Annotated in this window: 54 protein-coding genes (2 of these 54 running past the window's edge); 27 read left to right on the top strand and 27 right to left on the bottom strand. The window is 45.4% G+C overall.

What is annotated here, in order from left to right; translation table 11 throughout:
* The 7 genes from NWE73_RS14315 to mazG form a co-directional block, all read right to left on the bottom strand.
* Window positions 1-2,597: the 5' portion of a tetratricopeptide repeat protein gene (locus tag NWE73_RS14315; RefSeq protein WP_277579025.1), read on the bottom strand. Its footprint begins 1,123 nt before the window's first position; only the first 2,597 of its 3,720 coding nucleotides appear in the window; the start codon lies at window positions 2,595-2,597; its stop codon lies off the left edge, out of view.
* Between the two features lie 4 nt (window positions 2,598-2,601).
* On the bottom strand, window positions 2,602-3,099 hold the full coding sequence (locus NWE73_RS14310; RefSeq protein ID WP_277579024.1) for an ExbD/TolR family protein: 498 nt from the start codon (window positions 3,097-3,099) through the stop codon (window positions 2,602-2,604).
* Between the two features lie 3 nt (window positions 3,100-3,102).
* Entirely contained in the window at window positions 3,103-3,648 is a 546-nt protein-coding gene (locus NWE73_RS14305; protein WP_277579023.1) for an ExbD/TolR family protein, read from the bottom strand.
* A 104-nt stretch (window positions 3,649-3,752) separates the two neighbouring features.
* Window positions 3,753-4,457 carry a MotA/TolQ/ExbB proton channel family protein gene (locus tag NWE73_RS14300; RefSeq protein ID WP_277579022.1) on the bottom strand — a complete coding sequence of 235 codons (705 nt, stop codon included), beginning with the start codon at window positions 4,455-4,457 and terminating at the stop codon, window positions 3,753-3,755.
* Window positions 4,444-5,055, bottom strand: a complete 612-nt coding sequence (locus NWE73_RS14295) for a PilZ domain-containing protein (RefSeq protein WP_277579021.1) — start codon at window positions 5,053-5,055, stop codon at window positions 4,444-4,446. The genes NWE73_RS14300 and NWE73_RS14295 overlap by 14 nt, the downstream gene beginning before the upstream one ends.
* A gap of 11 nt (window positions 5,056-5,066) precedes the next feature.
* On the bottom strand, window positions 5,067-6,119 hold the full coding sequence (locus tag NWE73_RS14290) for a vWA domain-containing protein (RefSeq protein WP_277579020.1): 1,053 nt from the start codon (window positions 6,117-6,119) through the stop codon (window positions 5,067-5,069).
* Window positions 6,120-6,580: 461 nt separating this feature from the next.
* Entirely contained in the window at window positions 6,581-7,408 is an 828-nt protein-coding gene (gene mazG / locus NWE73_RS14285; protein ID WP_277579019.1) for a nucleoside triphosphate pyrophosphohydrolase, read from the bottom strand.
* A gap of 109 nt (window positions 7,409-7,517) precedes the next feature.
* Between mazG and NWE73_RS14280 the strand changes: the two genes are divergently transcribed.
* The 14 genes from NWE73_RS14280 to NWE73_RS14215 all read left to right on the top strand — a co-directional run bounded on the left by NWE73_RS14280 (window position 7,518) and on the right by NWE73_RS14215 (window position 23,460).
* Window positions 7,518-9,920, top strand: coding sequence for an HD family phosphohydrolase (locus NWE73_RS14280; RefSeq protein WP_277579018.1), 2,403 nt, complete (start codon window positions 7,518-7,520; stop codon window positions 9,918-9,920).
* Between the two features lie 5 nt (window positions 9,921-9,925).
* Complete coding sequence (gene ybeY / locus NWE73_RS14275; RefSeq protein WP_277579017.1) at window positions 9,926-10,372, top strand: rRNA maturation RNase YbeY; 447 nt, start codon at window positions 9,926-9,928, stop codon at window positions 10,370-10,372.
* A gap of 31 nt (window positions 10,373-10,403) precedes the next feature.
* A protein-coding gene (prfB, locus tag NWE73_RS14270; RefSeq protein ID WP_277579016.1) for a peptide chain release factor 2 occupies window positions 10,404-11,535 on the top strand; the annotation gives its coding sequence in 2 pieces (ribosomal slippage) (window positions 10,404-10,484 and window positions 10,486-11,535; 1,131 coding nt in all).
* Between the two features lie 23 nt (window positions 11,536-11,558).
* The gene (locus tag NWE73_RS14265; RefSeq protein ID WP_277579015.1) at window positions 11,559-12,818 is read left to right on the top strand and encodes an FtsX-like permease family protein; all 1,260 of its coding nucleotides are present in this window, start codon (window positions 11,559-11,561) and stop codon (window positions 12,816-12,818) included.
* A 13-nt stretch (window positions 12,819-12,831) separates the two neighbouring features.
* On the top strand, window positions 12,832-13,491 hold the full coding sequence (locus NWE73_RS14260) for an ABC transporter ATP-binding protein (RefSeq protein ID WP_407652963.1): 660 nt from the start codon (window positions 12,832-12,834) through the stop codon (window positions 13,489-13,491).
* 280 nt (window positions 13,492-13,771) lie between these two features.
* Complete coding sequence (bamA, locus tag NWE73_RS14255) at window positions 13,772-16,174, top strand: outer membrane protein assembly factor BamA (protein WP_277579013.1); 2,403 nt, start codon at window positions 13,772-13,774, stop codon at window positions 16,172-16,174.
* Window positions 16,175-16,365: 191 nt separating this feature from the next.
* The gene (locus NWE73_RS14250) at window positions 16,366-16,866 is read left to right on the top strand and encodes an OmpH family outer membrane protein (protein ID WP_277579012.1); all 501 of its coding nucleotides are present in this window, start codon (window positions 16,366-16,368) and stop codon (window positions 16,864-16,866) included.
* A gap of 125 nt (window positions 16,867-16,991) precedes the next feature.
* Window positions 16,992-17,492: an OmpH family outer membrane protein gene (locus NWE73_RS14245; RefSeq protein WP_277579011.1), complete on the top strand. Its 501-nt coding sequence runs from the start codon at window positions 16,992-16,994 to the stop codon at window positions 17,490-17,492.
* Between the two features lie 62 nt (window positions 17,493-17,554).
* Window positions 17,555-18,379, top strand: a complete 825-nt coding sequence (lpxA, locus tag NWE73_RS14240) for an acyl-ACP--UDP-N-acetylglucosamine O-acyltransferase (RefSeq protein WP_277579010.1) — start codon at window positions 17,555-17,557, stop codon at window positions 18,377-18,379.
* On the top strand, window positions 18,330-19,316 hold the full coding sequence (locus tag NWE73_RS14235; RefSeq protein WP_277579009.1) for a Gfo/Idh/MocA family protein: 987 nt from the start codon (window positions 18,330-18,332) through the stop codon (window positions 19,314-19,316). Before lpxA ends, NWE73_RS14235 begins: the two co-directional genes overlap by 50 nt.
* Window positions 19,317-19,329: 13 nt before the next feature.
* On the top strand, window positions 19,330-20,481 hold the full coding sequence (lpxB, locus tag NWE73_RS14230; protein ID WP_277579008.1) for a lipid-A-disaccharide synthase: 1,152 nt from the start codon (window positions 19,330-19,332) through the stop codon (window positions 20,479-20,481).
* Window positions 20,478-21,509 carry a tetraacyldisaccharide 4'-kinase gene (gene lpxK, locus NWE73_RS14225; protein WP_277579007.1) on the top strand — a complete coding sequence of 344 codons (1,032 nt, stop codon included), beginning with the start codon at window positions 20,478-20,480 and terminating at the stop codon, window positions 21,507-21,509. The genes lpxB and lpxK overlap by 4 nt, the downstream gene beginning before the upstream one ends.
* On the top strand, window positions 21,481-22,362 hold the full coding sequence (locus NWE73_RS14220; protein ID WP_277579006.1) for a lysophospholipid acyltransferase family protein: 882 nt from the start codon (window positions 21,481-21,483) through the stop codon (window positions 22,360-22,362). Before lpxK ends, NWE73_RS14220 begins: the two co-directional genes overlap by 29 nt.
* Window positions 22,363-23,460, top strand: a complete 1,098-nt coding sequence (locus NWE73_RS14215) for a DUF3108 domain-containing protein (protein ID WP_277579005.1) — start codon at window positions 22,363-22,365, stop codon at window positions 23,458-23,460. It abuts the gene before it with no gap.
* Between the two features lie 58 nt (window positions 23,461-23,518).
* Here the strand turns inward: NWE73_RS14215 and NWE73_RS14210 are convergent, their stop codons facing one another.
* The gene (locus NWE73_RS14210; protein WP_277579004.1) at window positions 23,519-24,652 is read right to left on the bottom strand and encodes a cyclic nucleotide-binding domain-containing protein; all 1,134 of its coding nucleotides are present in this window, start codon (window positions 24,650-24,652) and stop codon (window positions 23,519-23,521) included.
* 136 nt (window positions 24,653-24,788) lie between these two features.
* Here NWE73_RS14210 and NWE73_RS14205 point away from each other — a divergent pair, with 136 nt between their 5' ends.
* Entirely contained in the window at window positions 24,789-25,943 is a 1,155-nt protein-coding gene (locus NWE73_RS14205; protein WP_277579003.1) for a glycosyltransferase family 9 protein, read from the top strand.
* Window positions 25,867-26,967 carry a glycosyltransferase family 9 protein gene (locus NWE73_RS14200; protein ID WP_277579002.1) on the top strand — a complete coding sequence of 367 codons (1,101 nt, stop codon included), beginning with the start codon at window positions 25,867-25,869 and terminating at the stop codon, window positions 26,965-26,967. The genes NWE73_RS14205 and NWE73_RS14200 overlap by 77 nt, the downstream gene beginning before the upstream one ends.
* Here NWE73_RS14200 and NWE73_RS14195 read toward each other — a convergent pair.
* Together NWE73_RS14195 and NWE73_RS14190 are read right to left on the bottom strand one after the other, a co-directional pair.
* Entirely contained in the window at window positions 26,942-28,351 is a 1,410-nt protein-coding gene (locus NWE73_RS14195; protein ID WP_277579001.1) for a sigma-54-dependent transcriptional regulator, read from the bottom strand. The genes NWE73_RS14200 and NWE73_RS14195 overlap by 26 nt on opposite strands.
* Before the next feature lie 14 nt (window positions 28,352-28,365).
* Window positions 28,366-30,240: a CHASE2 and HATPase_c domain-containing protein gene (locus NWE73_RS14190; RefSeq protein ID WP_277579000.1), complete on the bottom strand. Its 1,875-nt coding sequence runs from the start codon at window positions 30,238-30,240 to the stop codon at window positions 28,366-28,368.
* Window positions 30,241-30,313: 73 nt separating this feature from the next.
* Between NWE73_RS14190 and NWE73_RS14185 the strand changes: the two genes are divergently transcribed.
* The 8 genes from NWE73_RS14185 to NWE73_RS14150 all read left to right on the top strand — a co-directional run bounded on the left by NWE73_RS14185 (window position 30,314) and on the right by NWE73_RS14150 (window position 39,694).
* Window positions 30,314-31,261 carry a bifunctional riboflavin kinase/FAD synthetase gene (locus NWE73_RS14185; protein ID WP_277578999.1) on the top strand — a complete coding sequence of 316 codons (948 nt, stop codon included), beginning with the start codon at window positions 30,314-30,316 and terminating at the stop codon, window positions 31,259-31,261.
* Entirely contained in the window at window positions 31,239-32,069 is an 831-nt protein-coding gene (locus tag NWE73_RS14180; RefSeq protein WP_277578998.1) for a Rossmann-fold NAD(P)-binding domain-containing protein, read from the top strand. The genes NWE73_RS14185 and NWE73_RS14180 overlap by 23 nt, the downstream gene beginning before the upstream one ends.
* Before the next feature lie 64 nt (window positions 32,070-32,133).
* A complete protein-coding gene (gene pilB, locus NWE73_RS14175; protein WP_277578997.1) occupies window positions 32,134-33,837 on the top strand; it encodes a type IV-A pilus assembly ATPase PilB in 1,704 nt (567 codons plus the stop codon).
* On the top strand, window positions 33,837-34,880 hold the full coding sequence (locus tag NWE73_RS14170) for a P-loop NTPase family protein (protein ID WP_277578996.1): 1,044 nt from the start codon (window positions 33,837-33,839) through the stop codon (window positions 34,878-34,880). The genes pilB and NWE73_RS14170 overlap by 1 nt, the downstream gene beginning before the upstream one ends.
* A 1-nt stretch (window position 34,881) precedes the next feature.
* Window positions 34,882-36,093, top strand: coding sequence for a type II secretion system F family protein (locus tag NWE73_RS14165; protein ID WP_277578995.1), 1,212 nt, complete (start codon window positions 34,882-34,884; stop codon window positions 36,091-36,093).
* Window position 36,094: 1 nt separating this feature from the next.
* Window positions 36,095-37,675 (top strand): two-component system sensor histidine kinase NtrB, encoded by a 1,581-nt coding sequence (locus tag NWE73_RS14160; protein ID WP_277578994.1) that lies wholly within the window; start codon window positions 36,095-36,097, stop codon window positions 37,673-37,675.
* 38 nt (window positions 37,676-37,713) lie between these two features.
* The gene (locus NWE73_RS14155; protein ID WP_277578993.1) at window positions 37,714-39,120 is read left to right on the top strand and encodes a sigma-54-dependent transcriptional regulator; all 1,407 of its coding nucleotides are present in this window, start codon (window positions 37,714-37,716) and stop codon (window positions 39,118-39,120) included.
* A 145-nt stretch (window positions 39,121-39,265) separates the two neighbouring features.
* The gene (locus NWE73_RS14150) at window positions 39,266-39,694 is read left to right on the top strand and encodes a ferritin-like domain-containing protein (RefSeq protein WP_277578992.1); all 429 of its coding nucleotides are present in this window, start codon (window positions 39,266-39,268) and stop codon (window positions 39,692-39,694) included.
* A gap of 70 nt (window positions 39,695-39,764) precedes the next feature.
* Here the strand turns inward: NWE73_RS14150 and NWE73_RS14145 are convergent, their stop codons facing one another.
* Window positions 39,765-40,208, bottom strand: coding sequence for a hypothetical protein (locus tag NWE73_RS14145; RefSeq protein ID WP_277578991.1), 444 nt, complete (start codon window positions 40,206-40,208; stop codon window positions 39,765-39,767).
* Window positions 40,209-40,457: 249 nt separating this feature from the next.
* On the opposite strand from NWE73_RS14145, the gene NWE73_RS14140 reads away from it, so the two are divergent.
* The gene (locus NWE73_RS14140) at window positions 40,458-41,090 is read left to right on the top strand and encodes a YkvA family protein (RefSeq protein ID WP_277578990.1); all 633 of its coding nucleotides are present in this window, start codon (window positions 40,458-40,460) and stop codon (window positions 41,088-41,090) included.
* Window positions 41,091-41,150: 60 nt separating this feature from the next.
* Here NWE73_RS14140 and NWE73_RS14135 read toward each other — a convergent pair whose 3' ends face one another.
* The 12 genes from NWE73_RS14135 to NWE73_RS14080 all read right to left on the bottom strand — a co-directional run bounded on the left by NWE73_RS14135 (window position 41,151) and on the right by NWE73_RS14080 (window position 53,647).
* Entirely contained in the window at window positions 41,151-41,957 is an 807-nt protein-coding gene (locus NWE73_RS14135; protein ID WP_277578989.1) for a M48 family metallopeptidase, read from the bottom strand.
* A 122-nt stretch (window positions 41,958-42,079) separates the two neighbouring features.
* On the bottom strand, window positions 42,080-43,357 hold the full coding sequence (locus tag NWE73_RS14130) for a vWA domain-containing protein (protein ID WP_277578988.1): 1,278 nt from the start codon (window positions 43,355-43,357) through the stop codon (window positions 42,080-42,082).
* Entirely contained in the window at window positions 43,354-44,427 is a 1,074-nt protein-coding gene (locus NWE73_RS14125; RefSeq protein WP_277578987.1) for a hypothetical protein, read from the bottom strand. The genes NWE73_RS14130 and NWE73_RS14125 overlap by 4 nt, the downstream gene beginning before the upstream one ends.
* Entirely contained in the window at window positions 44,424-45,176 is a 753-nt protein-coding gene (locus NWE73_RS14120; RefSeq protein WP_277578986.1) for an outer membrane beta-barrel domain-containing protein, read from the bottom strand. Before NWE73_RS14120 ends, NWE73_RS14125 begins: the two co-directional genes overlap by 4 nt.
* Window positions 45,176-46,243, bottom strand: a complete 1,068-nt coding sequence (locus NWE73_RS14115; RefSeq protein ID WP_277578985.1) for a hypothetical protein — start codon at window positions 46,241-46,243, stop codon at window positions 45,176-45,178. The genes NWE73_RS14120 and NWE73_RS14115 overlap by 1 nt, the downstream gene beginning before the upstream one ends.
* 13 nt (window positions 46,244-46,256) lie before the next feature.
* Window positions 46,257-47,495 carry an AgmX/PglI C-terminal domain-containing protein gene (locus tag NWE73_RS14110; protein WP_277578984.1) on the bottom strand — a complete coding sequence of 413 codons (1,239 nt, stop codon included), beginning with the start codon at window positions 47,493-47,495 and terminating at the stop codon, window positions 46,257-46,259.
* Between the two features lie 3 nt (window positions 47,496-47,498).
* Complete coding sequence (locus NWE73_RS14105; protein WP_277578983.1) at window positions 47,499-47,780, bottom strand: hypothetical protein; 282 nt, start codon at window positions 47,778-47,780, stop codon at window positions 47,499-47,501.
* Window positions 47,777-50,740, bottom strand: a complete 2,964-nt coding sequence (locus NWE73_RS14100; RefSeq protein ID WP_277578982.1) for a tetratricopeptide repeat protein — start codon at window positions 50,738-50,740, stop codon at window positions 47,777-47,779. Before NWE73_RS14100 ends, NWE73_RS14105 begins: the two co-directional genes overlap by 4 nt.
* Complete coding sequence (locus tag NWE73_RS14095; protein WP_277578981.1) at window positions 50,737-51,234, bottom strand: ExbD/TolR family protein; 498 nt, start codon at window positions 51,232-51,234, stop codon at window positions 50,737-50,739. The genes NWE73_RS14100 and NWE73_RS14095 overlap by 4 nt, the downstream gene beginning before the upstream one ends.
* Before the next feature lie 3 nt (window positions 51,235-51,237).
* Window positions 51,238-51,690 carry an ExbD/TolR family protein gene (locus NWE73_RS14090; RefSeq protein WP_277578980.1) on the bottom strand — a complete coding sequence of 151 codons (453 nt, stop codon included), beginning with the start codon at window positions 51,688-51,690 and terminating at the stop codon, window positions 51,238-51,240.
* An 11-nt stretch (window positions 51,691-51,701) separates the two neighbouring features.
* Window positions 51,702-52,367, bottom strand: a complete 666-nt coding sequence (locus NWE73_RS14085) for a MotA/TolQ/ExbB proton channel family protein (protein ID WP_277578979.1) — start codon at window positions 52,365-52,367, stop codon at window positions 51,702-51,704.
* A gap of 290 nt (window positions 52,368-52,657) precedes the next feature.
* Complete coding sequence (locus NWE73_RS14080) at window positions 52,658-53,647, bottom strand: transporter family protein (protein ID WP_277578978.1); 990 nt, start codon at window positions 53,645-53,647, stop codon at window positions 52,658-52,660.
* Window positions 53,648-53,903: 256 nt separating this feature from the next.
* Here NWE73_RS14080 and dtd point away from each other — a divergent pair, with 256 nt between their 5' ends.
* Window positions 53,904-54,341, top strand: coding sequence for a D-aminoacyl-tRNA deacylase (gene dtd / locus NWE73_RS14075; protein WP_277579302.1), 438 nt, complete (start codon window positions 53,904-53,906; stop codon window positions 54,339-54,341).
* Window positions 54,342-54,344: 3 nt separating this feature from the next.
* Here dtd and NWE73_RS14070 read toward each other — a convergent pair whose 3' ends face one another.
* From NWE73_RS14070 to NWE73_RS14060, 3 genes are all read right to left on the bottom strand, one after another.
* The gene (locus tag NWE73_RS14070; RefSeq protein WP_277578977.1) at window positions 54,345-55,124 is read right to left on the bottom strand and encodes a bestrophin-like domain; all 780 of its coding nucleotides are present in this window, start codon (window positions 55,122-55,124) and stop codon (window positions 54,345-54,347) included.
* A gap of 96 nt (window positions 55,125-55,220) precedes the next feature.
* Window positions 55,221-56,048: a hypothetical protein gene (locus NWE73_RS14065; protein WP_277578976.1), complete on the bottom strand. Its 828-nt coding sequence runs from the start codon at window positions 56,046-56,048 to the stop codon at window positions 55,221-55,223.
* Complete coding sequence (locus NWE73_RS14060; RefSeq protein WP_277578975.1) at window positions 56,048-56,884, bottom strand: hypothetical protein; 837 nt, start codon at window positions 56,882-56,884, stop codon at window positions 56,048-56,050. The genes NWE73_RS14065 and NWE73_RS14060 overlap by 1 nt, the downstream gene beginning before the upstream one ends.
* Before the next feature lie 203 nt (window positions 56,885-57,087).
* Here NWE73_RS14060 and NWE73_RS14055 point away from each other — a divergent pair, with 203 nt between their 5' ends.
* Window positions 57,088-57,573 (top strand): hypothetical protein, encoded by a 486-nt coding sequence (locus tag NWE73_RS14055; RefSeq protein ID WP_277578974.1) that lies wholly within the window; start codon window positions 57,088-57,090, stop codon window positions 57,571-57,573.
* Between the two features lie 11 nt (window positions 57,574-57,584).
* On the opposite strand, the gene NWE73_RS14050 is transcribed toward NWE73_RS14055, so the two are convergent.
* Window positions 57,585-57,671 carry the final stretch of an LVIVD repeat-containing protein gene (locus tag NWE73_RS14050; RefSeq protein WP_277578973.1) on the bottom strand. 4,044 nt of this gene lie beyond the right edge of the window, so 87 of the gene's 4,131 nt are visible here — the last part of the coding sequence; its start codon lies beyond the right edge, outside the window; it ends in the stop codon at window positions 57,585-57,587.

The following is a 57,671-nucleotide window of genomic DNA, read 5'->3' as shown; positions in this document are numbered from 1 at the left end:
TCTTTACTCATTTTCAAAGCTGTCACATAAGCAGTTTGGGCTTTGTCGAGTTTTTCGGTTTTAATTCCCAGGACTGTCGCAAATTTCTCTTCGCGAGCTTTAACACTTTGTTGAGTCAATTCTTTTTCCAGGACACGGGCTTGTATCAAGCGGGCTTCCGCACGAACCTCTGCCGGTACGTTGCGACCGTTGGCTTTCATAGAAAGATCAAAAGCCGCAGTCATTTTTCCGGCTGCCAGCAATGCCTTCGCCTTATCAATCATGATTTGAGTTGTATAAGGCTCCAAACCCTTCGCTTGAACCTGGTTTTGCAGTTTCGCGAACTCAGGGGAATTCTGTTCGTCTTTATAGGAATCCATCAATTTTGCGTAAATGCGCTCCTGCGTTTTATTGTCAGCCGCAGAGAGGATGTTCATATAAGCAGAACGAGCATCTTTGATTTTCTTTTCCAACAAATAGATGTCAGCAGCGGTTTCAAGGTGTGAATTGCGGTTTTTCTTGTCGAGATCCGCAATTTTAACCAAGGTTTCCGCTGATTTTGAAACTTGGCCGATTTCAGCATAAGCTTTGGCAGCGTCCTTCAAAGCATCCAGATTTTTTTTGTCATCAGGATATTTGCCGGCATATTTCAAGCAGAGTTCCGCGCCTTCGAAGACTTTGCCTTCAGTGTAGTAAAGACCGATGGCCTGCCAAGTAGCGTCCTGGGCAAGTTTAGATCCATCATGCTCTTTCGCGTAGGCAATAAGTTTTTGCGCTGCTTCGTCTTTGTCGCCAGCTTTGGCAAACTCTTGAACTTCCGTGAAATGAGCCTCTTCGAAGATTTTATTCATGTTCTTCTTGCGATTTTCGTCGGTTGAAGAAGTCATGACTTGTTTAGAGAAGGCTTTGATTCCCGCGTAGTCTTTCTTGATATTGAGCATATCCAAAACCAAGTCCTCGGACTTCTTTTTGATATCTGCGTTCTCAGTGCCTTTAACCAAAGTCAAAGGCTTCAACCATTTTTCTGCTTCAGGATAGTTGTTTTCTTCGTAAGCGATGTGACCGATTTTGAATTTGACGGCTGTCGCAAATTTGCCAGTCGGGTGTTTCGCCAGGTAGTTCAACGCCAATTCTTTACGTTCCGCTTCTTTCAAAGCGTCTTTTTTCTTGTCGATGCTTTTCTCTTTAGAGAAAAGAGCGGCATAGTTTGCGTCATGGCGCATTGGATCTTCTGAAGCTTTTTCGCCAACCATCTTGTATTGAACGCTAGCGTCATCATAGTTTTCCAATTGGAAAAGAAGCTCGGCATACGCAAAGCGTGTTTTCAAATCAGGTTTTGCTGGGTCTTCGTTGTCCAACATCAATTTGAACAATTTTTGAGTCAGGTCAGAGAAAGCCACGTTTTGTTTGTTCTTCGTCCAGATGTCCCACCATTTTTTAGCCATATCCAGGCTGGTGTGGCGGAAGCCTTCTGTACATGAGGATTGAACAACATCAGGCTTTTGCAAGGTTCTCCAGGTAGAGTCCTTGCGGCAAAGATCGCTGGCTGTTTGCAAGTGATCAAGAACTTTATCGCGCTTTTTCAAGACCTCATTAGCTTCCACCAAGGCTAAATGGGATTTAACCACGTCAGGACCGGAAGAGCGTTTTTCGATATACTCTTCGAGGAAGATGTTCATTTCCTTTTGACGGCTGTGGGAATCATAAAGTTTCGCAAGGTCCGTCATAGACTGGCCGAGCTCCTCTTCCGTCGTGATATCCTCAAAGAAAGAATAGAGTTTATTTGCAGGGTAGGTGTCACCAATGAAAACCGTCAAATCACGCATTGCTTCGCGACGGAGATTATGGCGGTTTGTTGGCACTTCACCTTCTTGAAGAGGAGGATTGTTTTTTACGACCTCAACCAATTTTTTGATGCCGTTTTCACTGTCATGAAGATTGTAGTAAGCCCAGGCCGCCTTGTACATTCCGTAAGAGTACACGCGACTTTGCGGGAACTTTTCCAGGCGTTGGAATTGTTCCAAAGCCTGGGTGAATTTGCCTTGATCATAAAGGAGTTCGCCCAAGGCCAGAGTTCCGTCAGGAACCAGTGGGGACTTTGGAAAGTTTTGAAGGAGTTTGCCGTAAAGAAGATCTGATTCTTTAAATTTGCCAATTTGCTGATGTGCAAAAGCATTGTTAAACAGAACCGAGTCCATCTGTTTGAATTGGGGAAACTCAGTTTCAATTTTGGAGTAAATTTTAATTGCGCGCTTCATCGCCTCAGAACCTTTTTCGTTAGGTACTGGGAACGAGGAAAGTTTCATCATCGGCGTGTCTTTGTGCAGGTCAAAGAAACGACCTGATTTCGATCTTCTCATATAGAGTTCAGCCAAACGATACCAAAGATCCGCTTCGTTTTTAGAACCTTTTTGTTTTTTAAGAATGGCTTGCAGGGACTCGATGGCCTTGTTTTCAGAGCGAGTGATCAGGATTTCGCTGCTGAAAGCCTTTTTCTCATTGTCATCTTCGTTGTTATTCAAACGAACTTCGGGCAATAGACCTTTTTCTGTCTCTGCAAAACAGTAAATCGAAAAAAGATGTATCGCCATAAGAAGAACTACTGTACGCAGTGCCATAAAACTACTCTCCAACTAATGTAACCAGTTTCAACTGAGGAAAACCTGCCATAGATGCTGTGTACATCACCTTGCGCAAAGTTGCATAAGGGAGTTCTTTGTCAGCTTGGAGGAGAATACGGCCTTCTTTCACATGAGCTTTGTCAGAAGAATTTTTTGCAAGCTTATCAAGCTCTTCGAAAAGAGGCTTAATGAAGTTTGAATCTTTTTCTTCCAAATCCTGTGGGAGGAAATCTTCATTCTTCACATCAGCGATTTTTGTCTGGTCAATTTTAAGTGCTTCGCCTGAAAGTGAAATCTTGATTGCCTCCACCGGATTCGACTGTGAAGCCGAGCTTGGAAGACGCAGACCTGTTTCAGGTATGATTTGAACATCTGACGTCGAATAAGTTTGGAGCAGGAACACCAGGAGGATGGTGAACATGTCCGTCATCGAAGTGATATTCAAAGCAAAGGTGGAATTCTTTTTAATATTCGGGTCATAACGACGTCGGCGTGACATGGTTTAGCCCTCCATCATGTTAGAGAATACGATCTCTGGAAACATATACGGTGTGTCCACGTTCTTTCCTTGTTTTGTGTCGAAAACAGGGAATTTTACGGAAGGGTCGTGAGCTTGACGGACTTCATCCATGATTTTCACGATCTCTTTGTAAGGAACTTTGGAGTCGGGATTGAGCTCAAGTTTAAAGATTTCAGGATGTGCTTTTTTGACGGCAACCAGTTTTTGATGCAAAGCTGGCAGATCATAAGCGCCATCTTTCATCGGAACATTTTCAACTTTGTCCTGACCTTTTTCAGTCACTACAATGTTAAAGCCGTCTTTGCCATCCACTTCGAGAGCGATAATGGTAGGTGTTTTATCTTGGTCCTGCTTTTGAATCGCTTCACTGACAACTTGTGGCAATTCAGTTTCGATAACCATCATTTGCACGAAGGCTGATGAAACCAGAAGAACCGGTACAAGTTTTACCATCACGGCAAGCAGGGGAGCCAAATCCAGGTCGAATTCACTGTGATGATTGATTTTAATTTTTTTAGCGCGTCTCATACCTCACAATTTTACTCCGTCCTTCGTCCGGAATTTTTGTCTACACTCCGGCTTCGCCGGAGTACTGAGTCTACCCACATCTCTCAGTTAGTGCTTCGTCTCGGTTAAGAGACTTTCGCGCCGGGAGCTGGAGGTGTCATAGTTGCAGTCACATGGTCAGGGAAAACATTCTGACGAGTAAGGTTCGGGATATGAGCGCTTGTGAGAAGTTCCGCAAGCTTGCTGCATTTTTCCTGCATCTCTTCCATCAATTCATTTTGACGTGAAGTCAGGAATGAGAAGAACACCATCGCCGGAATCGCAACCGCCAAGCCCAAAGCTGTCGTATACATTGAAACCGAGATACCTTGCGCCAGCAAAGCTTGTTTCTGCGCAGGATCGGCTTGTGCAACCGCTTGGAACGACAGGATCAAACCGTGGATCGTACCCAAAAGACCCAGCAATGTTGCAACGTTGGCAAGCATTGAAAGATAGTGCAGGCGTTTTGTGTACAAAGGAATATTCTCTGACAAAGCGATATCATGAGCCTGGAAGATTGAATCGTCATCACGATCGGCTTTTTCCAAGATCGTTTTGAAAGCCGCCGCCAGAGGTTTTTTCTCAAGCTGTGCGCACATCAAAAGAGCTTCATCAAGTTTTTTTGCAAGCACCAGAGTTTGGACTTTGCCCATGAATTCTTCGGAATTCATCCCATACTCTTTGTAGAGCATTTTTGCTCGTTCTGCGACAAGGATCAAAGATCCGATACCAGTCAAAAGAATTGTCCAGCCTACGACACCGGATTCATTCATGAATTTAAGAAATGCCATTTGTTTCCTCCTTGGCAACGCCACCGCGCGACCATTTTGTAAGTTGCTCAGAACCAGTCCCTTGCACTTCGAGGAAACGAACAGCATAATGCAGGCCGGATTTTACATTCAGTCTTTGCTTTGAATAGTTCTTGCGAACGATCTCACAAAGAACATTAAAAGATTGGGAATTCACTTCAGACACTCTGAAATGAAGCATGATTTTTTGACCAGGCAGAAGAAGGGGATCGTTCAAAAGAACGAGAGCTCCATTTTCGCTGACGCTGACGGTCTGACCATCAAAGAATGAATGATCGTTGTGAGCGTATACCGGTGTCGTTAAATCAACACGTGGTACTTTTCGGTCTTTGAAAGATCCCGCGAGATGATCTTTGCTTTCGATGAGACGGCAAAGACGATCTTTGGAGAAATCCTGAAGATCACCTACGAGAGTCCAATTCTCGAGGTGCGGCGCCCATACGAAGTTATAATCATAGAGCTCGCCATTTTGGATCATTGTGATCAAGGATCTGTACTCGTAAGGACCGTATTTCATGTCCCCACGAAGAATAAACCACTCTTGACCTTTTGTAACTGTTGCTTGTGCCCCACCGCTCATACAACACCTTCTTACAATTGGATCGATTTTGGATCGAAGTTAATCTTCACGCTTGTGTTCGCGCCAGGAACTGCGCTGCCATGGAAAGTCAGAATCATAGTTGCTACATCATATGTCCAGCCGTTCGTTGCATCTTGCGGAACGACGACTCCATCAACACTTACCACGATAGTTTCTGGGATTGGTTCGCGAGTCAGCTTGAAAGCGCTGGAAAGCTGGATGATTGAGTCAGAGATGAGTGACAATGAAGTTCCGAAGTTAGAGCAGATCGAAGCTTTCACGCCGCCTGTTGCATCCGAAATCGCAGCATAGCGCTGAGCAACCTTTTGCGCCCCGGTATTCAACTGATTCAAACAAGCTGTATCTTGGATGGAAATTGTATTTACGGAGTAGTTTCTTCCAGCCGCCAAGCCACCAGTGTAAGAGTCCAGGAAGTTAGTATATTTTGAAACAGGATAAACACTGGCGCTGTTGTAGTCTTCTATCAAACCAGTTGTTGAATTTGAAAAGTCGTCTTCGTCACTCACGATAATAACCGCCAGGAATGCGTCAGAACGACGGAAACCAAGGGCATCATTCGTTGGTTCATTGCTTAAAGACTGATAAAGACTTTCAAAGGCACGTTCGTCACCATTCCCATTTACGCCAACCTTGGCGTTGATATCAAAGACACTGCTGAGGTTTGGAGTGTTCTTATCCATAACAAACACACCAGAATGAGTTGTATTTCCATCTCTGATTTTTGCTTTTACACTGTTCGCGTTGAATTGCTTTTCCCAGCCGTCTGTTGTGACCACTGCCATGTGGAAGTCATAGTTGAATTGGTTGAAGCGTGAAATGAATGATTGAAAGTTACTTGCCAAGTTAGCTTGTGATGATGCCATAGAGCCCGAGTTGTCGATCACCCAAAGGATATCGATCTTCTTAGGGACGTACACAGCTTCCTGCTTGAAGTCTGCAGAGTCTGCGAGAGTAGAGAAAGATCCTCCACCTTTAGCGCAACCTGCAAGCATTGCTACCGCTGAGGCGAATGTCATTGCTTTGCGTGCGACTTTGTTAACCATACTCTTGCCCTCCTAGGCATCCCCACCACGTTTGCGTTTCGTGATGAAGTTAGTTTCGTTGAAGAAGGTCGAAAACTGAAATGCCCCCTAAGTGCGTGAATTCGTTTTTTAATTTGTTAAGAGTCTCTTTTTGACACGTGCTAAATGATTGAAATCATGCGTGTTTGGCTAAAAGACCAGCCTCAAAATAATTTTCCACTGTTAAACCTTTGCGCACTTTACTTGAAAATTCAGCTTGGTGAGGTGGCTAAGTGCGCGTTTATTTGGGAAGTCTGAAAAGAGTGATGAACTTTTCGTCGCCTTAAAATTGAAATTTTAAACCGTGTTTCGTAACACTGGCTAGGGATCAAGGTCTCGCGAAAACTCTTCTTTAGATCAGTCTGGTTGGCGACTTGAGATGGGGTTCGATGTTCAAGCATAGAGGAGCGTCGTCAAAATTGCGACGCTCCCAGAGAGCGGAACTATGCTTTTTCGGTATTTTTTAAAGCTGCTTTGGCCTTCAGCCAGTAAGCTTCTTTGTCATCAAGACTCAACGTGCCCCAATCTTTGGAGTCGGCTTCGCTGAATTCAATCATTTTATTGAAGCGAGCTTCGAAGCGGGAGTTGGCTTTGCGCAGAACTTGTTCCGGATCCATGCCCAGGTGACGACCGAGTTGGGCCAGAGAGAACAGGACATCACCCAGTTCGTGTTCGATTTCCGCGGCAGAGACTAAATCCAGCGCTTCGCGCAATTCATCCAATTCCTCTTCAACTTTGACCATAACACCCTCGGCATTCGCCCAATCAAATTGCAACTTCTCGGTGCGTTTGCCTATTTTGAAAGCGCGTTGCAGAGCTGGCAGGGGAGGAACATTCAAGGCATAAGCAGATTTAGCCTCTTCGCCTTTCAGGGCTTTTTCCTTTTTCTTAATTTCTTCCCAGTTGCGAATCACTTCAGCAGAATCTGCGACGCTGACATCAGCAAAAACATGGGGGTGACGACGAATGAGTTTCTCGGAAATGCTCTCAATCACATCAGCAAGGGTGAATGCGCCACGCTCGCCGGCCATCTCTGAGTGCAACAGCACTTGGAAAAGAACGTCCCCCAGTTCTTCCTTCATTTTTTTGTCGCGATGCGATCCCTTGTCTTCAATGGCTTCCACCAGTTCGTGGGTTTCCTCAATTGCATACTGGGTCAAAGACTCATGAGTTTGCTCTTTATCCCAAGGGCAGCCGTCCGGACCCCGCAGTGATTTTACGATCTCGACTAAGGACTCAATTTGACGTAAGTTAGAGGGAGATTTTGCCATTTAGGGCCTCGACTTTCTTATTGGAATGGTATCAATGCTAGCCTAAACCGAGAGCCTAATGGAAGATCTAAATTGAGTATCAAAGTTGAGATTGGACGCAAACTAAGTTATGCAGCGAAACAAGCACTCAAAAAAGGGCGACAGTCCTACGACGCGTGTTAACTACGAAGATCACAGTCTGAAGTTTTTGGACTGGGTGGACTCCATTGGTTTGGAGAAAACTTTCTTCGGCCGTGTTGTGCAGTTGATGGAAGAAAAATTCTTTATTCGTCGTGCGGCTTTGATTTTCCTCTATTGCGTTCTACTTTCCTATACCATCTTTTATCAGTTCGATATTCCTTATAACTTCAATGTCGGCGATGTGGCGAAATTTGATGTCAGTTCGCCGATCGGCTTTGAGATGACCGATGAGGTCACGACTGAAGAGAAGCGACTTAAAAGTGAGTTCGCCGTGCCCATGGTTTATGACTATGACACGAATGTTTTTGAACGGGTCTCGCAAGGATTGATTCATTCTTTCCGTACTTTAAGGGCTTATTACCGTGAAACGAATTGGCCCAAGTCATCTGCTGAGCATCGCGCGAAGGTGAAAGAGTTCTTTCAGTACAAAAAGGAATTTGAAAAAGAGCTGGGCGTTCAAGTTTCTGACTTCATGTTTGAATGGTTGATTGATAACAAGTTCAATCCACGTATTGAATCTGTTCTGATCCGCAATCTTGAGAACTGGTATGAAAAGAAGATTGCAGAGGCTCCAGATCGCTTTATTCCGGCAAATCAAACCAACATCGTTGCCAGAGTGGTGCACAAGAATAATCTTGGCAGAGAGTTCTCAGTAAGCCGCAGTGAAGTGCTGGATTTGCAGGGGCCGGAAAACTTTAACCTCGATGATAAAAAAGATCTCGAGCGCTTTAGTGAAAGTGATCGTGCGAATATCTTGTATTTTGCACGTTCGTTGCTGGTTCCGAATATGACTTTGAACAAGCAGGAAATCGCAACTCGTCGTCAAGCGGCCCGAGAGGCGGTTATCCCGGTTTCAATCACGATTAAGAAAAATCAAACGATCATCGCTCAAGGGTCAGTGGTTCAGCCATTCCAGATGGCCGTAATCAAACAAATTGAGAATATTCGCGCCGATAAACGCAAAGACATCATGTCGCTTTCCATGGCCTTGTTGCTTTCTGTTTCCATCCTGGTGTTCTTTTCTTACTTGAAGCGATTTAGCTTAAATCGCGTGAAAGTGGAGTTTAAAGATCTCGTGGTCATGATGTTGATCGCCTTTGGGATGATCCTGTTCACGAAATTATATCTATTTATCACGGACGCCGCCTTCGTTTCCAAATTGGGCCATTTGCTGCCGGCGACTTTCTGGTTGTTTGCAGCTCCCGTTGCGGCGGGTCCGATGTTGGTAGGCTTGCTTGTAACCTCCGGTGAAGTGGTTTGGCTCTTTACGGCCTTTATCTCTGTCTGCCTGGGTGTGATGGTAGACTACAATTATGCGTTTATGATTGTCAGTTTGGTTGGCGGGATTGCCGCAGCTCGCGGGGTCTTTAACTGCAAAACTCGTAATGACATTTACTTCGCCGGGGTGAGAACGGGTATTGTGAATGCTCTGATGATTGCCTTTATTCTGACGATGACCAAGTACGATCAGGAGGGCGGAGTCAAAGAGATCCTCTTTGCTATTCCGGGTGGTTTCATCGGGGGTATTTTCAGTGCCTTGTTTGCGATGATGTTCATTCCTCTGTTGGAATCGATCTTTAACTACACGACGGATGTTAAATTGCTTGAGCTGAGCAATTTGAATCACCCTCTGTTGAAAGAGATGATCGTCAAGGCGCCGGGAACCTATCATCACTCTATGATGGTGGGATCAATGGTGGAAGCGGCGGCTGAAGAAATTGGGGCCAATCCATTGCTGGGTAAAGTGATGTGTTACTATCATGATATCGGCAAGATGGAGCACTCAAATTACTTCATTGAGAATCAAAAGCCGGGGCACAATCCTCATGATCATATTTCTCCGTTTATGAGTAAAACCCTTCTGATTGCCCACGTTAAGGATGGCGTGGAAATGGGGATTTCTTATAAGCTCGGCAAGCCTATTATTGACGGAGTGATTCAGCATCACGGCACCACCTTGATTTCATACTTCTTCAACAAGGCCTTGGATCTAAAAAAGGGAGATGACCCAGAAATTAGCGATCAGGACTTCCGTTATCCAGGGCCCAAACCGCAGTTCCGTGAATCTGCATTATGTATGCTGGCTGACAGTATCGAGGCTGCCGCACGTTCATTGGATGAGCCGACCCCGGCGCGTTTGCAGAACATTGTGCGAAATATCATTCAAAGAAAGTTCTCGGATGGGCAGTTGGATGAATGCAATCTGACTTTGAAAGATATTTCAAAAGTGGAAGCGGCCTTTATCCGCATCTTATTGGGAATTTACCATCAACGCATCGACTATCCTCGCAGTGCGGGTGGTGGTTTGGGTGAAGTGAGTAAGGGAACATAGATCGTATGCAAGTTCTAATCGTGAATGAATCCAAGCACGCCATTCCCCGCAAATTCGTTGAAGAATGGATGAAAGCTCTTACTGCTGAGTTAAAAAAACGCAAAGTCATCTCAGCAGACAAGGCCAAACGTGAGCTCGCGATGGTCTTCCTGGATAAGAAGCCTGCTCAGAAGATCAACAAAGAGTTCCGCGGAAAAGACTATGCCACCGATGTTTTGAGTTTTGATTCCATGGACCCTTTATCTTTGGGGGAGCTGGTGTTGTGTCCCGAGGTGCTCAAACGCCAGGCGAAAGAGCACGGCCTGACTTTCCAAAAAGAACTTGGCTACATGTTGCTCCACGGCGTTCTGCATCTTTTGGGTTATGACCACGAAACATCTGAGAAGGACGCCAAAGAAATGTTCGACCTTCAGGATGCTGTTTTCGAAAAGTTGCTGCAGAGCGGCTCTTGACATAGCTCCCGTAAAAAATGACATTGTTTGCATGTCTATCGTTACTGAAGCTTCAGAAGTAAAAAGTAAAATCTTAGCTCTCGAGAGTTTTTCAAAGGAACTCCGGGGGTATCTTTGACCTAGATAAGAAAAAGAAGCGTCTGGATGAGCTTGCGATCCAAGCAGAGAATCCGGCTCTTTGGGAAAAACCTGCAGAAATGCAAAAATTGAACAAAGAAAAAAGTCTGCTCGAAAAAGCAGTGGGTGAGTTCGAGGGTTTTTTAAACCGTATGAACGACGCCAAGGTTTTGCTTGAGATGGCTGAAGAGGCGCAGGACGAAGACAGTTTTACGGAAGTAAAAACCGAAGTCGCGGCTCTTGAAAAATTCGGACAAGAACTTGAATTAAAGCGAGTTCTTAATGGCGAGCTCGACAGCAATAGTACTTATCTATCGATCAACTCAGGAGCCGGTGGTACGGAATCCTGCGATTGGGCAGAGATGCTTCTTCGTATGTACATGCGTTACGCCGACAAACACGGCTACAAGTATCAGATGATCGATGTCACCGAGGGTGAGGGCGCGGGGATAAAATCCTGCACGCTTTTGATCGAAGGCCCTTATGCCTACGGGTATCTTAAGGCTGAATCAGGTGTGCATCGCCTGGTGCGTATTTCACCATTTGATTCGAGTGCAAGACGTCATACTTCTTTTGCCTCTGTGTTTGCCTGGGCAGAGGTTGATGACGATATCAATATTGAAGTGAAGCCTGATGAAATCAGAGTGGAAACCTTCCGTTCCAGCGGCGCCGGTGGACAGCACGTCAATAAAACCGACTCTGCAGTTCGTATGTACCATTTGCCGACAGGTATAGTGGTTTCTTGCCAAATTGAACGTTCGCAGATTCAGAACCGTGAAAAGGCGATGAAGATGTTGAAGGCGAAGCTTTACGAAAAAGAAATCGAAAAGCGCAATGCGGAAAAAGACGCAATGAATTCGGTGAAAAAGGCCAATGAGTGGGGATCGCAAATCCGCTCGTATGTCATGCATCCCTATCAGCTGGTGAAAGATCATCGCACGGATTTTGAGACCAATCAGGTTGATGACGTGATGAATGGCGATTTGGATGATTTCATTATGTCTTATCTTAAATCGCAAATCACAGCTGAAACTCCAGCGCTGTGAAAGTTTAAAATGAAAATCTTAAAGTGAGAGTCGGTAAAGTGAAGTTTGGCAAAATGAACCCAGCATTGGCGTGGATTTCTTGGCGGTTGTTGCTGTCGAGAAAAACACTCTTTGGTGGGACCGCTCCTCTCGCTCTTTTGGGCTTGGTCTTAGGGGTCGCGGCCCTGGTTGTATCTATGGCCGTGATGAGTGGATTTGAATCCACTTTGCAACAAGCGATGACCGATGTCTCGGGGCATGTCCAGGTTGTGAAGCGTTCCCGCTTTCCTGATGACTGGAAAGATCTGGAAACGCGAATCAAAAAGGCAGAGCCAACTTTGCAGGGGGCTACGCGCTTCGTGTTCGTCGAAGGAATCATGGCTCATAATGGTCAAATTTCTGGCGTTCTTTTGGAAGGCCTTGATACCGATCGTGTGAACAGTGTTCTGCGTTTCAAAGCTCGGGTGCAAAGTGGCAGCGATGATCTGACTCAGCCGTCAGAGGTCCCGCTGGCTTTGATTGGTTCGGGTCTTGCCAAGAAGATGAACCTTAAAGTGGGCGATGTATTTCGCGTCGTTGTGCCGGTGACAGAAACTGTGGATCCTTCAAGTCTGCAAAGACGAGTGGGGCAGTTCAAAGTTCAAGGCATTATGGAGCTCGGGAAGTACGACTGGAATGAGCGCTTTGTCGTTACCGGTTTGACGGCCGCACAACAGGTTGCGGATATTGGCGACCGCTATAGTGGATTGCTTTTGCGTTTTCAATCCGCGCAATACGCTCGGGAGGCGGGTTTTAACTTGAGTCGCAGCTTGGGTTCTCCTTACTGGGTTCGGGACTGGCGTGATTCAAATGAAAATCTTTTTGATGCTGTCAGCGTGGAGCGCCCGGCGATCTTTTTTGTGGTCTCCATTATTATTTTCGTAGCGGCCTTTAATATTTCCTCCACGTTATTTGTTAACGTTGTCCAGCGCTACAAAGACATTTCCATTCTTAAAACTGTGGGACTGAGTCGTAAAGACATCATTCAAATCTTCACTTTCCAGGGGCTTTTTATGGGCGCCTTGGGGCTGTTGGGGGGCTTTGTGCTGGGCTTCATTCTGTGTGGCCTTTTCAATATGGCGCAAAGCAGTCTGGGGCTGATTTCGGGGATGGTTTACCGAGTCGACAGCATCAGTTTGAGCATTCGTTTTTCCGACACCATCGCGATTTGTTTTGCGACTTTATTGATCTGTTTTATTGCTACCTTGGCTCCGGCACGCAGAGGCGGGCAGCTGACGCCAATGGAAGGACTTCGTAATGAGTGATGCAAATGTTTTCATGAAAGCCACAGACATTCATAAATCCTACTCTCATGCGAAGGGTGAACTCGAGATTTTGCGCGGAGTGAGCCTGGAAATTAAAGAGGGCGAGGCTTTGGCGATTTTGGGTTCTTCAGGCGCCGGCAAGAGCACCTTGTTGCAAATTATGGGGACTCTGGATCGTCCCACTCGCGGGCAATTGACCTGTGAAGGACGTGACTTGTTGGCGATGAGTGACGAAGAACTGTCAAAATTTAGAAACTCGGAAATGGGTTTCGTCTTTCAATTTCATCATCTCTTGAGTGAGTTCACGGCCCTTGAAAATGTCATGATTCCTTGTCGCGTGGCAGGGGAGTCACCAAAGATTGCAAAAGAAAAAGCTTTGCATCTTTTGGAATTTATGGGGCTGGCTGAGCGCGCCCAGCATTACGCGAATGAGCTGTCAGGCGGCGAGTTGCAGCGTGTCGCTATTGCTCGCGCATTAGTCCGCAGTCCTAAAATCCTCTTTGCTGACGAGCCTACGGGGAACCTGGATTCTCAGACCAGCGGAAAAATCCAAGAACTCTTTTTCAGACTCAAGGAAGAGCTAAAATTGGCCATCGTCATCGTCACTCACGATCTTACTTTTGCCACTAGATTTCCGAAGGTCTACCGAATGAAAGACGGTCAATGGGTCTAAACCGTTGAAAAAGGATCAGCTGACTGCGTTGTCGGCAGTTTTCTTCCATTCCGGCGTAGCGCTGCTACGCCTACATTTCACAAAACTACCTCCGCCTTGCATCTGACCCTTTTTGAACGGTTTAAGATCTAAGTGGGTCTGTTCGGTCGTTCTGGAAATTAAGTTGCAGCGCTCCTATTTGACAGGACCTTGGTCTTAGGCTACGATTCCTCAAATAAATTGTAAGTATGGAAAACCTTTGGGTTTTTCGAAAAAAACAACATGTTGGGGAATTCGAACTTTGTTTAAGCTTCTTTGTGCTCTGCTTATAGTTACTTCGACTTCGCCGCTTTTAGCGGCGCCTAAGGCGAAGAAATCATCCCAAAAGAAACCATCAGAGGTTGTGGATACTTCCAATCTTCCTTCTGGTTTGACCATCAAAAACATTGAGATCACTGGCAATCGCAAAATTGAAAAAGACGCGATCGTCGCGAAGCTCACTTCCAAAGTGAATGAAGAGTATTCCGCGAAGCATATTCGTGAGGATGTTGAAGCTCTTTTCAAGCTGGGCTACTTCAATGATATTGAAGTAGATCGTTCTGTTGCGGGCAAAGATGTGTCTTTGACTTACAAGGTTCTGGAAAAACCTTCGATTGCAGAGATTGCTTACGAAGGTAATAACGAAATTAAATCTGATGATATTGCTGAAGCCGCAGGGATTAAGCCTTATCAGCTTCTCAATATGCCAAAGATTAAAGAGGCGGTTGAGAAAGTTCAAAAGCTTTATGAAGACAAAGGTTTCTTCCTGGCTAAAGTTGAAGCGGAAGTGGAAATCATCACGAAAGATGAAACTGTTCGCTTAATCTTCAAAGTCCGTGAGAATGATAAAGTGAAAGTGAAAAAGATCACTTTCCTCGGTAATAAGCATCTGACAGAGCGCGAGTTGAAAACAAAAATGCTCACGCAAGAGGGTGGATTCTTTTCTGCAATGAGCGGCTCTGGCCAATACAAGCAAGAGATGTTTGAGCGCGATGTTCAAATCTTGCGTTTCGCTTACTACAATCAAGGGTATGTTCAGGCGAAAGTGGACCGTCCACAGGTGACGGTGACTCCTGATAAAAAGAATATTTATATCACCATCCATATCGAAGAAGGTGAGCAGTACTCTGTAGGGGATGTTGACTTCGCCGGTGATATTTTGTTCCCGAAAGAGGAGCTTTATTCTGCCATTCAAATCGATAAAAACGGTGTCTTTGCTTACGATGTCTTGCAAAAGGATATCAGTGAGTTGACAGCGAAGTACGGCGATTTGGGATATGCTTATGCCAACGTTATTCCACGTACGCGCTTCAATGATAAAGAGCGCAAAGTGGATTTGGTGTTTGAATTCGACAAGGGTTCAAAAGTTTACTTCGGCAAATTCAATGTGATCGGTAACTCCAAGACTCGTGACAAGGTTGTACGTCGTGAATTGAAAGTTCATGAAGGGGAGCTCTATAATGAGACTCGTCGTCGTCAATCATTGGAAAATATTCAACGTCTGGGCTTCTTTGAGGAAGTGAACTTTAAGACGTCAGTCGACCCTGTGCACAATGAGATCATGAACGTGGATATCAATGTGAAGGAGCGTAATACCGGGCAAATCCAATTGGGTGCTGGTTACGGAACCTCACAAGGTTTTACTCTTCAAGGATCTGTGAATCAGTCAAACTTCTTGGGTAAAGGTCAAAACCTTGGTGCCTCTTTGAATCTGAGTGGTACAGGTAGTTACTACAGTTTGTCTTTCACCGAGCCTTACGTGAATGACACTCTCTGGTCAGCCGGTGCCGATGTGTATCGCAGTGCCAACTCCGCACGTCTTGACTACGAAGAGGCTCACACTGGTGCGGCTGTTCGTTTTGGTCACCCGGTGGCGGAAAACACACGCGGTTATTTGCGCTTGAAATATGATAAGTCTGAATTGGATCCGACCTATGATTCTTCTGGAAAAGTAATTACGGATCAGGACTTGTTCCCATTGTCGACAGCTTCCGGTGAAACGGCTTCGGTCACAGGCACTCTTGAGTATGACACAAGAAATGATCGTTTTTCTCCGACAAAAGGTATCTTCGCGAGTGCTTCTTATGAGTACGCAGGTCTTGCTGGGACTATCAAATACAATCGCATGAACGGAACTTTCCGTTTCTTTAAAAACATCTTCTGGGATGTTACTTGGAGAAATTCACTTCAGTACGCGAAGATTGCCAGCATTGGCGGGGAAGATGTGCCATTCAATGAATTGTATCTACTTGGTGGACCTTACTCGTTGAGGGGTTATCGTTCGTACCGCGTTGGTAAAATGAAGTTCTCTAAGAAGATTCATAATGAGCTGACGGATCCAGCGCATGTTGGTGGGCCGGTGCCAGAACCATCAGCAACTCAGCAAGCCATGCGTTTCTACGGCGGTACTCAACAAGCCTTGTATCAAACAGAGCTGCAATTCCCATTGGTTAAAGATGCGCAGATTTATGGTGCGGGATTCTTCGATATCGGTGCGGCAGATGATGTTTTGACGTCAGATAATTTCTTTGCCGATGTGGGTTTTGGTATCCGTTGGTATTCACCAATTGGGGTGTTGCGTTTCGAGTGGGGCTTCCCTTTGAATCGTGATCCTTTGTATCATGATGCCACAGTCTTCGAATTCTCCATCGGGCCTAGCTTCTAAGCGGACCGGTGAAAAAGGCCCGCTCGACTGCGTTGTCGGGCCTTTCGCTTCACTCCGACGTGGCGCTGCCACGCCTGCGTTTCGCGAAAAACCCTCCGCCTTGCGATCGGACCTTTTTGACCGGTCCTTGGTTTTGTGGGGTATGAGGCGGGTTTAGTAGATTTGTTTTTTATATTTAAGGGGATTTTTTTATGAATAAGGGTTTGCTTTTTTTGTGTGTGGTTTTGGCAACGGTTGTGGCTAAGGCTGAGTCTAAAATTGGGTTTGTGGATGTTCCTAAGGCTATTCAGGCTACTTCGGCTGGTAAAAAGGCTAAGGCTGAACTTGAGGGTCAGTTTAATGTGAAGAAGAAAGAGCTTGAGAAAAAAGAAGCTGACTTGAAGAAGATGAATGAAGACTTTGAGAAGAAGAAGACTGTTTTGTCTGAAGAAGCATTGCGCACGAAACAGATGGAATTCCAGAGTGAGATGATGAAATTCAGAGACGAAGTGGCTAAGAGTCAGTCTGAAATTCAAAAAAGACAGCAAGAATTGACGGCTCCTATTTTGGAGAAGATGCAAAAAACTATCGCAAAAGTTTCTAAAGATCAGGGCTATACACTTGTCTTGCAAAACACACAGGGAGTTCTTTTTGCAACACCTGAGATTGATTTGACGGATGCAGTAATCAAAGCGTTCGAAAAAGATAAATAGAGCGTAGCTTTTCGACCACAGGTCTGTGATTCGCGCGCTCTGGGGAACGAAATTATCGTTTCCTTTTGCAGGCGGAAGCTGGCACAATTACCTAGTCGGATTTAAAGATTTTGAAGGAGTATACAATGAAAAAAATGGTCGTGGTGTTGAGTGCTCTATTGATGGCAGCCGCAGCACATGCAGAGACAAAAGTTGGTTTCGTAGATATGCAAAAAGCTATTCAATCTACTTCTGCTGGTAAAAAGGCAAAAGCGGAACTTGAAGGCGATTTTAGCAAAAAGAAAAAAGAACTTGAGAAGAAAGAAGCCGATTTGAAAAAAATGGGCGAGGACTTGGAAAAGAAAAAGTCTGTTCTTTCAGAAGAAGCTCTTGGTAAAAAACAAGCTGAGTTCCAAGAAGAGATGCTGAAATACCGCGATGTGGTTGGAAAAAGCCAAGTTGAAATCCAAAAAAAGGAAAGAGACCTAACTGCTCCAATTCTTGAGAAAATGAAAAAAGTGATCGCTAAGATCGCTAAAGAAAAAGGTTACTCGCTGATTATGGAAAATAATCAAGCGATCTTGTTCGCAACGCCTGAAAGTGATCTGACAGACGAAGTGATTAAGGCCTACGAGAAAGAAAAATAGTTAGAGAGATAAAAGGGCCTCACGAAGGCCCTTTTTAAATTTAAACGTACTTAGGACAGATTATGGCAAATTATAAAATTCATCCAAGCAGTGTTATTTCAGCCGATGTAGAGATCGCGGACGATGTGGAAATCGGACCTTATTGCTTGATTCAAGGTAAAGTTAAAATTGGTAAAGGCACGTTTGTAGAAGGTCATGTGACCTTGGGAAGTCGCCACGGTATCTTGGAAATTGGCGAAAACAATCATTTCAGTCCCGGTGCAGTTATCGGCGGCGCTCCTCAGGATATTTCTTATAAGGGCGAACCGACCTCTTTGATTATTGGCAACAATAATACCTTCCGTGAGTTTTCCACTGTGAATTTGGCGACAAGTAAGCATGATAAAAAGACCGAAATTGGTAACAACGGTTACTTTATGGCTTACACGCATATTGGTCATGACTGTAAAGTTGGTAACAACGTCATCATCGCCAATGACTCTCATTTGGGTGGTCACTGTATTATTGATGACGGCGTGACGATTGGTGGGGTGAGTGCCTTCAATCAATTTGTGCGTGTTGGGCGTGGTGCTTTTGTTGCGGGCTCAGCAGTTGTTAATAAAGACATTCTGCCGTTCTGCCGCGCTCAAGGGAACTATGCAATGGCTCGTGCGACCAATAAGATTGGTCTTTCACGTAAAGGATTCTCTCGTGAAGAGGTTTCCAATGTTCATAAAGCCATCCGTATCATGATCTTGGGTTCGCACACTGTTGAAGAAGGCATTGCGCGCGTTGAGCAAGAGTGCGTGATGAGCGAAAACATTATCTATTTCATTAACTTTATGAAAACGACGAAACGTGGACTTGCAATCGACAGAAGTCCTAAAGGCTGGCAAGACGATGAGTAAAAAACTTCGCGGCGCGGTTATCGGTGTAGGTTATCTGGGTACTTTCCATGCTCAGAAATATAAAAATAATCCGAATGTGGAGCTGGTGGGTGTTTGTGATGCCTTCCCTGCGCAAGCTGATAAAGTAGCGGCCGAGTTGGGTGTTAAAAGTTTCCATCGTCCGCAGGATCTTATCGGTCAAGTGGATCTGGTGACAATCGCAGCCAGCACTCTTAGCCACTTTGAAGTGGCTAAGATGTTTTTGCAAAATGGCGTTCATGTGAACGTTGAAAAGCCAATTACAGCGACAGTCCCTCAAGCCGAGGAACTTGTCGCTTTGGCTGCAAAAAACAATTTGAAACTTGCGGTGGGGCATATCGAAAGATTCAACCCTTCTGTAAATGAAATTAAAAAACATATTAAGAATCCAAAGACCATTGAGTTGGTGCGTACTGCGCCTTACAAAACTCGTGGTGCGGATGTCAGCGTTCTCCATGATTTGATGATTCATGATATGGATTTGCTATTCTGGTTGAGTGGCAGTGAAATCGACTCCATGATCGCCTCGGGCACTATGTTGGTGTCCAAAGAGTTGGATACTTGTTCTGCCTCTTTCAAAATGAAAAACGGTGTGCAAGGAATCATCACGGTGTCTCGCGTGGCGACAACACCAACAAGATCTGTTCGCATTGTTCAGGATGATTGCACGATCTTCGGCAATACTGGCATTCATGAAATCGAAAAAGTTGAAAAAGGTGATGGCACTCCAGACAATCTCACGAAAGTGACGAAGTGGACCGTCAACAAAGAAGACGCACTTCAAAAGGAAACAGACGCCTTTGTTGATTGCGTATTGAATAACACGACTCCTGTTGTAACGGGTTTGGATGGTCTCAAGGCTCTTAAAGCCATCGAGCAAGTTCAGAATTTGGTCTGTACGCCGGCTTCGTCGGTTTAGAAAATGAGGATTCATGGATCAGGTTTTATTTGTCGCAGCTGAAGCATCCAGTGTTACCTATGCTCAGCGTATTCTTGAAACATGGAAGAAGCAGGGGCGTAAAGTCCATGCTTTCGGTGTTGGCAGTCAGGAAATGGAAAATCTGGGATTTGAACGTCTTGGTAAATCCGAAGAGATGGCTGTAGTTGGCGCGGCAGAGATCATCAATCACTTCAGCCTTCTTAAAGGCGTATTTGACAATTTGGTGGCGGAAGCTGAAAAGCGCCGCCCTAAAGTGGCAGTAGTAATGGATTACCCTGAGTTCAATTTAATGTTGGCGAAGAAGCTTCATGCGTTGGGCATTCCGGTTGTTTATTATATTTCCCCACAAGTCTGGGCATGGCGTAAGGGCCGTGTTAAGACGATCAAAAAATACTGCAAAAAAGTTTTCGTTCTTTTTCCCTTTGAGGTGCCTTTCTATGAGGAGCACGGGGTTCCCTGTGATTTCGTGGGACATCCCTTGTTAGACGAATTGGATGAGCGTTTGATCGACGATGAGGCTTATCTAAAGACCCATCGCAATCAATGCGGTATCCGGGATGATGAAATTGTTTTGGGCTTGATGCCGGGCAGTCGTCGTTTGGAACTCAAACAGCATTTTCAGATTCAATTGGATGCGGCAAGAATTCTTGCCAAGAAATATCCTAATTTGAAAGTTGTGATTCTGACGGCACCGACCTTTAGCAAAGAGCAAATGCAGGACTATCTCGAAGACTTCCGCTTGCCTTATATTCTTCTTAAAGACGAGCCCTTCCGTATGATCCACTTGGTGGACATGATGTTGGTCGCTTCGGGCACTGCCACCCTTCAAGTGGGGTTGCTGAAGAAACCGATGGTTATCATGTACAAGATGAAATGGCTCACGGGCGTTTTTGCGAAGCTTGTCGTTCGTGGAACCAAATATTTTGGTTTGGTGAATTTGATCTTGAATCGCGAAGCGGTTCCGGAAAGATTCCAGAGCGAAGTCACTCCAGAGAAAATCGCGGCTTTGTTGGAACGCTATATAGTGGATCCCGCTTACTATTCCAAAATTAAATCAGACCTGGGCGAGCTTCGTTCTTATCTTGGTGATAAGGGCGCAACTCAGCGTGTGGTTGCTGCTTTGGATGAGTACCTAAAGCCATGAGACCTTATCTTCGTCCGCTGTCATTTTTGTATGATCAGATCGTGGGGGTTAAAAACTCCCTCTATGATCGCGGCGTGATCGAAGCTTATAAGGCTCCAATTCCAGTCATCAGTATTGGAAATTTGACAGTTGGCGGAACCGGCAAAACCCCACTGACGGATTTTTGTCTTAAATATTTGGTTCAGGCGGGAAGAAAAGTGGCTGTTGTCAGCCGCTCTTACCGCGCGGATGCGCAAGCACCTTGTTGGGTGGATGTCAGTCATCCCTTCGGAGCACGTTATTATGGTGATGAACCATTGTTGTTGGCGCAAGCAAACCCGGAAGTCGCAGTCTTTGTAGGCTCGACGAAGTGGCGAACTGCTGAATATGCAGTCCGTAAAGAAAAGTATGATGTCGTCATCGTTGATGACGGTTTTCAGCACCGCAAACTGCAACGTGATTTGAATATTGTGATTTTGGATGCCACCGAAGACATGGCGAACTATGAAGTGGTTCCGGAGGGGCGTGCCCGTGAATCTTGGGCAGGCCTGGAACGAGCTGACTTGATTGTTCTGACCAAATGCAACCTGGCTGACGAGGCCAATCTGAAGGCTCTGGAAGCAAAGCTTCCGAAGAACAAAGAAGTTTTGTATTTCGGTTATGATATTCGAAAGTTTTGGAATCAAAAACAATCCGAATTTAAGTCTCGAGAAGAATTGCAGGGGAAGAAACTGTTCTTGGTTTCGGCGATCGCGCGTCCTGATGTTTTCGAGAAAATGATGAGGGAAATCGGTGAGGTTTCTAAAAAGAGCCTGCACTTCCGTGATCATCATCAATACACGGAGAATGATGCCCGCCAGATCGTGGAAGAATTCGAAAAATCTCAATGTGATTACTTGATCACAACGGAAAAAGACGCCGTGAAATTACGCCCCTTGATGCCCAAAACTCCGACTCTGTGGAGTGCCTCCTTAGAAGTGGCAGAATTGGGAAAAAAAGGTCGTCTTTATGAGGTTATCAGTGAAATTCTTAGTTCAGCTCATCGTTAAAATTGCTACGGCCATCAGTTCTTTGTTTCCTCGCCAAGTCCTCCGCAAGATGGGTTCTTGGGTGGGTTTTTTGTGGTTTGATGTCTTTGGCTTTCGTCGCCAAATTGTCCTGGATAACTTGAAACTCGCCTTTCCAGAGTGGACTGACGAGCAAAGACGTGCGGTCGGTCGCGAATCTGTTTATCAATTGGGATATAACTTTGCCGAGATTTTTACAATTCCTTCGATGAACCAAAAATGGCTCGATAAGAATGCCGTGATTGAAGGTTGGGAAAACTTAGAAGAAGCATCTAAGCAAAACAAAGGGATCTTCTTTCTGACTTTGCATTTAGGCAATGGCGATATGGGGGCCAACACTGTCGCCATGCGTGGACAAGAGATCTATATCATTACCAAGCGTTTCAAAACCAAATGGTTCGATGACATGTGGTTTGCAGTTCGTGGATCTCAAGGTGTTCAATACATTGATGCCCATTCTCCGAACAATGCCTTTGAGATTTTAAAGGCCTTAAAAAAGAAAGCCGCTTTGGTTTTTGTTTTGGATCAATACATGGGAAAGCCTTTCGGAATCGCGAGCACCTTTTTTGGAAAACGGACGGGGACGGCCTATGGTCTAGCTCTGTTTGTGCAAAAAACCAAGGCGCCGGTTCTTCCGATCTATACCTACGAGGGGCCTGATAAAAAACTTCACACAGTTATTGAACCAGCAATGGACTTAGCGAAATGTGTCGTTGATGATAAGGATCAGACCATCTCTAATATGACTCAGGCCTTCAATGACAAGCTGGAGTCGATTATTAGGAAGCACCCTGAACAGTGGATGTGGGTGCATCGGCGTTGGAAGGACTTTTAAGTGAAGTACAGCTCGTTTCTCATCATCTCAACTCTTCTGCTCTCTTCTTGCTCGACTTCATTTTTGAAGTATGAAAAAGCGGATCAACTCAAGAAGATGGATGAGTTCGATGAGAAAGTGAAGATTGTCGAGCCCTCTGCGACCGCAACTCCCGAAGCCACCTCCGCGGTCAGCCCACCTGCGAAAACCGAAGTAGCTCCTGCTCCAGCAAAGAAACCAGCAAAGTCAGCTGGTAAAACTTCGCCTTCCTTAGAGAAAAAAACTGAAACGAAGGTAAAAGCAAAATCTAAGAAAGAAGCGGCAGTCGTTGCTGCGGCCCCAGTCGCGGAAGCTGTGGTGACACGTCGACAGCCTGATATCGAAGACGATGCGGGTTTTGACGGTCGTCGTCCCATTCAAGATCCAATCCGAGTCGGAGAAGAAGTCATTCACGATGTGAATTATTTCAAAGTTTCCGCAGGAACTTTGAAAATGCGCGTCGATCCCTTTGTGACTGTGAATGATCGCAAAGCTTATTCTTTGAAAATGTTTATCAGTACAAGCTCGTTGTTTTCGTCTTTTTACAGTGTCGACGACAGCGTTGATATTTTTATGGACTACAACTCTTTGGTGCCAAGCGTTTTCCAATTGCATGTCAAAGAATCTGGTCAGCTTCGCGAAGCCAAAATGCTTTTCAATGACAAAGACAGCACAGCAACTTTCTGGGAAAAGAAAGTGACTGAAAAAGACGGCGTCGAAGAAAAGAAGCAACACTGGGACATTTTGCCCTACACTCAGAATGTCTATAGCGCTGTTTTCTATATGAGATTTTTCCAATGGGAAGTGGGCAAAGAATACGCTTTCCGTGTTGCCAACGATAAAGAGAATCTGGTGTTCTCTGGCAAAGCTTTGCGCAAGGAAGTCTTAGAGACCAAATTGGGTCCGATGAAGGCCATTGTGATTCAACCGAACATCATGCTTAAAGGGAAGTTCAAATCCATCGGCGAAAACCTGATCTGGCTTTCCGACGACGATCGTCGCTATATCCTCCGCATCGAAGCCAAAATCAAAATCGGCACCCTTATCTCCGAAGTCGTAGAAATCAAACCCGGAAAATAGGTACGCCGTACCTTTTTGAGGCTCGGCGCATTAGGGGGCTCACCAAAGGTGGGCAGACTTATTTTCGAGTGGCATCTTTCTGAAGACGGGCGGCTGCAAGAGTCTCAATTTCTTTTGCAAGAATGAGATTTTGCGAAAGCATTTTGTAAAAATCATTCTGTTGAATTTCGAGCAGCACTGAATCACGTTGAGTGATGACAGAGGCCGTGCGCACTCCGCCGCTGACGAGCAATGAAATTTCCCCGAAGCATGACCCTTGGTTCATCACATTGATGGCGCGACCCTGTTTTGAAACGACAGCAGCCCCTTGAATGAGAATATAACAAGTATTTCCACGTTGCCCTTCTTGGAAGAGCACCTGATTGGCAGGGGCCTGCACCAAGCGTCCTGCAAAGACCAGGGCATCCAGGGTGTCTGTAGGAAGTTCTTTGAAAATATCAGAGGACAACAGCGCTTGCATCACCCAGAAGCGATGTTGAAGGCTTTGTGCTTTATCTGTTTTAATCAATTGATCAAATTCAGGCAGATGACGGACGCGCAGAACCTCAGACGGAGCGGTCGTAATAACATCGGCGTTGCGAGGCTGATTTAGTAAAAATCCTCTTTCGCCAAAAAGAGATCCTTCATTCAAAGTTGCGACCATTTGCCGACGATGTTGATCAATCACTTTGTAGATAGCAGCTTGGCCTTTCAGAAGAATATAGAGATCACGATCGGTTTGCCCCGCATGGGTGAGGCGAATTTGCGCAGGCACTTGAAAGCGCTCAGCGCCTTTTAGTAAATATTTAGCCAGATTCAATTCAAGGGAGCGAAAGAAGGGGAGTTCGGCGGGATTCACCTGAGTCGCTGCTATTCCTGTCATTGCTGAGAGGGAACTGAATATCATGGGCGCATCATCTGAAAGCGCTTTTTTAAAATAATCTATGACGGCAGGATTGCGAATCACTCGTTCGGTCACCAAAAATTGAATGAGCGCATAAAGTTCGCGGAAGTTGACCAGCCAACCTTGACCTAAGAAAAACTGCACCAATCCCTCAATAGAGAGACCATTTTTTAAAACATCCAAGTAAGAATACTGCAGGGGAGTTAAGCGGAAGCTGTCTTTGCGACCGCTCAAGGTCACCAGTCCGCCTTGCTCTTGGGGCGTGAGTTGGAAGGGGTGGAATTGCAGGTTCTCTTTTTCAATTTTCATGTAGGGGACTTATCGGAAAAAGGAAAGACCCGGTCGCCTCAACAAAGGTCCTGATTCTGCCTCTCTGAGGTCCTGAAGTCCATAGGGGTGACAAGCTTCCCCTTAAGAATGTCGTGAATTCATATAGAATTGAGAGATGCCAGTAAGTGATTGTCGACATTTTTCAGGATACAAGCCTTGCAAAAAAAATGAGTTCTGTGACTCTTCATGCGCGCATAAAGACATTCCGCAGATCTCTTTGTTAGTCGTTCATCTGGGGGCCTTAGGCGCCGTGGTTCGTAGCACCAGTTTGTTGAGAGCCATCAAAAGAAAATACCCTTCGAGTATGGTGACCTGGGTGACGGATGCTCCCGCGCACCAACTATTGCATAATCATCCTGCCATTGACCGCGTCTTGACGACGACCGAAGCCGATCTCTTGCAGTTATCCACTTTGGAGTTCGAAGTCGCTTTGGTCATTGATAAGTCTCTTAAGGCCGTGGGAGTTCTTAAACGAACAACTGTGGATCAAATCTTTGGATTTACGGTGAACCCGCGCAATGGGGCAATTGTGCCCGCTACCGCGGCTGCCAATGAATTGTGGCAACTCGGTTTGAATGATGAAAAAAAATTCTTTGAGAATACCAAGGCAGAGACCCAGCTTATGGTCGAAGCTTTAGAGTTAGGTCCTTTCCAAAGAGATGAGTACTGGCTTCCATTGAATAAGCAAGAGGACCTGACACGCCAAGCTCGTCGCTCAGAATGGTTACAGGGAAAGTCCCTGATCATCGGATTAAATACTGGGTGCAGCAATGTGATTGCCCATAAGAAATTGACGGTCGAATATCATCGAATTCTCATTCAAAAATTATCTCATGAAATTCCAGATGCTCAGTTGGTTCTGCTGGGAGGCCCCGAAGATACCGAGCGCAATGTGTTGATTGCGACGGGGTTGCCTGTGATTTCATCAGAGACTCGTTCCGGTTTGCGTGATGGGTTGGTCAGCGTTGCGGCCTGTGACATTGTTATTACAGGTGATAGTTTGGGAATGCATATGGCGATTTCTCAGCAAAAGCAGGTCATTGCCTGGTTTGGGCCCACTTGTGCTCACGAGATTGACATTTATGAGCGGGGCGCAAAGATTTTGACAAAAAGCCCTTGTGCTCCTTGCTGGAAGAGAGCTTGTGAAAAAGACATAATGTGCTACGATCAGGTCTCTCTGATGGAGATTCTGGATGCCGTTAAATCTAGTCGTACAAACTGCCTTTCTAGGGGATCTGCTGCTGTCGATCCCGCTATTGAAGCGCTGTAAAGAGCTGTGGCCTGATCACAAGTTGGCTCTGGTTTGTCGTCAAGGCTTGGGCGACTTCCTTCTTAAAACCCAATTGGTGGATCAAGTATTTGAAATCCAAAAAGGTAATAAAGAATCTTATCGAAAAATTGTCGAGCACCTTAAAACTCAAGAAGTTAATTACGTAATTTCGCCACATCAATCGGTGCGTACGGCATTCTTTTGTCGACAGATTCAGGCAAAACATAAAATTGGCTACAAAAATTTCTGGAGCTTCTTTGCCTATGACTCGCGCATCCCGCGAAATTCATTTCTGCCGGATGCTTTAAGGCAAATGAGTCTTTTGCAAACCGTCGATAAAGAGTTGGAAAGCCTGCTGAAGGACTACCGCGATCAAGAAAGACCTTATGCTCCTCAGGAGTATGGACGTCTTTCAGCGCCTCCCGCATGGGCCTCTATGAGTTTGCGTTCAACAGTGTTGAATAATGAACTCTTCGCAGAACTTGAAAAGAAATTTCAGCTTCAAGGATTTAAAGAAGGCAAAGCCGTTTTGATTTTCCCTGGCAGTGTGTGGGCCACGAAGCGATGGACTGACGAAGGTTTTATTAAAGCCGGACAGGCCTTAAAAGCTCAAGGGTATGTAATCTATGTGATGGGTGGCCCTGGCGAGGAAGAACTTGCTGAACGAGTGGCGGCACAAATTCCAGACACAGTATCACTGGCCGGAAAAACCAAGATCTTTGAATCCGCGCAGCTCATTGCGCGAGCGGCCTTATTGATTGGTAACGACAGCGCATCAACTCATCTGGCTTCGGTTTGTGAAACGCCGCTCATTGCAGTCTTCGGGCCGACAATTTTAGAGTTTGGATTTCGCCCGTGGTCGGCACAAAGCTATGTGGTGCAAAACGAGGAGCTGGCTTGTCGCCCTTGTGGAAAACATGGACATCAGGTGTGTCCAATTAAAACCCACGTCTGCATGAAAAATATTTCAGCAGACGAGGTTCTTAAATCGGCGGGCTTTATTCTTCGCCCGAATAATCCTTAACATTGATTCCATACTTACGAATCTTGCGAAGAAGGGTGTTCTTCGGAATATTCGCTTGCGCCACTGTTTGATTGATGCGGCCTTGGTTCGCTTTCAAAGCACTCACAATAAATTCTTTTTCCATTCCTTCTTTGAAAGCATCGAAGTCCAATGGGCCAGAGTAGCCAACGCTGGCTGTTTTATCTGCAGAATCCTTTGGCGCCAAACGAATAGATTCAGGTAACGAGTCGACGGTGATCTGATTGCTGTTTTCAACAATAAACGCGCGCTCAACGACATTTTCAAGTTCGCGAATATTTCCCGGCCAGCGATAAGACTTCAACATATCCAACGCCTCTGGTGTGACGCCGGTGATGTTTCGAGCATGCTGGCGGGCGAATTTCTTAATGAAGTGCTGAGCCAGAGCTTCAATGTCATCCAGACGATCACGCAAGTTCGGCAAGAAGATGGGCATAACATTCAAACGATAGAACAAGTCTTCGCGGAATGTTCCGTCGGCCATCATTTTTTCCAAGTTGCGGTTGGTGGCGGCAATAATACGTGTCGTGGTTTTCACTTCACGATTTCCACCCACGGGCGTGAATTTCTTTTCCTGAAGAACGCGCAAAAGCTTAACCTGCATGTCTGGGCGAAGTTCACCAATTTCATCCAGGAATAAAGTTCCGTTGTTGGCAATTTGGAATTTTCCGATTTTTCTTTCCACCGCGCCGGTGAAAGCACCTTTTTCGTGACCGAACAATTCACTTTCCATCAAGGACTCTGGAATCGCCCCACAGTTGATCGCGACAAAGCTGCCCGATTTGCGAGGGGAGTTGAAATGGATGGCGCGTGCAACAAGTTCTTTACCGGTTCCATTTTCACCACGAATCAAAACAGTGGTGTCGACTTTGCAAAGACGATAGATGAGGTTGAACACCTCTTTCATTTTCGAATTGCCGCCAACAAATTCACTTTCGATATCATCATCAAATACGGGATTTGAAAGGGCCAGGCTGGAAACCAAGTCGCGGGCTTCCAAACTTTTGCGCACGATTTCAGTGAGCAACTCTGGTTTGACTGGTTTTTCCACGTAATCATAGGCGCCGTCTTTGATGGCTTGAACAGCATCATGCAAATTTGAATGCGCGGTCATCAGCACTACGAATGTGCGCGGATCGTGCTCTTTAATAGCAGTGAGTGCTTCGAGGCCGTTCATCTCTGGCATCTTTACGTCCATCAACACCAGATCCCAGGTTTTTGCTTTTACTTTGTCCAGCGCCTCTTTGCCAGTCGCAGCCTCTTCAATTGAAAACTCAATTTCCGGCATTGCAGATTGCAAAATAGAGATAACGGAACGGCGCAGTTCTGCTTCGTCATCTACGATCAATGTGTGGAGTTTGTTCATACTGGTTCCTCGGTCTACACTCCGACACTGTCGGAGTAGTTATTTTCAGATTCAAGCGGCAAAGTAAAAGTCACAGTGGTTCCGTGACCCAATTTACTTTCCATGGTGACCTTGCCACCATGCAGTTCAATAAAATATTTAACGAGATACAAGCCAAGTCCTGTCCCTTTGGTTTTCAAATCCTGATCACTACCGCGAGTGAATTTTCCCCAGACTTTATCCAGGTCTTCAGGTTTGATACCTTCTCCGGTGTCTTTCACCAGAACGTGAACATATTCGTCCACTTCATGTGAGACCACTTCAATACTGCCACCCGCCGGGGAGTATTTGATCGCATTCTCGACCAGGTTGATAACCACTTCTTTAATCAAGGTGCTATCAAACTCCAAAGAAAACATGGGCTCCAGTGAAGTATGAACTTGGATGCCTCGCTCGCGGGCCAGGGGACGAAGTTGTTGCAAGGCCTCTTCGATGACTTCATTGATGTCGGCAACATCTGTATTGATTTTAAAATCGCGGGATTCAACACGGAGTACTTTCAGGATGGATTGAATATAGCGATTTAATTCGTCACTGAAAGAACGAAGAGACTTTAAGTCCTGTCCCAGTTCATTGTCCTGATGCTGTGTCATCAGGCGATCCACAATGGCTTGAATTTTTGCAATCGGAGTTTTCAAGTCATGAGAAATCAGACTGACGAAGTTATTTTTTAATTGTTCTAGCTCTGCCAGATACTGTTGTTCTTGCTGAAGTGCGAAGTTTTGTTTTTCAATCTTGGTCGCTTGATAGCCGATGAAAATGGTCCATGTCGCAGCCAGAAGCACGAACGGCGAAAAAGCCGGGGACCAGAAATAGAAACTATCAAAAACCCAGGCTGACAAAGCGGCCAGCAAAGTCGCTATCCAGATGATGAAGAACAAGGCCACGGATTGAGGGTAGGTGGTGATAATGAAAACCGCGAGCCACATCAAGACCATAAATCCTGCGGCATACCATAAGAAGCCCAGGCGTTTGATCCATTTATTCCCTAATACCGTGTCCGTGATATGCGCCATGATTTCGGTGCGTGACAGGGTGCCGACCGGAGTTGAGTAGACTGGAGCTGACGAGGTTTCTGCACCAATAAGAATAATCTTGTTGGTGAAAGTATTTGCCGGTAATTCATCGTAAAGAATTTCGCTCAAAGAGTACTGGGCAAAGACGCGGCTTGAACCGCGGAAGTTGATAGGCAGTCCCGCCAATGTTGTGGGGAAGTGCTTACCCGTGATCTTCTCAACCAAATGAGGTGTGTCGTCGCGGGAAGGGAAGACACGGCGAACGATGCCATCTTCGTCTCTGCGCAGTTCATTGTTTCCTAAATTGTTTTTATCACGATTGGCGAAGACCGGGGTCAGAACACGCTCTAAGTTGTTTGTGGTGCTGGCCCAGGTGATACGAGGGTCATCAAACAATTTGCGCTCATCAGGCGTCATGTACACCGCGCCAATATTATCCCCGAAATACAGAACGACCCCGATGGATTTGGGATTTTGTTTAAGCAGGCGAGTGAGGAGTCCAGTCCAGGTTTTCTTATCCCAGAAAAAGCTGTCCGTGATATCCGTCGCTTCGTTGATGTTGCCCAAAGAGTTTGTTCGGGCATCGTAGATGTTTGAAATATCAGACTGTTTGATCGTGATCATCACGATGTCAGAACTGACCTTTTGATCTCCGCGCAATTGAAAGCGCTGGTCGTAAGAATTGATTTCATCGGTGGAAAGAGTCACGCATCCGATCACCCAACACAGAAGGTAACGCAGCCAAAAACCTCGGCGGCGCGAGAAGAAGCGGAGCAGGACTTCGCTACGATAAATGAACTCTTTAAATCTCTGGTTTTGCACGCGTTGCAACATAGCAAAAATATTAGAAATATCAACAATTAAAAGTACTTACCGAGGGTGGGTCTTTGGGGGTATATTTGAGGGTATGCAAGTTTATCAAGGCGTGAAACAGCTTAAGACACCTCTGGCGGCCTCGGTGGTCACAATAGGCAATTTTGATGGGGTCCACTTAGGGCATCAACAGCTCGTCGAGAACGTGACTCGAGAGGCCCAGTATTTTGGGGTTCCCTCTGTAGTCTATACTTTTCACCCTCACCCTGTGAAAGTTTTGCATCCTGAAAGGGCCACGGAGAGGCTTTTCGACCTTCGTGATCAGCAAGAGCAGTTCGCCGCCAAAGGCATTGATGCCGTCATTATCGAAGAGTTTACGAAGGACTTTTCGCAAATCACGCCTCAGGAATTTCTTGAGAATTATATCGTTAAAAATTTGCATCCAAAGACCTTGGTCGTCGGGCATGATTTTTCGTTCGGCGTGGATCGCGCCGGGAATATTCCTTTCTTGGAGAAGTTCTGCGCTGAAAATGGCATTCGTCTTATTATCATTCCGCCATTTCAGCAGGCGAATTTAGTGGTCTCTTCTACTAAGATTCGTGATGCCTTGAAGGCCGGTAATATCGAAAAAGCCAATGAATTGTTGGGGCGCACTTACTATTTGCGGGGGCATGTTGAAAAGGGCTTCCAAAGAGGTCGTACCATTGGTGTACCGACAGCAAATCTGCATCCGGATGTGGAGTTTGTGCCTCGCCAAGGAGTGTATTTCACATTGACGAAGTTCGGTGGTCACATGCATCCATCGATCACGAATATCGGTATCAATCCGACATTTCATGAAGATAAAAAAAGTCCCATCAAAATTGAAACTCATCTGTTTGATTTCGATGCTCATCTCTACGGCGTTGAAATCGAGGTGTTCCTTCTGCATTTCTTGCGGGATGAGATGAAATTCAACGGCATTGAACAGCTTAAAGCACAGATCCAAAACGACATGCAAGCAGCCCGTAGGTACTTTAATGAGCGCGCGAAAAATTCTTGAGTTCAATCCGGCTGGCCCGGGACTATTTTGTCGTCATTTGGAATTCCTTGCAAAGGAGCAGGGTTGGGACCTGCAGTTTGAGAATCATACTGAGTACTCTGCAGAGATTTTGGAAACCGCAGAGATGGCGAAAGTGGATTTTGAACTGTCAGCGATGATTTTGCCTCAGTTGCATATACAACCGACCTTGGTGCGCACAGTGCGTTCGATGGATTGTTTTGTGAAAGAGGACGGCAAATGGTATCCACGGCTTTATTTTTACGAAGCTCTTCGTAAAGTCCTGGTGGATTGTGCGCGGGATCTGGATATTCGGGTCCCGGCTTTTGTTGTTGGTGATACGGAGCGTGCACGAGTGGTTGCTTCCGTGTTTGCGCAAATAGGATTTTCAGAAATTTATGTTGTGGGTGAGGACAAGTCCCGCCTGGCTGAGCAAATGGAAGTTCTGCGACGGAATCACTTGGGTATTAAATTTCATGAACTGCTTGCCGACGAATTGACGATTCAATCGGTGAGTGGATCGATCATTGTGAACACGCTGGATGTCTCTCAGAATAAATCTCTTCTGAGTGACTTGTCTTATTTCAATTTTTTGAAACGAGATGGCTATGTTATGGATCTTAATTTGATGCCTTATCACAACCCACTTCTTGAGGAGGCGGAGCGTGCTGAGTTGCGAGTTTTGCATCCTCATTTGGTGGCGGCTTCGCTAACGCATTTGTGGTTAGAGAAGTTGCAGCTTGGTGCCTCGTTGAAAGTCGAGGATCTTCGCGAAAGCTGGAAAAGCTTTTTGAAGCAAATCTCTCCTTAAAACTCATCCTCCGTCTAGTTACAAAAAACGGCACCCTATATTAAGGTAATAAAGGGGAGCCACAATGTCTTCACTCAAAGTTGGTGAAATCTTAGTTAAGCATGGTCTGCTGAAAGCGGACCAATTTGCATTGGCTGTTGAAGAGCAAAAAAAATCTGGACACAGACTGACAACTGCCATCATTCAACTGGGATTTCTTAAAGAGAATCAAATCCTTCGCGCACTTGAAAAGAACTATGCGGTTCCTGGTGTCGAAGTAAATACTTTCGAAATCGAACCCTCTGTTATTGCGATGGTGCCACGTGACTTGTGTGAAAAACACACACTGATTCCGCTGCAACGTGCGGGAAGCACCTTGGTCGTGGCCTTCGCGGATCCATCTAATATAATGGTGAAGGAAGATTTGCGTTTCATCGCTCGATGCCGCATTCAAGCGGTGGTTGGAACGGAAAGCGCTATCGTCTCTGCTATCGAAAAATATTACGGTGGCAGTATCAGCACTAAGTCTTTGAATTCAATGAATTCAGAGAGCTTTGACGATGAGTTCGCGGGCGCGGGTCCGACTGCGGAAATTATTGACCAAGAGGGCGCCAGTGATGATGCCCCCATTGTTAAGTTTGTGAACTCCATCTTATCGGATGCCATCCGAAAAAGAGTTTCTGATATTCATTTTGAGCCCTATGAAAAAAGATATCGCGTGCGCTTCCGCATCGATGGAAACATGGTCGAAGCGACCGCACCTCCTCAGGGCGCCGCTGCGGCAATTGCTTCGCGTATTAAGATCATGTCCAAGCTGGATATCGCAGAAAAACGCCGTCCTCAAGATGGTCGTTTGAAGGTTCGAACCACCAAAGGTAAAGAGATGGACTTCCGTGTGAGTGTCCTTCCAACTATTTGGGGTGAAAAAGTTGTTCTTCGTTTGTTGGATAAATCAAATCTTCAGTTGGATATGACCAAACTGGGATTTGAAGAAGATGATCTAAAGATCTTCAAAAGCTGTATTCATCTTCCACAAGGGATGGTCTTGATTACGGGTCCTACGGGCTCCGGTAAAACTACGACAATTTATTCAGCCTTGCAGGAGTTGAATCAAACCGACGTGAATATATCGACGGCGGAAGATCCTGTAGAGTTCAACTTGGAAGGTATCAATCAGGTGCAGATGAATCCTGATATTGATCTGACTTTCTCGAGCGCATTGAAATCGTTCCTTCGTCAAGACCCCGACATTGTTATGGTGGGGGAGATTCGTGACTTGGAGACGGCAGAGATTGCGTTTAAAGCGGCCTCGACGGGTCACTTGGTTGTAAGTACTCTGCATACCAATGATGCTCCAGGGACGGTGATTCGTCTTACTGAGATGGGTGTCGCTCCTTATATCATCACTTCCACGGTCAATTTAATCGTCGCTCAACGTCTTGTGGGACGTATTTGTGAGTCTTGTAAAGCTCCTTTTGAGGTGCCCGCACAGACTTTAATAAATTTGGGTGTCGCGCCCAATGACGTCGGTGAGTACAAGCTTGCCAAAGGCAAGGGTTGCGCGAACTGTGCCGGTACAGGAATTAAAGGACGTGCGGCAATTTACGAATTGATGAGCATGTCAGAAAAGATGAAAGAAGCGATCCTTAAAGGGGCCTCGACAGGTCAGCTTCGTTATCTGGCGCGCGAGCAAGGGATGAGAACTTTGCGTCGTAGTGCTTTGTTAAAATTAAAACGTGGCATTACAACAATTGAAGAAGTCTTAAATGCATCAGTGAAGGACATCTAATGAGTTTGACCGAACTTCTATTGCAGGCGAAAGCCAAAAGAGCTCAAGAATTTCTTTTCATCGTCGGAAGCGAGCCCCGCGCTCGTGCCGCGACGGGGTGGGAGAGTTTGAGACCGGCTCCGGGTCTGATGACAGAATGGAATCTTCTTCAGCAAAGTTTCTTGGATTCTCATCAAAAGGCTGTTCTTGAAACAACAGGCGTTGTGCAGGGGGAGTCCTCTTTTGAAAATCTTCGAATTGGTTTTTCGTTCTTTCAACAAGATAGCACGATGAAGGCGGTTTTGGATTTGGATGTGGACGGCGCTCGCCAAGACATTCAAGTCCCAGCCAGCGTGATGGAAACCTGTCTGCGCATGAAGGGATTGGTCTTGTTGTCCGGTCCTGGTGAAGCAGGGCAAGTGACATCACTTTATAAAATTCTTAATAAAATGGGCGAGGAAAAGTCGTTCCTCGGTGTGGTTTTTTCTCCGAAAGCCTTTCCTCAAATTCGCGAAGCCAAGGCCAGCTTCCTGTATCACTCAGGAGCTTTCGCCCGCAAAGAGGAAAGAGATAACTTACTAAGCGGCGCCGATATGGTGGTGTTCGATGGGTATTCCGATGAGGAAACCTTTCTTGAAGCATTGGCATTGGCGGAAAGAGGCGTTTTTGTCATCTATTCGATGAAGGCTCCTTCGTTGCCAAATGCTCTTCGTCGTAGTCTGGGCGCTTTGTCTGAAAGATATGCTGAACATGGTGCGCCTCGCTTGGCGGAAGTTCTTTCTTTGGCTTTTGCTCAGTATTCAATGCCTGGTCTGAACAATGAGCGCATCTTTGCACATGAAGTTCTTTTGGTTAAACCTCAGATCAGAGAACTCATTGAAACTGAAAACTTGAAAAGCATTGAGTCCTTGATGTTGGCAGCGCCGGAAAATTCAGGTTTGCTGACCTTGAATCAATCACTCTTGCAGCATTTGATTCGTCGCAGAGTGGATCTTAAGACTGCCTTCGAAACTTCGCGTGACCCAGACAACTTGGATCTCCTGTTAAAAAAGGTAGGCATCTAAGATGGCGAAGTTCCAATACCAAGCGAAAAATGCCAGCGGACAAATGGTGCAAGGGGAGATCGAAGCGAACTCTCAGCAAGAGGCGATCATTCGCTTGCGTGCCCAGCAATTGTTGCCTGTTCGTGTTGGTTTGGGAGCTCGTCCTGGAGTGGGTAAGTCCACTTCACTTTTCGCGCCCAGCGTAAAGGGTAAAGACCTGCAAATTTTCACCCGTCAGTTTGCGACTTTGATCAATGCCGGTATCCCGGTTGTGGATTCCCTGAAGATTTTGTCTGAAGGTTTGCGTCCTGGTTTGTTGAAGGAAGCCTCGGCGCAGGTGAAGACCTCTATTGAAGGTGGTCGCCGTTTGGCTGACTCCATGGCGCAAGTTCCAGGGGTCTTTGATAAGCTTTATTGCAATATGATTCAAGCAGGTGAGGAAGCCGGTATCCTGGATGGGATCCTTCAGCGTCTTGCGGTTTATATGGAGAAATCAGAGAAGCTCAAGGGGCAAGTTAAAGGAGCGTTGGTTTATCCGATCGTTATCATCATTGTGGCAATTTTCGTAATTGCCGGTATTTTGATTTTCATTATTCCTAAATTTATGGAGTTCTTCGCCTCTTCAGGTCAGAAGCCTCCGATGTTAACCCAACTGGTTGTCGATCTTTCACATTCACTGACGGCCCATTGGTATGTTTATTTGGGAGTCATCATTGGTGCACCTATGGCGATTATGCAATACGTGAAGACCGATGAGGGACGAGACACCTTCGATCGCATTCTTTTCAAAGCGCCAGTTTTTGGGGAAGTTATTCAGAAATCTGCGATTGCCCGTTTGACGCGCACTTTGGGCACGTTGTTGTCTTCAGGCGTGGGCCTTATTGAAGCGATCGATATTGCCGCAAAGACATCAGGGAATATCGTCATTGAGCAGGCTTTGCTTCGTTGTAAAGAGTCTGTGACTTCAGGGCGTTCTTTCGCGGCTCCATTGGGGCGTGAAAAAGCCTTCCCTGAGATGGTCGTGCAAATGATCTCTATCGGTGAGCAGTCCGGTACATTGGATATCATGCTTGGTAAAATTGCTGACTTTTATGAGGACGAAGTGGAAACAGCAGTCAAGGCGATGACTTCTTTATTGGAGCCTCTCTTGATGGTTGTTCTCGGTGGTATTATCGCAGTTCTCGTGGTGGCGATGTATCTTCCAATCTTCAACATGGCAGGAACAATCCAGTAACATGCGTCTTAGCTTTGCACTTCAGAACAGCAAAAATAAAGGGCTGACAGTTGAATTTGTCAGAGTCAGCCTTTTCATTCTGATCCTCGGGGTCAGTGTCATTTCTGCGCTGGTGCAGGGGAGCTTTGTTAACTGGGGAGTGTTGGGTCCATTTTATGGAATCCTGACTGTTGCCCTGGGATTGCATATCTATTGGCTTGCGAGCTGGGAGCAGACCATTGAAAAGCCCCGAGTGCTTTTCCTGGGTTTTGTTCTCGATGCCTTCTTTATATCTCTTTTGATTTTCTATTTTGGTGTGAATCAGTCGTTGTTTCTGTTTTTGCATCTGGTAAACATTCTTCTGGCGGGTATTGCTTGTCGTGGTGTCGGGGCTTTGACTCTGGCTCTGTTCACAAGCATCTTCTTCACTCTGGCGGCATTGTTCTCTCCAGAGATGAAGGCTTTAAATTTCTTCTTTCTGTTGGTTCTGAATAATATTGCATTCTTCTCGGTCGCGGGGCTTTCGGGATACCTCAGTGAACAATTGCAGACAGTCGGCAAAGAGCTTAAAAAGACCGGTCTCAGTCTGCGTTCCGCTCAAGAGCTGAATCAGGTTTTGGTGAATAATATCCCGTCAGGCATGATGTCATTTACGGACAGTGGCGAAATTGTCCAGGCCAATGCTTCTGCAGAGGCGATCTTGGAGAAAAGCAATCTGACTCAAGTCAACTGGTCGGAGATTTTTCCAGATATTCAAATGGCCGAGCAAACTTTGTACAAAGGTGATGTTCGCTATAGTTTGGATCCGCAGCAGGCTGCAAAAATTCTGGGTATGACGATCTCCAAAGTCTACAGTCCTGAATTGCAAGCCCATCTTTCGATAGCTTTGTTCGATGATTTGACGAAAGTGCGTCAGCTTGAATTTGCCGCTCGTCAGAATGAAAAACTTGCCGCTGTGGGTGGTTTGGCTGCGGGGATTGCCCATGAGATTCGCAATCCTCTTGCGGGCATTAGCGGCAGCATTGAAATGCTCACTCAAACTGTGAACAATGATGATGATCGTAAATTGATGAAGATTATTTTGCGCGAGATTGATCGTCTGAATAACTTGATCACAGAATTCTTGGATTATTCTCGCCCTGAGGTTCCGCCGACGGATCCTGTGGACTTGGCGCCGCTATTGAATGAAGTTCTTGATGCGATTAAGACTGATGCAAAGTTGCGCGCTGACATTGAGCAGATTCGCGAGTTTGATTCTAATTTAGTCATCTTGGGTCGTCGTGATAAGTTGAAGCAAGTCTTCTTGAATATTGTTTTGAACTCGTATCAAGCCATGAATGAAGCAAAGAAGCCACAATTAACGGTCAGTGCTTCGGTTGAAGACAAGAACTTGAAAGTGCGAATTCGCGATACCGGCAGTGGAATGAGCGAAGCCACAAGGAAGAAAATGTTTGAACCTTTTCATACAACGAAACCCAAAGGTACGGGCCTTGGTCTAGCTGTGACTCATAAGATTTTAGAAGGTCACGGAGCGCAGGTCTTTGTTGAGAGTGAACAGGGTGTAGGTACTGAGTTTATTTTGACTTTTCCAAAAGCTAACTGAGAGAATAACGTCTATACACAGGACGTGGGAGCGGATACATGAAGTCGAGAATTCTGGTCGTCGATGACGAAGAATCAATACGCGAGTTTTTAGAAATTATGCTCAAGAAAGAAGGGTATGAAGTCACTTTGGCCGAGGATGGTCAAAAGGCGAAAGACCTTCTTGCTAAAAAAACTTTCGATATGATTATCTCAGATCTTCAAATGCCTCATGTCACAGGTATTGAGCTTTTGAAGTTCGTTAAAGAGACTTATCCAGAGATCGTTTTCATGCTCATCACAGCCTTCGGTACCACGGAGACTGCAGTTGAGGCGATGAAGATGGGCGCTTACGACTATTTGACGAAGCCGTTCAAGATCGATGAAGTTCGCCTGAACATCCACAACGCTCTTCGTTCACGCAATCTCGAAGTAGAAAATAGATCTCTTAAAAAAGAATTGGTCAAAGAATACTCCTTCCAAAACATGGTTGGAAATTCGCCGGCAATGCACGCTATTTACGATATGGTAAAACGTGTATCGCAAACTCCTACGAATGTTTTGATTACGGGGGAGTCAGGTACCGGTAAAGAGGTCGTTGCAAAAGCGATTCACTATAACGGTCCTTTGAAAGACAAGCCGTTTATCACTGTGAACTGCGGAGCGATTCCAGAAAATTTGATGGAATCAGAAATGTTCGGTCATAAAAAAGGTTCATTCACGGGCGCAGTTTCTGATAAAGCCGGTCTTTTCGAAGTGGCTGATACGGGAACTCTGTTCCTGGATGAGGTCGGCGAGTTGCCGATGTCGATTCAGGTAAAACTTCTTCGTGCGATTCAAGAACGCGTGATTCGCAGAGTGGGTGCCACAGATGACAACAAAGTCGATGTGCGTATCATAGCTGCTACCAATAGAAATCTTGAAGAGATGGTTGCTAAGGGGACTTTCCGTCAAGATTTGTTCTATCGTTTGAATGTTATCAATATTAAAACCCCGGGTCTTCGTGAGCGTCGTGAAGATATTCCGTTGTTGGCGAATCATTTCTTAAAAAAGTATAATGAGCGTTTGAATAAGAATATCGGTGCGATCAGTGCCGAAGCGATGGAAATTCTAAAAAAGTACGATTATCCAGGAAACGTGCGTGAGCTCGAAAATATGATTGAACGCACGGTGGCTCTAGAGAGCGGTGCGACGATTTTACCAGAGTCATTGCCGCCAATGGTTAACACGGCTTCAGGTCGCAAGATGGCATCATCCAATGAAATCGAGATCGGTGATGATGGCGTTGATTTGGACAAGGTGATGGGGCAAATCGAAAAAGAGTTGTTGGTTAAAGCCATTCACTCTGCGGGGGGCGTGAAGAAGAGAGCTGCGAAGCTACTTCATATCTCCTTCCGATCTATGCGTTATCGCATAGAAAAATACAATCTAGGTGTCGTGGGCGATGACGAACTGGATGATGAATAGTCTCTAAAACTTAACGATTGAAAAAGAGAGCAGGGAAACCTGCTCTTTTTTGTTTCTTGGACTTCAATTGTTTTGATTTGCTCTGTGCGATTTTCCCCAGATAAGATTGTGACTGAAATAGAATTCAGAAAATGGGGAGTCAAGAATGTCTAAAGATAATAAAAAGATTGTGACCGCTTTGAATGAAATCATCGAGATGGAAATTTCCGGGGTCGTTCGCTACCTTCACTATGCTTTGATGATCAAGGGGCCTAATCGTATTCCCATCGTAAAATGGTTCCACGAGCAAGCTAATGAAGGTTATATGCATGCTTCATTGATCGGTGAAAAGATCACTGCCTTGGGCGGTCATCCCTCTTTGAAAGTGTCCCCGGTTCCAGAAACAAAGACTCACAAGGTTTTGGACATTCTTAAAGAAAGCCTGGAGTTTGAAGAAAAGGCCCTTAATAAATACAAAGACCTTTTGAAATTGGTTGGCGATGATGTGGCTTTGGAAGAACTGGTGCGCCAGCAAATCCGCACTGAGACAGAGCATATTGAAGATTGCAAAAAGATGCTCGACACCACTCACTAGTGGAATGTTGAAAAAAGATTTAATAAAAAAGCCATGCTCTTCAGCATGGCTTTTTTATTTGTGGGGCTATTTATTCTGCGACGTAAACAGGGACTTCAAAATGCTGGTGGATCCCCTCAAGGTCGAATTCGAGGCGGACTGACCAAGTGCCCGGCATAACGAACCATGCGTTGCTGACTTTCACCTGATTGTGGCCTGTTTCCGCGATCTCGACGGGGGCTGAGCCGTGGCCGCCATGGTTGCCCATGCTCATCCAGAGATCCACTTTAAGATTATTGATAGCCTTGTTGTCGGGTGTTTTGATTGTCGCGAAGAACGCGCCTTCAGCAGATGAGTTTATGTCCACCAAGAATTGAAGCTGCGTGCAGATGGACTTATCGGTGTTGCAGATCAAGGCGGTTTTATCTCCAGCGCGAGGGCTTTGGGGTGGATTGTTGCCATGATCATGACCCTCATGGGCCATCGCTGTTACAGCTAAGAGACTCGTTAAAACCAATGCGATGAGGACTTTCATAAAGACTCCTTAATATGAAGTTCGAAACAATTCAGGATTTAATAAGAAAGTGGTGACGAGTCGAGCATCGTGCATTCAGCGCAACAATGAGCTGCATTGGTTTTAGGGGACCTTGAAGCTCTAGGGTAGCTCTAAGCGGTTTAAATCGATTTGAGTTAACAGATGTTATATTGGCGCTCTGCTTTTCAGAGGGAAAACTAACGGAAAGTTCCCTTTTAATCCGGGCTGGAATGGGATAGAATGCCTCTTATGAAAGTACATCAAATTAGCAAACTCATTAAAGATACTGGATTGAGCCCTGAAAAATTGGCTATTTATTTTCAAGTTTCCAACATGACTTTGCGTCGTTGGTTGAAGAAGCCGATCACTTATAAAGTTCCGACTCAGTATGAGACAAACCTCCATCAAGGAATTCTTTCTTTGGTGAAAGATGGCTTGCTTCCTAAGGAGAACGAAATCGTTCTCGAGTCCTATGATTTCATGCAAAGCTTGAGCACGAAGAATTCATTTATGATGATGGACCTCACAGTTGAGCAGTTTGAAAAGAACGTGCAAGACGAAGAGGGGACTGTGGATCTTTGTTTGAAGTTGGGGCAAAAAGATGAAAGTCTTTCTTACATCCAACAGAACGAAGAAAAGTTGAAAGAGTACGAAACGAAAAGTTCGGGCATTGGAGAGAAAGTCTCTACATTGTGGAAGGTTTTGAAGGGCTCGGACGTACAAAGAACAAATAAATATGTCGCAATCGGTGCCTTGTTCTATTTGTTATTCCCATTTGATTTTATTCCGGATGCAATCCCGGCGGTGGGATTCTTGGATGACCTCGCGGTCCTGGGTGTAGCCGTTGATTACTATATTAAATTGAAGCCGTTTAAAGGCTAAAAAGAAAAGGGGCTGAAAAGCCCCTTTTTTATTTGTATTTGGTCTTCTTATCCAAGCCTTCTATTTTAAGGTCTTTTGATAAAGTGGCATCACGGTTGGCATAAGTGACGCCAGATGCTCCAGACGCTTTTGATCTGATGGATGTGTGCTTAACAACTCCGGTGGTTTGTCTCCACCCATGGATCCCATTTTCTTCCATAAACTCAATGCCTCTTGGGGATTGTAACCCGCTCGAGCCATCAGCTCTGTTCCGACCACGTCCGCTTCAGATTCTTGCCCGCGGCTGTGGGGGAGTGTGAACACAAGACCGGCGAATTGGTTGGCAATGCCCGCATAGCTTTCACTCAAAACATTGGTCATAACCAAGGCCTGCAAGCCCTTTTGTTTCACCAATTCCTCAGACATGCGTTCGCGTCCATGCTCGCGCAAAGCATGGGCAATTTCGTGGCCCATAATCGCTGCGATTTCTCCGTCAGTGAGTTTTAGCTTCTCGATGATGCCCGTGTAGAAAATAATTTTGCCGCCAGGCATGCAGTAAGCATTGATTTCAGGACTGGTGACAACATGGACTTCCCATTTCCACTGCAAGGCATCTTTGCGGAAAACACCTGTTTGCGGAATGATCCGGTTCGCAATTGTTTGTACTCTGTGGACTTGATCCTTGTTGGTGTCGAGGATCTTCTTGGCTTGAGCTTCCTTCTTAACTTGTTCATAGCTGGCAGCAGATTGTTGGTTGATCTCTTCAGAAGAGACCATCATAAACTGCGAACGTTTGACCCCCGTGGCGCCTTCATCTGTGGTTGTCGCGCAGGATGTGATAATCAAAAGAGAGCTTAAAAGAAGTGATGATTTAAATGCGTTTTTCATGCCCTTAGAATGGCAAGGAAGGTTGGGATTGTCAAAATCTCAGCCCCGGGATGTCCAAGCGGCAAAATAATGCCGCCTGGCAGGCTGTCTTACTCCGGCCAGACCGGAGTGCATCAGGAAGGTTACTGTTTGATCGTCAGTGGGATCAAATCCACGGCAAAACGAGCCCCATCTTGGTAGCTGTAAGCGATGGTTCCAGACAAATGAACAGAGTTGTTTTCAGGGTCATACAACCATCCGCCGTCTTGTTTTTGCGGGATGATTTGACCTTTTCCAGCAGACAACTCTTTTTCAGTACCGTAACGAACACGGACCATTAATTTTCCTTCAGCTGTAACGCGAGGACGTTGGCTGAGGAAGATTTCTTTTTCCAAAGTTTTGACAGTAATGTCTTCTCCGATTTTAGCCAGATCAGAACCAAAGTTTTTACTGACGATGCTCATAATGAACTTCGCACGAATTTGTTCGGGAGTTCCAGAGTTCGCATTTGCCGCAACAATCAACTGATCCAAACGGTCTGGTCCAAAACCAGAAGTACATTTGCCATTGTTTTTCGCAGCCTTTTGAGTGATGTCGAAACACTCGGGATGATATTTCGGATGAATACGCAAGTCCCAGTCCTTGTATTGGTCTGGATCGTTGGGACGAACCAAAACACCAAAAACAGAAACCTTTTCTTCTTTGCCACCTTTGAAATCAACCAATGTTTTCGCCATCTGCTCTGGGCTGATTCGGCTGGTTGAATCATCGGCATCTGTCATAATCACGACGACAAGCTGAGCATTGTCTCGGAAGAAACCTTCATTCGTTGCACCACGACCCGCGTTTTCAAGCGCAGCCGCCAGAGGAGAGAAGAATTCCTCATTCTCAGGCCCGCCTTCAGCATAAGGTGTCACGCCAATTGCTAATGTCGCGGCCAAAGAGTTTTTGCCGCCATCAGCCTTTGTGTAGAAACGTTTGTTAACGAATTTTCCATTGGCATCTTTCACATAGCGAAGATCGCCAATATTGAAAGAGTCTTTTTTAGCTTTGGCAAAGCGCTCGGAACTGTCCCAGGTGGACACGACTCCGATATGGTAGTCGATCATCTTATTCTTCACGATACCGGCAGTAAAGCGGTCGATATTGCGATTTAGGTTTTCCTGGGCGGACTTCATAGAGTCCGAATTGTCCATCACGAACAAAATATCCACTTGGGGATTGAAGTCGAACTGGCTTTGGCCACCATCTTCAGTGATCCACTTAAACTCTTGCGGAGCGACTTTGTCATAGACAGGAACTTCAGGTTTGGCTGGTTCCTGGAAAGGCATTTGCGCTTTAATATCACTGGATTCAGGACTGCAAGCACTCAGCAAAGCAAAGGCTGTCAAATAGATGCAGACGACGGTTAGATGTCTCACATTTTCCTCCTGATACCTTGAGGGCAGGCTTTCGCTGAAACCTCAAACTTATCGAGTTCGTCAATCCAAGGGCGTCCGTCATCCATAAAGACGAGCTGATCTTCCTGAGTGTCCTTAAATTTACCTTTTGAATAAAGATCTTTGCTCAATGAAAGATCCGTGTGAATGCGTTGAATGGCTTCCACTTCGATCAAGTTCAATTTCTGTACGATCTTAGAATTCTCTTTGGTTTCATCTTCAGCCAAAGTTGCCAGGCGTGCCTTCATCTTTTTGAAGCTGTCTTGATTCATTTTATCAAGAGTCGCCTGTAGCTTTAGCATGCCACCATCTTCGGCTTTCAATACTTCAAGAGCTTTTTGTGAAACTTTGAATTTCAAAAGCTGACCTTGAAGCTCGAGGTCCTTGTAGTAAAGAACCGGCAAATGAAGGAACGAATCCCCAAGGTCTTTAGCCACAAGAGGAAACAGGTCTGCTTTTGCCACGACTTTGGCAAAAGCCTCATTCATTCCAGTCGACGCCAGTTTTTGTACGTCCACCACGCGACCTTTTTGTTTCTCTTTGAACATTTCATGAGTCGCAAAGATGCCTTTATAGTCGCAGATTTTGAGTTGTGTCAGTGATTGAAGGAAATAAGCTTCTGTTCCAACAACTTCAGAAAACTGCGGGCTCAGCAATGTCTTGCTTTGTGCCAGGGCTTTTTCAGAGTCATTCTGGCGGAAATAGTTCCAACCTTTTTCTTCAACGGCTTGGAACCAGTAGTCAGTGCCTTTGGGAATTTGATTGTAAAGTTCCAGAGACTGATCAAATTGTTTTTTTGCGAAAAGCTTACGGGCCGTTTGCAGTTTTTCTTTGGTAGAGCAATCCACACAAGTCAAAGCAGACTTCTCCAAAACCTTCATATCCAGCAGGTTCAGCATCTCTTGCGAGTTTTTAGCTTTCACTGCTGATTTGAAAGACTGACCCCATGCTTCCACTGAGAAACCTTGCTCGTCAGCCAGGGCCGAAGTGGCCACGGCCATCAGGCACGTAATCAGGATTGAAGCTGTGATCAAAGATTTGCGGCTGATCATAAAATCCATCCCAAACCAAGAGTGGCTACGCCCGTATCAAGTTGACGTGAACCAGTGACAGGTTGGTCTTTATAAGTTTGGTATCTGACTTCAGCACGGGCAGTTAGATGCTTTGTCACCCAAGCGGACACACCGGCACCGGCTGTGATCAGACTTGTTGAACCACTGGAGAGTTTGATTTGGCCAGCGCCACCTACAAAGTAAAGATCGAATTGAGTCACACCCATATCCAAGAAGCTGGTTTTGCCATAGATTGGGTACCAGTTTGCCACCGCAAGCATTGCGTTCTCTGGATAGTCGATATCCACAGCGTAGCCTGTGCCGCCAGCCTGGTAGTTCTTACGAGCTTGTTCAAAAACGCGTTTACCTTCATCCGTCAAACTATTCCCGAAGTCATAGTATCTTGCACCCACAGACCAACGGGGAGTGATGTGATAGTCCATAGAGAAACCGGCACTTTGTGTTTTCAAATAGGAATCGCCACCAACAACACCACCGTAAGTCATACCAAATTCAACGCGATTTCTTCTTGGGACCAAGCGGTCCTGAACAATGCGCGAACGTGTTTCAGATTTAATATTTTGAGCCATTTCCATAAGCTCTTGATTGCCGCCCAAAGAGTCAATGTCTTCGCTGACATTCATTTGCTTCGCAGAAGCTTTGCCAGCAGCAAATGAAGTGGCCGCAGTGAGTGTCAGACCGGCAATTGTTGCCAAGGCAGCTAGTTTAAGTGCTTGAGTGGTTTTCATTATTTATTCTCCACTTTCTGCTCTGCAGGTTTTTCGGTAGGTTTTTCAGCAGGTTTTTCTGGAACTACAAGGTAGTTCACTTTGATCTGAGTCAGCTTTTCAGGAGTCGCCAATCCAAATGGTGAGAACACTTTGAAACTCAAACGGACACGTGTGCCATCGGAGTTTTTCAAAATAGTTCCATCTTTGGACAACTGTGGTTGAACCGAGATGTTTTTTGTATCGAATAGCATTGAGAATTTCCACATAGAGTCACCGAGGTACTCAGGATCCTTGTGGTTGAGGTCAGCAACGACGTATCGTGAACCATCGAGTTCAAGGAAGCTGTTTCCAGCCGTATAGCTAACACCGTCATAGCTGATAACCAGACGAGGCTTCGCAGAAGCAGATCCATCAATTCCCGGCACCAATACTGTGACGCTAAAAGGAGTCAGCTGGCCTTCGCTCACTTCGGAAGCCAAACCTTCAATTTTAAGAGCTGAAGGCAATTCTTGGTTTCTGAAAAGGAATAAATTAATTTCCTTTTCGCGGACCAAGCCTTTAAGTTGGGCAGCACTTTTTGCAGTATCAGCAACGATCACTTCCGCAAGTAATTTAACTGTATAGGTCTTCATGCTGGCATTTGAAGGAACCGTGTAGAGAGCGGGATTCCACGTCAACATATACAGATCTTTTTCTGTTTGGGAGGCTTTCAAAGTTGCTCCCTCAGGAAGACCCTGTGCCGTCAATTTGACCTGAACGCCAGGAACAAGGACGCGGGCGCGAACTTTAAAAGAGGCACTTTGGCCTTCATTGAATGTCATTTGGGAATCTGGAGTGATCACCAGGAATTTATCGTCGATAGAAGATTCTTCTTTGACGATGACCTGTGGTTTTTCAACGATGATCGTTTCAGTGATCACGCGCGGCTTTTCAGGGCCATTGTTCGTTTGGTCTTGTGCATATTTACGCAGGTCTTGCAGAGTCACACCGCTCGTATTAGGAACTGGATCTTTTTTCCACTCACCACAGCCAACCAAGGCCAAGCCTGTTGCAGTGATTGTGATTAACGACTTAATGTGACTCATAAAAACCTCTCAATTAGCGACTGCTTACGCGCGTCAGCTCAAAGGGATAAAGAACATCAACATTTACTTTTCCAACTGGGCGAGGGAACTGCCAAGTGCGCATTCTCTCAAGCATGCAATTTTCCACCATACGTGAACCCAATGAAGACTGAGCCACTTTGGCGGTCGTGATTCTTCCCGCAGGACCGATCACAAAATCAACGGCTACGCGACCACCAATTTGTGGAGCCGCTTGCAAACCTTTTTCATAGCAATAGATGATTTGACCTTTATTGCGGTTGATCACCGCAATAATTTGATCGCGATCCAAGCCACCTTCAACAGTTGCTTCTTCATCGAGTGGAAGACTGACTGCGGAAGTACCGCCAACCATATTCAATTTGCCGTAGCCCGCTTTGCCGCCACCGACACCGCGAGTGCCATAGCCGCCCGCTGACTGAGCACGACCACCTTCACCAGCGCTGCCGGCGATCAAGCCAGAACCTGGCATATAACCTTTGATGCCGCCACGACCTGTGCTGCCAACTCCGCCGCCACCTGAACCAATGCCAGCGGCACGGATGGCTTTCATAGATTTAGTATCTAAACCTTCATAGCCCTGCTTGCCAGTAGGAACGCCACCCAAAGCGGCCAAAGCTCCCACACGTTGAACGTCCACGGCCTTGGCCGTCTTCACAGGGTAGGGTTTGGTTTTCAAAGTTTTGTTAACAACCGGACGGTACACTTTGTTCGTTTGCTTCAGTTTGCGTTCAGAAACTTTCACATGAGGACGAGCTTCTGGTTTTGCAACCGGAGTTTCTTCTTTCGGAAGAACAATAGTCACAAGGGGAGCTTCATCTTTTTTGGAAAAATAATTAGCCCAAACCCAAGTTCCCATCATCAAAGAGAAGACTGCAAGCAAATGACCAAGAGTGGTCTTTTGCAAGATGGTTTTCATATCTTCGTCATCTGTTTGATCGGGAAGGAGGTAAGTCGGGCTGTTCACCGCATTGGCCGGAGCCAAGCGCAAAGATCCCACGCCATCGATCACATACGCTTCGTCAGTGATTTGTGAAAGTTCAATTTTTTGCAAAAGGCGGTAGTCGACTTTGTTGTCATCCAAAGATTGAAGGCTGGTATAAGCTTCGACTCTGCGTTTGTCTTTAAGGTAAACGAGATTCAAAGCTTCAGTATCAGTTGAATAAGGGACCGAAAAGGTGCGAACCTTTTGGCCTAACTGATTTTGAAGTATTAAAAGCTTTGCTGTTCCCATGACCTAATTTCTTTCCTGATCTTGTTGGATGCGGTCTTCGAACTGTGTTCTTCCGCCCAAAAGATCTTCTAACAATTTGTCGTTCTCTACTGCCGCTTTGGTACTTAAAGAGCTTTGGTACTTCCCTCTAAGGGCGGAACCATCGAACTTAAAGGAAGTGCCCAGTTTCGTCCCATTTGCTGCAACCTTGGTCACCTTGGGGGTGCTGGTCTTAGCGTAGGATGGAGCTCCAAAGCTGCTACTCACAACTAGCAAAAGGGAGGCCACTATTAATGGGTTTTTCATAGGCTTTTTCCTTTCTGGATGCTGTTTAAACGCGCTTCCAGGTAAGACGGCATAAGAGGATGGCCAATTTTTGTTTCTACCATTTTCAGATTTTCAATGTCCTTGATGCTCTCAGGGTGCTCTGCCACGGATTTACGGGCAGAAACCAAGTCTCCTGACGACGGTGCCGAAGAATTAAGCGCTTCGCTAAGGGCGGTTTTCATCTTTCCGCGGCCTGGTAGCTGCTCGATCATTTCCATTTCACGAGAAAGCAACTTTTGGATCTCAGGACGGGCAATGCGATATTCCCGCGCCAATTGTGCAAGAGCCTGAGAGCTGTTCCACAAATCCTGCATCTTTGCGGATGCTGTCTTAGACTTCACAAGGAAAGGCTTGGATTTCGCCTTCAGTGCATCAACGTATTGGCGTTGTTGTCCTGCAGTAAGACCTTTTGGCATAGCAGTGCCGGAAAGATCCTTCACGAAGCGGGTGTTTTCAGTCGCGACGATATTCAAAGCCACTAATTGAGCAGTGATATCTTTTGAGCGAACTGCTTCGCTTAGAGTTTCATCCGCTTTGCCCAAAAGTTTCATGCGCTGTTGAATGCTTTTTTGCATCAACTTGTCTGAACTGTCGTCCATTTTGGCTTTGGCAATTTGCTCTTGGAAGCCAGTCAACTTGCCATAGAATTCTTGTTTGTTGATGAACTGAACCGCCGATTGACGACGCATTTCCTTCATCTCCAGGACAGACTGAATACCAGCTTTGCTGCCAGTTTTTGCGTATACCAATAAGGTGGTCTCATTCAACAAAGCAGGTCTGTTGCGAAGTTCGCCGGATTGAAGTTTCAGTTCTTTCGCTGGATTGCCAGACAAAAGAACCAAACGAGAACGGATGATCAAAGCGCGCTCGCCTGTGATGCCAAGATCCAAAGCTTGCTTGTAATGCTTCTCTGGATTCAAGTCGGCGAGGTCGGCCAAAGTTCCAAGGCGGAAAGCCATCTCTTTCGGAGCGACTTTGGAGTTCTCCATCTTCAAGGCAACATTGTAAGCGTTCTTGAAATCAAGTTTGCGCTCGTAGTAACCAACCAATTGTTCCAAGTATTGCTGCTTCTTCGCCTCAGGAGTGTCTGGCGTGTTGATTAAAGCATACAAAGATTTCGCGTAAACTTCGTCCTCGCCCAATTTTTTGGCGATGATGCTTAAGTTGGTGAAAATCAAGATGCGCTCATCAGATTTTGCGCCATCAAGTTTTGTCTTGAGGACAGTTTTCATCACGGACTTCAGCTCAGACTTAGTTGATTTCGGATTGTTCGCAACAGTAGCCACTTGATTCATCAAGGCTTTGCGAGCGACGCTGGCAAACTCCGCCTGGTGAGCGGGGAAGATTTCTGCGTAGTCGGCAGCATATTCTTGCAGGTTTTCATCGTCTTTAAGTTGCGCCAAGCTGTCTAAAGCCAAATCCGCCGATTTCTTGCGAAGCTCAGCTTTGCCGTCTTTATCACGAGCTAATTCATCAAACAGCTTCGCCGCATCTTTTAACTGCTTTTGTTGATAGAGCAGGTAAGCTTGCTGATAGCGAACCTCAAAGTATTTTTCATCCTTCGAAGACTTCTTCAGGAAGAATGCATAAGAGTCTTTTTGCAATTTAGGATCTTGGGATTTTTCAGCCACCGCGACTTCATTCAAAAGTGCTTCGTTCTTTTCTTTTGTAGAATATGAGCGACCATCGCTGATCATGCGGTGGAACTGAATAGCAATAGGGTATTTGCCCATATCCGTGGCCACTTGAGCGCCACGTTGGATCATCTCTTTGTCGCTAGGGAAGGTTTCTGCATAGATCGCATAAGCGTTCAGCAGATCCAAATCTGGTTTTACTTTTTTAGAACGATGCAACTCTGTTACATAACGTTTCATGGTTTTTTTAAGTTCTTCGCACTTCGAAGAATCATCGCAATCAGTATTCTTGAAGGCTGCTGCCGCTTTGGCAAAGTCTTGAGTCGACTGATTTGTTTCACCACGGTCATAGTTCACTTGCGCTAAACGCACAAAAGCCTCAAGACGCTCTTGCTTAGTTAGATCAGGTTGCTCCATATAGCGCGTCAGGATTTGGTGGGCCGCTTGCTTCTGACCAACGCGGTCTGCTTCCTGAGCGAAGTTAAGAATCAATTCTTTGCGTTTTTCCTTAGGAGTAAAGCCCTCATAAGTCGAGATTTCTTTTGTTGTGATATCTTTACGAGCATAGAAAGTACCGAGATCACGAACAATGTCCGTATGGAATACAGGATCGTAGTTGCTTCCAGTTTCCGTGTCTTTAGTAATTTTAGTAGGCTCTTTGAGAAGACCTTCTAAAGTTGAAATAGCCGATGAAAGTTTGTCGGTGTTGAAGTCACACCAAGCCATGTTGTAGATAGCTAAAGCCTTGTTCTCGAGATTTTTATCTTTGAGCGCGATCACATAGTGATCTTTGGCATCTTTAAAACGACCTTTTTGGAAAAGCAGATCCCCCAAAGAAGCGTGAGATCTTGAAACGATCCCCGCGTCGATAGACTTGGCTTTGGCTTCTTTGATGATACGCTCAAAAAGAGAGATGGCCTGATCTTGTTGGCCAGCCATTTCATACAAGTGCGCCAATTGGAATAAGATCGGCCCATGTTCGTTGATTTTCACTTCACTGAGCAAGGTCTCATAAATTTTGATTGCGCGCTGGCGATCGTCTTTTGAGCCTTTACAGTTGTCACAGTTCGCTTCGACTTCTTGCATGAAACGAGTGCGAGCTCTTTCAGCAAGAACGTCAGCCAAGCGCTGCTGAGTTGGAATCCAAGAGGGATCTTTGCGATCCATCAAATCCAAAACACGGTCCATTTTTTTGATGACTAAATCTTGCGTGTCGTTGTTCATTTTCTCGGCATGGACGGAATTCGAGAGCAGAACACCCGCTAGAACTACATTTAGAAAAAGGATGTGTTTTGGTGTTTTCATTGTTTAGGCACTACCGCAAATTTGAGTTTTTCAATGCCAGCTTGAGATCCTGCCTTGATAAGAGGATCGAGATCGGCATATTTCATCTCGGTATCGGCTTGAATCATCAATTCGACTTTTTCATCAGCAGGAGCTTGTTTCTTAAGTTCCGCCAACTTGTCGCTCAACTGAGCGCCAGCCACCACTTTGTCATTAAGGAAGTAAGCTCCTTTTTCGATACGCAAGGTCGCAGTCTGTTTATCCAAGCCCTGGCTGTGAGAGGCCTGTGGAAGGTTCAAGCGAGATGGAACATCGGTTTCAACTCCGCTGTTTTGCGTACCAATCAAAAGATAGATAACGATGATCGAGAAAGCATCGATCAAAGAAGTCAGAGGCAAAGCCAACGCGAGATCGCGGCGAAGTCCGCTTTTCTTCTTTGTGCCGCCACCCTTAAGAACCATGGTGTCCATAAGAGGAGATGCTTTTTTTGAAGTGTCCAGAAAAGTTGTTTTCATAAATTACCCAAGAGGGGACAAGCCCACACCTTCAAATTGGTTTTGCTTCAATTGATCCATGATCTTGATCACGTCGCCGTAGGAGCTTTGAGCCCCAGGACGAACGATGCCGGTTTTCAACTCAGGATATTTTAGTTTCAGATCTGCGAGCTTTGCTTCCAAACCAGTCCAGTTCACACCGTTGTTGGATTTTGGCAGGCGAGTCTCAACCGTTTGCAATTTTGGCAAATCGCGGACGGAAAGCTCGACGCTGCCATCAGCGGCCAAGGTCACCCACAAGGACGGAGGATTTTTCGCCCCAGCAGTGGAGTTGTCGCCAATGGCCTGTTTTGTATCGAGCGTGCCGATCTGAACCCACACCGCTGTAAGCAACAGAAAGCAGATCAATACAGAGAGGATATCCAGGATTGGAAGAATATTGATTTCAAAGTTTAATTCTTTGTCTTTGTTGCTCATAACAGTGGTCCTTATTTTTTGTCAGAAACTGGTTCGTAATGGAAGCCAAGCTGGATAAACAAGTTCAAAGCCGCTTTGTTCAAATCGTCTGTTAAACGAGAAGCTCTGTTTTGAAGAACTGCATACATGATCAAAGCAGGAACTGCGACGATCAAACCGTAAGCTGTTGTATTCATCGCCAAAGAGATACCTTGAGAAAGGATAGTGGCTTTTTCTACAGGGTTCGCATTTGCGATACCGGCAAATGAATGAATTAAACCTGTGATTGTACCCAAAAGACCCAATAGAGTTGCTACGTTGGCAAACATTGCCAAGAAGCCAATGCGCTTTTCAACGCGAGTGTTTTCTTCAAGAAGAACTTCATCCATTTTGAGTTGGATCTCTTCTTTGCCACCCATATCAAGAGCTGCCTGAATACCTGCAGAGGCAACAACGCCCAGTGGCTGATTCACGCCCATTTGCAATGAACGGCGTAGAGCCTTGTCCAAATGACCAGCACGGATATCTTCAGCCAAAAGCTTAGAAAGCTCTTTCTGGTTCGTTTTACGAGCCACGAAGAGGGCGTGCGAGCGTTCAATGATAATAGCTACAGATACGATCTGAGCTGCCAAAATAGTCCACATCCAAAGCGCATCTCCAGATGTGAAGCCAGAACCAAGTGAAAGTAGGAATTGCATATAAAATCCTCCGGTTAGTTTTCCGGAAGACTTAGGAGCAACTGTAGTGCCAGATCTCAAGACGCGTGTGTCAGATTAGGACGGTAGGAGTGTGTAGTATTTAGACGGGGGTGACAATCTAGGGCGTCACTTTTTTCGATTTGAGTCTAATTAAATAATACTGAAATAGGATGTGACATTTGTCTTTTTCTAAACTGAAGAAGCAATGCAACACCAACGCTGGTGTTGCATTGCTTCTTCGGATATTTCTGGTTTTGCTATTTTTTCAACTAGCTACGCTTGAGGTATGCCTAGAAAGATCCATTTACAGAGGCTGAAGCCCAATAAGGCATATCCAGGCGGATATCATCCTTGTTGATGGCATCTCTCCAGAATGAAACGCCCCCTTCAATAGATGCCGTGAGGCCCGAGAATGCAGGGGTGGTGAATTTTGCAACCAATTCAGTATCCCAGTTAATTTGTGGAGCATGATAGTACTGATGACCATCACCTTTTGCCGTGCCATTCCAGTTGTTGTTTTTCTCGTATTTATCGTCACGACCCTGAACGGCGTCACGAGCTTTGTAATTTCCAACGACGCCCATCTCGAAAGACTTGGTGAACTGATATTTGCTACCCGCAGAAGCCAGGAATTCATTTCCCAGAGCCCAGCCATTGGAGTTTCGCCCCATGCGCACGGTTCCTTGTCCGCGCACACTGCTGACCCAGTTCAATTGGGTGTAGGAATAAGTAGTTCCTAGTATTAAATCCGGAGTCCCAGAACCTAATTGTATATTGTATGCGGCTCTTTGTGTGGGAGCGGACGTGAAGTACTCGTCAATGCTTCCGGTCGGAAGCGTCAAGTTAATATCGCTCATCACAAGATTATTGACGTCAGCGAGTAGGGGCGTGAGGCCCATCAGGCGAACGTCCCCGAGACCCTGCGTGTAATCACGAGTTTTAAAGTTCAGTCCGCCAGGAAGTGGTTCATAGACGGTTTCAACCATGTTTTTGATATAAGGGACAAAAGCCAAAAGAGTCCACTGTGGACTGTAGAGCCAGGTCGCAGTCACCATGCTGAGGTCCACTGTCGAAGCATCGAATTTATAGATGCGGGTATTTGCTGAGTTTGTTCCTTGCAAGTCGTACTTGTAATAACTGTAAGTTAAAAAGTATTTCGGTGGTTTCACCGTAGTTGTCATCTTAGGTGTCGCTTGCTCTTCTTGAGCAAAGGCACTCGATGAAAGCGCTGTTACAAGTGATACCAAAATTGCGCCTGCGATAAGCGTGCTTCTTTTCATATTGCCTCCAATAAAAAATTCGTTCTCATAGAACTTGTGAAGCTGATATTCAGTCAATAGAAAACCTTCAGTTTTGAATAGAGTAAATGCACTATTCCTCGAATGAAAAACGATCACTTCAGAGGAGAGATGACCGTTTCTATTGCTCTCAAAAGGCACTCGAAAATTCGTTAAAAAGCGGTTATGGAGCAGCACAGGATAGACTGGGGTATTGAATGAATTTATTGTTATTGTGGACGCAAGAAGTGAGGAACGAGTGAAAGCAGTTGTGCAAAGAGTTTTAAGAGCATCCGTGACTGTTGATGGGGAACAGATATCGTCTATCGATAAAGGTCTTCTTACATTGTTGGGTGTTGCCAAAGGTGATACCGAAGAACAGTTGCAGAAGTTAATTCAGAAAATCACATCCTTAAGAATTTTTCCTGATGAATCTGGTAAGATGAACTTGTCGCTCAAAGATATTGGTGGCGCTCATCTAATAGTTTCGCAATTTACTTTGTTGGGGGATACGGCTAAAGGGAATCGCCCCAGCTTTATTGGTGCAGAAACTCCCGATCTCGCAGAATCTCTTTACAATAAATCCTTAGAGATCAGTCGAGCCCAAGGTATTGAAACAAAGGGTGGGGCTTTCGGTGCGGATATGAAGGTGGAGCTTCTTAACGACGGCCCGGTCACTTTGATCATTGAAGCCTAAAGGCTATTCTTGGTTGTGAATGCTGTCGTAAAGTTCCAACATATTAGTTTGAGTTACACGAATCAGACCTCTTCCTGGGCGATCCAAATCAAGTATAAGTGCAATGACTAAGGGAAAGAGTAGTGAGAGAAAGACCGGAGCAAGTCTTCGTTGATTTTTGAATCCGCTAACATAGCTCAATGAGCTCAGTCCAATAAAGGCAATGAGGAAGATCATATGGTGAACAATTTCTGGGACATGGTTTTCGGAGGCAAATGCGCGCTCGCTAGACAGATCGATCATTTCGTTCAATGATTGCATAAAGATGGCAATCAAAGGTCCACGATCAGTGCGAGTTACTCCTGCCGCCAATTTCCAGATCTGATTTTGTAAATCTTGAGTTCTTTGATTATATCCTTTTAAGCCAATGCGCTGGTGTTCGAAAAAAATCAAACGATGCTTAGTATAGTCTTTAAGAAGTTGGCGAATTTGAAATCCGGTATTTTCAGGTAGATTGTCTGTACGCAGATAGGTTGTACCAATGGCATTGGCTTCTTTCATAGATAATGTTTTTCTGGTGTCATATCTGGCAATCGACATAGAGAATGAAAACCCCAGCAACAAAGCCAGCAATCCAAAAATACTCGTCGGGAGAAGCTCGTTGATAGAGTCATTTCTTTCAGGATGCTGTTTCTGCGCTTTTTGGCCTATGTAATAAAAAAAGTAACTTGCAGCCAAGAGGATGGTAACCATCGTGATAAAAATGATCCATAGAGGGATTTGATATAGAATTTCAATTGTCATGCCTACGATTATCCTTGGTGTTGATATTCCTGGCTAGGATAGTCGATTCTGTATTTTAGCGCTTGGTTCTTTTGTTTATTTGCAGCTTTTCATAAGCTAGGCCTTTTGATCAGGCACTAATCGAAAAACAAGAGTGGAGTCGTCGCGGATACCGCTGAATTTAAGGCGAATCTTTCCACCTTGTTTTGGATCTTCAAGCGTGACAGTTTTTTTATGAATGTCGTTAGGAAGATGATTGGTGGGTTTGAGCCACAGTTCATCTTCGGTACAGTGAATAACTTCGGCAATTTTTCCGTGACCGGCAAACTCAATCGGCATTCTTTTCTTTATGATAAAGCTTTTCTGAGGTGCAGGAGAAGATGCTGGTTTTTGGTAACTGAAATCGAGTGGCGTTGCCTTTTTTATGTTCGCTGCAACTGAGGCAGTCAAAGGGGCTTCCTTTGTTGTCGGGGATTTGGTTGTGCTTGGATTTGTATTTGCACCGCCTTGGCGTGCTCGAGCGGCTTGTAGCTTATTATTTAGTTCCTTATTCAGACGATATTCAGATTCAAATACTAGAAGGAACAGTAAAATATTGATCAGCAAAGAGCTGATAGCTTGAAAGTGATTGGTTTGATAATCTTGCTTGAAGGTTATGAAGTTTTTGGCGATCGTAAATCCCAAAATAGCCAAAACGGGGACCCAAGCCGTGTTCTTGCCCCGAAACATCAAAAAACCCACGACAAAGTTGGAGATTCGTCCCAGCCAGGCCAGACCTGACGCCAACATAAATGCAGCAAAAAGATTTTTAAGGCTCCACTTGTCAACGACGTTCGAGTTGAGTGCGACGCTCACCAAGAGGTTCATGATCGGAGAGACCATAAGCAAAGCACCGGCGATACGAATGTAGCGCTCGTCTTGAAGCCACTTTGCTTTTTGTCCCATTAACCTGCGCCCTCTTTTTTGGAAGGATCAGTTGAATTGGTGTCATCGGCGAAAGCCATTTTCAAGCTGGCGATGACTTCATTAGGGTTGACCGGTTCAACATTCGGGGAGGTTTCAGTTGATACTGCCTCCGGATTATTTAAAGCTTGAGACCGTTTTAGTAAGGCATCACTGAATGCAATGACCAAACAAATAGCCAAAGGGTCAAAGACCGACACGAAAACCAGAATCAAGTATTTGACGACGGTATCGATATCCATATTGAAGGCTTTGGAGATGTATATAAGAGGGCCTACTTTTTGTTTTACTTCGATGATTTTAAGTCGTGCTTCGGCGATTTGCGATTCAATAGTTGAGATCTTTACTTTAAGTTCGCGAATCATTGGCTCGACTTCAGCGCGAGCTTTGAGTTTTTTAGAAATACGCTGATCCGGAATTTCGTCAACCGAACGGGTAATGCGAACCACTTCAGAATTGGCCATTGTTTGTTCGGACTGCAATTTTTGTAATTTAATATTTTCAGACTCGAGGATGGCAGAAGAAGTACTGTAGGCGTCAGATAGAAATCCAAAGATACCCATGCTGGTAATCAAGCTGAGTACGATGACGCAACTGACTAGGTATGCGCGAAACATGAAGCCGATGTTTCTCCAGGTTTGGTGGAGGTAAGCGGCGACCACAAATTTTGCAAGCTCTAAGGACCCGGCCATCAGCCAGACGGCCACAATAGCACCGGAAAACAATTTACCGATACCGACAATAGAAAACGTCGCCCCTAAGAAGGAAACCGCTGTTGCTGATAAAGCCAATCCGATGACAATCCAAAGTTGTACCATGAGAATTTTATCGGTTCTTGTGAGGATATTCTTAATATGAATGGATGCAGGAAATTAGCTTCTAGACTCGACGAAACTCCTGTTCTCCGGGAGTGACTTCTGCTTACTTCCGATGTTTCTGGATATTCATCCAGTTAAACTGATCTAAACAGGATGACATATAAAATTCTTCTCTTTTTCAAAAGGTAGTTGATAATACTTCTATGACTCCAAAGAAAAAAATTGCGATTTTAACCGCATTAATGTTGGTGATGCTTGGTACTTGGGGCTTTTTCGAGAAGCTACGCAATCAAAGGTTTCAGGACGCAGTTCAAGCTGCAGCAAAAAAATCCATACAACAAAATATAGTAGTAACAATGGCGCAGGGGTTGTCTTTCAATCCATATCTTCGGGAGATCGTCATCCAGGCGATACTTGATAGCTGTGAGATTGAGGTCCGTGAGCGAAGGCCCCTAAATGAAAGTCAAGAATTGATTAGCTACGAAATAAAAGTGCTTTCAGCTGATGCCACAAAAGAGCTATTGAAAGTCACCTTAGATTCGTTGGAACAAAAAAAAGTTTTGAATGAAAATCAGATCAAAGAAGTTATTAAAAACCAAATTGATTCAAAATATCCAAAGCAAGTGATTGTGAATCGAATGACTCTACAAAACCATGACGGACGCTGGGAAATGATTGAGCAGCCCTAGATTATTAATTTCTATTGTATTGAAACCCAGGTGCTGCCATCGCAATATGTCATTTTGTTTATTCCTGAATTGTAGTTGAAGGAACCTGCTTTTGCGGT

It is taken from the genome of Bdellovibrio svalbardensis (genome assembly GCF_029531655.1).
Classification (GTDB): domain Bacteria; phylum Bdellovibrionota; class Bdellovibrionia; order Bdellovibrionales; family Bdellovibrionaceae; genus Bdellovibrio; species Bdellovibrio svalbardensis.
Note: the sequence above shows the minus strand (reverse complement) of the source record. Positions and strands in the feature narration are given on the sequence as shown.

Coding starts and splice junctions, on each gene's coding strand:
- NWE73_RS14310 (WP_277579024.1), bottom strand. CDS start 3,099: ATGTCACGCCGACGTCGTTATGACCCGAATATTAAAAAGAATTCCACC.
- NWE73_RS14305 (WP_277579023.1), bottom strand. CDS start 3,648: ATGAGACGCGCTAAAAAAATTAAAATCAATCATCACAGTGAATTCGAC.
- NWE73_RS14300 (WP_277579022.1), bottom strand. CDS start 4,457: ATGGCATTTCTTAAATTCATGAATGAATCCGGTGTCGTAGGCTGGACA.
- NWE73_RS14295 (WP_277579021.1), bottom strand. CDS start 5,055: ATGAGCGGTGGGGCACAAGCAACAGTTACAAAAGGTCAAGAGTGGTTT.
- NWE73_RS14290 (WP_277579020.1), bottom strand. CDS start 6,119: ATGGTTAACAAAGTCGCACGCAAAGCAATGACATTCGCCTCAGCGGTA.
- mazG (WP_277579019.1), bottom strand. CDS start 7,408: ATGGCAAAATCTCCCTCTAACTTACGTCAAATTGAGTCCTTAGTCGAG.
- NWE73_RS14280 (WP_277579018.1), top strand. CDS start 7,518: ATGCAGCGAAACAAGCACTCAAAAAAGGGCGACAGTCCTACGACGCGT.
- ybeY (WP_277579017.1), top strand. CDS start 9,926: ATGCAAGTTCTAATCGTGAATGAATCCAAGCACGCCATTCCCCGCAAA.
- NWE73_RS14260 (WP_407652963.1), top strand. CDS start 12,832: ATGAAAGCCACAGACATTCATAAATCCTACTCTCATGCGAAGGGTGAA.
- NWE73_RS14250 (WP_277579012.1), top strand. CDS start 16,366: ATGAATAAGGGTTTGCTTTTTTTGTGTGTGGTTTTGGCAACGGTTGTG.
- NWE73_RS14245 (WP_277579011.1), top strand. CDS start 16,992: ATGAAAAAAATGGTCGTGGTGTTGAGTGCTCTATTGATGGCAGCCGCA.
- lpxA (WP_277579010.1), top strand. CDS start 17,555: ATGGCAAATTATAAAATTCATCCAAGCAGTGTTATTTCAGCCGATGTA.
- lpxB (WP_277579008.1), top strand. CDS start 19,330: ATGGATCAGGTTTTATTTGTCGCAGCTGAAGCATCCAGTGTTACCTAT.
- lpxK (WP_277579007.1), top strand. CDS start 20,478: ATGAGACCTTATCTTCGTCCGCTGTCATTTTTGTATGATCAGATCGTG.
- NWE73_RS14210 (WP_277579004.1), bottom strand. CDS start 24,652: ATGAAAATTGAAAAAGAGAACCTGCAATTCCACCCCTTCCAACTCACG.
- NWE73_RS14205 (WP_277579003.1), top strand. CDS start 24,789: ATGCCAGTAAGTGATTGTCGACATTTTTCAGGATACAAGCCTTGCAAA.
- NWE73_RS14200 (WP_277579002.1), top strand. CDS start 25,867: ATGCCGTTAAATCTAGTCGTACAAACTGCCTTTCTAGGGGATCTGCTG.
- NWE73_RS14195 (WP_277579001.1), bottom strand. CDS start 28,351: ATGAACAAACTCCACACATTGATCGTAGATGACGAAGCAGAACTGCGC.
- NWE73_RS14190 (WP_277579000.1), bottom strand. CDS start 30,240: ATGTTGCAACGCGTGCAAAACCAGAGATTTAAAGAGTTCATTTATCGT.
- NWE73_RS14185 (WP_277578999.1), top strand. CDS start 30,314: ATGCAAGTTTATCAAGGCGTGAAACAGCTTAAGACACCTCTGGCGGCC.
- NWE73_RS14180 (WP_277578998.1), top strand. CDS start 31,239: ATGAGCGCGCGAAAAATTCTTGAGTTCAATCCGGCTGGCCCGGGACTA.
- pilB (WP_277578997.1), top strand. CDS start 32,134: ATGTCTTCACTCAAAGTTGGTGAAATCTTAGTTAAGCATGGTCTGCTG.
- NWE73_RS14170 (WP_277578996.1), top strand. CDS start 33,837: ATGAGTTTGACCGAACTTCTATTGCAGGCGAAAGCCAAAAGAGCTCAA.
- NWE73_RS14165 (WP_277578995.1), top strand. CDS start 34,882: ATGGCGAAGTTCCAATACCAAGCGAAAAATGCCAGCGGACAAATGGTG.
- NWE73_RS14160 (WP_277578994.1), top strand. CDS start 36,095: ATGCGTCTTAGCTTTGCACTTCAGAACAGCAAAAATAAAGGGCTGACA.
- NWE73_RS14155 (WP_277578993.1), top strand. CDS start 37,714: ATGAAGTCGAGAATTCTGGTCGTCGATGACGAAGAATCAATACGCGAG.
- NWE73_RS14150 (WP_277578992.1), top strand. CDS start 39,266: ATGTCTAAAGATAATAAAAAGATTGTGACCGCTTTGAATGAAATCATC.
- NWE73_RS14145 (WP_277578991.1), bottom strand. CDS start 40,208: ATGAAAGTCCTCATCGCATTGGTTTTAACGAGTCTCTTAGCTGTAACA.
- NWE73_RS14140 (WP_277578990.1), top strand. CDS start 40,458: ATGAAAGTACATCAAATTAGCAAACTCATTAAAGATACTGGATTGAGC.
- NWE73_RS14135 (WP_277578989.1), bottom strand. CDS start 41,957: ATGAAAAACGCATTTAAATCATCACTTCTTTTAAGCTCTCTTTTGATT.
- NWE73_RS14125 (WP_277578987.1), bottom strand. CDS start 44,427: ATGATCAGCCGCAAATCTTTGATCACAGCTTCAATCCTGATTACGTGC.
- NWE73_RS14120 (WP_277578986.1), bottom strand. CDS start 45,176: ATGAAAACCACTCAAGCACTTAAACTAGCTGCCTTGGCAACAATTGCC.
- NWE73_RS14115 (WP_277578985.1), bottom strand. CDS start 46,243: ATGAGTCACATTAAGTCGTTAATCACAATCACTGCAACAGGCTTGGCC.
- NWE73_RS14110 (WP_277578984.1), bottom strand. CDS start 47,495: ATGGGAACAGCAAAGCTTTTAATACTTCAAAATCAGTTAGGCCAAAAG.
- NWE73_RS14105 (WP_277578983.1), bottom strand. CDS start 47,780: ATGAAAAACCCATTAATAGTGGCCTCCCTTTTGCTAGTTGTGAGTAGC.
- NWE73_RS14100 (WP_277578982.1), bottom strand. CDS start 50,740: ATGAAAACACCAAAACACATCCTTTTTCTAAATGTAGTTCTAGCGGGT.
- NWE73_RS14095 (WP_277578981.1), bottom strand. CDS start 51,234: ATGAAAACAACTTTTCTGGACACTTCAAAAAAAGCATCTCCTCTTATG.
- NWE73_RS14090 (WP_277578980.1), bottom strand. CDS start 51,690: ATGAGCAACAAAGACAAAGAATTAAACTTTGAAATCAATATTCTTCCA.
- NWE73_RS14085 (WP_277578979.1), bottom strand. CDS start 52,367: ATGCAATTCCTACTTTCACTTGGTTCTGGCTTCACATCTGGAGATGCG.
- NWE73_RS14080 (WP_277578978.1), bottom strand. CDS start 53,647: ATGAAAAGAAGCACGCTTATCGCAGGCGCAATTTTGGTATCACTTGTA.
- NWE73_RS14070 (WP_277578977.1), bottom strand. CDS start 55,124: ATGACAATTGAAATTCTATATCAAATCCCTCTATGGATCATTTTTATC.
- NWE73_RS14065 (WP_277578976.1), bottom strand. CDS start 56,048: ATGGGACAAAAAGCAAAGTGGCTTCAAGACGAGCGCTACATTCGTATC.
- NWE73_RS14060 (WP_277578975.1), bottom strand. CDS start 56,884: ATGGTACAACTTTGGATTGTCATCGGATTGGCTTTATCAGCAACAGCG.
- NWE73_RS14055 (WP_277578974.1), top strand. CDS start 57,088: ATGACTCCAAAGAAAAAAATTGCGATTTTAACCGCATTAATGTTGGTG.